At 54.1% G+C, this 56,702-nt stretch carries 58 protein-coding genes (1 of these 58 running past the window's edge); 38 read left to right on the top strand and 20 right to left on the bottom strand.

The genetic code is table 11. From position 1 onward, the window contains the following. On the bottom strand, positions 1-775 hold the 5' portion of the coding sequence (locus tag OOJ60_RS12675) for an aldo/keto reductase (RefSeq protein ID WP_205612670.1). It extends 266 nt beyond the left edge of the window; the window shows 775 of its 1,041 coding nt (coding positions 1-775); the start codon lies at positions 773-775; its stop codon lies off the left edge, out of view. An 81-nt stretch (positions 776-856) separates the two neighbouring features. Here OOJ60_RS12675 and yghX point away from each other — a divergent pair, with 81 nt between their 5' ends. Beyond that, positions 857-1,744, top strand: a complete 888-nt coding sequence (gene yghX / locus OOJ60_RS12670; protein ID WP_205612669.1) for a YghX family hydrolase — start codon at positions 857-859, stop codon at positions 1,742-1,744. Between the two features lie 79 nt (positions 1,745-1,823). Here yghX and OOJ60_RS12665 read toward each other — a convergent pair whose 3' ends face one another. Further along, positions 1,824-4,277 carry an autotransporter outer membrane beta-barrel domain-containing protein gene (locus OOJ60_RS12665; protein ID WP_233470895.1) on the bottom strand — a complete coding sequence of 818 codons (2,454 nt, stop codon included), beginning with the start codon at positions 4,275-4,277 and terminating at the stop codon, positions 1,824-1,826. 650 nt (positions 4,278-4,927) lie between these two features. On the opposite strand from OOJ60_RS12665, the gene OOJ60_RS12660 reads away from it, so the two are divergent. From OOJ60_RS12660 to hybG, 9 genes are all read left to right on the top strand, one after another. Then, complete coding sequence (locus tag OOJ60_RS12660) at positions 4,928-6,505, top strand: methyl-accepting chemotaxis protein (RefSeq protein WP_205612667.1); 1,578 nt, start codon at positions 4,928-4,930, stop codon at positions 6,503-6,505. Between the two features lie 189 nt (positions 6,506-6,694). Continuing rightward, a complete protein-coding gene (hybO, locus tag OOJ60_RS12655) occupies positions 6,695-7,813 on the top strand; it encodes a hydrogenase 2 small subunit (protein ID WP_042289187.1) in 1,119 nt (372 codons plus the stop codon). Between the two features lie 2 nt (positions 7,814-7,815). Further along, positions 7,816-8,802 (top strand): hydrogenase 2 operon protein HybA, encoded by a 987-nt coding sequence (hybA, locus tag OOJ60_RS12650; protein ID WP_042289184.1) that lies wholly within the window; start codon positions 7,816-7,818, stop codon positions 8,800-8,802. Then, entirely contained in the window at positions 8,792-9,970 is a 1,179-nt protein-coding gene (gene hybB / locus OOJ60_RS12645) for a Ni/Fe-hydrogenase cytochrome b subunit (RefSeq protein WP_042289182.1), read from the top strand. The genes hybA and hybB overlap by 11 nt, the downstream gene beginning before the upstream one ends. Then, positions 9,967-11,670 carry a hydrogenase 2 large subunit gene (gene hybC / locus OOJ60_RS12640; protein WP_205612666.1) on the top strand — a complete coding sequence of 568 codons (1,704 nt, stop codon included), beginning with the start codon at positions 9,967-9,969 and terminating at the stop codon, positions 11,668-11,670. Before hybB ends, hybC begins: the two co-directional genes overlap by 4 nt. Further along, a complete protein-coding gene (locus OOJ60_RS12635) occupies positions 11,670-12,164 on the top strand; it encodes a HyaD/HybD family hydrogenase maturation endopeptidase (protein ID WP_181822066.1) in 495 nt (164 codons plus the stop codon). Before hybC ends, OOJ60_RS12635 begins: the two co-directional genes overlap by 1 nt. Further along, entirely contained in the window at positions 12,157-12,645 is a 489-nt protein-coding gene (gene hybE / locus OOJ60_RS12630; RefSeq protein WP_205612665.1) for a hydrogenase-2 assembly chaperone, read from the top strand. Before OOJ60_RS12635 ends, hybE begins: the two co-directional genes overlap by 8 nt. Continuing rightward, positions 12,638-12,979, top strand: a complete 342-nt coding sequence (hypA, locus tag OOJ60_RS12625) for a hydrogenase maturation nickel metallochaperone HypA (RefSeq protein ID WP_042289173.1) — start codon at positions 12,638-12,640, stop codon at positions 12,977-12,979. Before hybE ends, hypA begins: the two co-directional genes overlap by 8 nt. 18 nt (positions 12,980-12,997) lie before the next feature. After that, the gene (gene hybG / locus OOJ60_RS12620; RefSeq protein ID WP_042289171.1) at positions 12,998-13,246 is read left to right on the top strand and encodes a hydrogenase maturation factor HybG; all 249 of its coding nucleotides are present in this window, start codon (positions 12,998-13,000) and stop codon (positions 13,244-13,246) included. Positions 13,247-13,314: 68 nt separating this feature from the next. On the opposite strand, the gene yghU is transcribed toward hybG, so the two are convergent. Continuing rightward, positions 13,315-14,181 (bottom strand): glutathione-dependent disulfide-bond oxidoreductase, encoded by an 867-nt coding sequence (yghU, locus tag OOJ60_RS12615; RefSeq protein ID WP_205612664.1) that lies wholly within the window; start codon positions 14,179-14,181, stop codon positions 13,315-13,317. A 195-nt stretch (positions 14,182-14,376) separates the two neighbouring features. Here yghU and gss point away from each other — a divergent pair, with 195 nt between their 5' ends. After that, on the top strand, positions 14,377-16,236 hold the full coding sequence (gene gss, locus OOJ60_RS12610; protein WP_042289165.1) for a bifunctional glutathionylspermidine amidase/synthase: 1,860 nt from the start codon (positions 14,377-14,379) through the stop codon (positions 16,234-16,236). A 435-nt stretch (positions 16,237-16,671) separates the two neighbouring features. Beyond that, positions 16,672-17,436 carry a hypothetical protein gene (locus OOJ60_RS12605; protein ID WP_205612663.1) on the top strand — a complete coding sequence of 255 codons (765 nt, stop codon included), beginning with the start codon at positions 16,672-16,674 and terminating at the stop codon, positions 17,434-17,436. 392 nt (positions 17,437-17,828) lie between these two features. Here OOJ60_RS12605 and OOJ60_RS12600 read toward each other — a convergent pair whose 3' ends face one another. Then, positions 17,829-18,047 (bottom strand): hypothetical protein, encoded by a 219-nt coding sequence (locus OOJ60_RS12600; protein WP_407057102.1) that lies wholly within the window; start codon positions 18,045-18,047, stop codon positions 17,829-17,831. A gap of 474 nt (positions 18,048-18,521) precedes the next feature. On the opposite strand from OOJ60_RS12600, the gene OOJ60_RS12595 reads away from it, so the two are divergent. Then, positions 18,522-21,110 (top strand): autotransporter outer membrane beta-barrel domain-containing protein, encoded by a 2,589-nt coding sequence (locus OOJ60_RS12595; RefSeq protein ID WP_205612662.1) that lies wholly within the window; start codon positions 18,522-18,524, stop codon positions 21,108-21,110. 272 nt (positions 21,111-21,382) lie between these two features. On the opposite strand, the gene hemP is transcribed toward OOJ60_RS12595, so the two are convergent. Both hemP and OOJ60_RS12585 read right to left on the bottom strand, forming a co-directional pair. Further along, complete coding sequence (hemP, locus tag OOJ60_RS12590; protein ID WP_072014999.1) at positions 21,383-21,451, bottom strand: hemin uptake protein HemP; 69 nt, start codon at positions 21,449-21,451, stop codon at positions 21,383-21,385. 409 nt (positions 21,452-21,860) lie between these two features. Further along, positions 21,861-22,118 (bottom strand): hypothetical protein, encoded by a 258-nt coding sequence (locus OOJ60_RS12585; protein WP_131729050.1) that lies wholly within the window; start codon positions 22,116-22,118, stop codon positions 21,861-21,863. A gap of 168 nt (positions 22,119-22,286) precedes the next feature. On the opposite strand from OOJ60_RS12585, the gene OOJ60_RS12580 reads away from it, so the two are divergent. Further along, complete coding sequence (locus OOJ60_RS12580; protein ID WP_042289159.1) at positions 22,287-23,276, top strand: lysozyme inhibitor LprI family protein; 990 nt, start codon at positions 22,287-22,289, stop codon at positions 23,274-23,276. A 100-nt stretch (positions 23,277-23,376) separates the two neighbouring features. Here the strand turns inward: OOJ60_RS12580 and OOJ60_RS12575 are convergent, their stop codons facing one another. The 7 genes from OOJ60_RS12575 to OOJ60_RS12545 are packed head-to-tail and all read right to left on the bottom strand — an operon-like array spanning position 23,377 to position 29,675. After that, complete coding sequence (locus OOJ60_RS12575; RefSeq protein ID WP_205612661.1) at positions 23,377-25,473, bottom strand: flagellar biosynthesis protein FlhA; 2,097 nt, start codon at positions 25,471-25,473, stop codon at positions 23,377-23,379. Further along, entirely contained in the window at positions 25,460-26,596 is a 1,137-nt protein-coding gene (gene flhB, locus OOJ60_RS12570; protein WP_205612660.1) for a flagellar biosynthesis protein FlhB, read from the bottom strand. Before flhB ends, OOJ60_RS12575 begins: the two co-directional genes overlap by 14 nt. Continuing rightward, positions 26,596-27,369 carry a flagellar biosynthetic protein FliR gene (gene fliR, locus OOJ60_RS12565; protein ID WP_205612659.1) on the bottom strand — a complete coding sequence of 258 codons (774 nt, stop codon included), beginning with the start codon at positions 27,367-27,369 and terminating at the stop codon, positions 26,596-26,598. The genes flhB and fliR overlap by 1 nt, the downstream gene beginning before the upstream one ends. A 6-nt stretch (positions 27,370-27,375) precedes the next feature. Next, the gene (fliQ, locus tag OOJ60_RS12560; RefSeq protein ID WP_042289150.1) at positions 27,376-27,648 is read right to left on the bottom strand and encodes a flagellar biosynthesis protein FliQ; all 273 of its coding nucleotides are present in this window, start codon (positions 27,646-27,648) and stop codon (positions 27,376-27,378) included. 2 nt (positions 27,649-27,650) lie between these two features. Beyond that, positions 27,651-28,406, bottom strand: a complete 756-nt coding sequence (gene fliP / locus OOJ60_RS12555; protein ID WP_042289147.1) for a flagellar type III secretion system pore protein FliP — start codon at positions 28,404-28,406, stop codon at positions 27,651-27,653. Next, positions 28,403-28,801, bottom strand: coding sequence for a flagellar motor switch protein FliN (gene fliN, locus OOJ60_RS12550; protein ID WP_042289145.1), 399 nt, complete (start codon positions 28,799-28,801; stop codon positions 28,403-28,405). The genes fliP and fliN overlap by 4 nt, the downstream gene beginning before the upstream one ends. After that, complete coding sequence (locus OOJ60_RS12545) at positions 28,794-29,675, bottom strand: flagellar motor switch protein FliM (RefSeq protein ID WP_042289143.1); 882 nt, start codon at positions 29,673-29,675, stop codon at positions 28,794-28,796. The genes fliN and OOJ60_RS12545 overlap by 8 nt, the downstream gene beginning before the upstream one ends. Positions 29,676-30,188: 513 nt before the next feature. Between OOJ60_RS12545 and OOJ60_RS12540 the strand changes: the two genes are divergently transcribed. The 10 genes from OOJ60_RS12540 to OOJ60_RS12495 are packed head-to-tail and all read left to right on the top strand — an operon-like array spanning position 30,189 to position 39,646. Then, a complete protein-coding gene (locus tag OOJ60_RS12540; protein WP_120714920.1) occupies positions 30,189-31,223 on the top strand; it encodes a sigma-54 interaction domain-containing protein in 1,035 nt (344 codons plus the stop codon). A gap of 19 nt (positions 31,224-31,242) precedes the next feature. Continuing rightward, positions 31,243-31,611: a flagellar hook-basal body complex protein FliE gene (gene fliE / locus OOJ60_RS12535; RefSeq protein ID WP_205612658.1), complete on the top strand. Its 369-nt coding sequence runs from the start codon at positions 31,243-31,245 to the stop codon at positions 31,609-31,611. Between the two features lie 10 nt (positions 31,612-31,621). Next, the gene (gene fliF, locus OOJ60_RS12530) at positions 31,622-33,307 is read left to right on the top strand and encodes a flagellar basal-body MS-ring/collar protein FliF (protein ID WP_205612657.1); all 1,686 of its coding nucleotides are present in this window, start codon (positions 31,622-31,624) and stop codon (positions 33,305-33,307) included. Continuing rightward, on the top strand, positions 33,279-34,316 hold the full coding sequence (locus OOJ60_RS12525; protein ID WP_042289135.1) for a flagellar motor switch protein FliG: 1,038 nt from the start codon (positions 33,279-33,281) through the stop codon (positions 34,314-34,316). The genes fliF and OOJ60_RS12525 overlap by 29 nt, the downstream gene beginning before the upstream one ends. A 3-nt stretch (positions 34,317-34,319) precedes the next feature. Next, the gene (fliH, locus tag OOJ60_RS12520; RefSeq protein WP_042289133.1) at positions 34,320-35,078 is read left to right on the top strand and encodes a flagellar assembly protein FliH; all 759 of its coding nucleotides are present in this window, start codon (positions 34,320-34,322) and stop codon (positions 35,076-35,078) included. Beyond that, complete coding sequence (gene fliI, locus OOJ60_RS12515) at positions 35,065-36,384, top strand: flagellar protein export ATPase FliI (protein WP_205612656.1); 1,320 nt, start codon at positions 35,065-35,067, stop codon at positions 36,382-36,384. Before fliH ends, fliI begins: the two co-directional genes overlap by 14 nt. A gap of 9 nt (positions 36,385-36,393) precedes the next feature. Continuing rightward, positions 36,394-36,837, top strand: a complete 444-nt coding sequence (gene fliJ, locus OOJ60_RS12510; protein ID WP_042289127.1) for a flagellar export protein FliJ — start codon at positions 36,394-36,396, stop codon at positions 36,835-36,837. Between the two features lie 5 nt (positions 36,838-36,842). Continuing rightward, complete coding sequence (locus OOJ60_RS12505) at positions 36,843-38,246, top strand: glycosyltransferase family 2 protein (protein WP_205612655.1); 1,404 nt, start codon at positions 36,843-36,845, stop codon at positions 38,244-38,246. 26 nt (positions 38,247-38,272) lie between these two features. Then, positions 38,273-39,220, top strand: a complete 948-nt coding sequence (locus OOJ60_RS12500) for a hypothetical protein (protein ID WP_205612654.1) — start codon at positions 38,273-38,275, stop codon at positions 39,218-39,220. Positions 39,221-39,223: 3 nt separating this feature from the next. Then, entirely contained in the window at positions 39,224-39,646 is a 423-nt protein-coding gene (locus OOJ60_RS12495) for an adenylyltransferase/cytidyltransferase family protein (RefSeq protein ID WP_042289123.1), read from the top strand. Between the two features lie 39 nt (positions 39,647-39,685). Here OOJ60_RS12495 and OOJ60_RS12490 read toward each other — a convergent pair whose 3' ends face one another. The 5 genes from OOJ60_RS12490 to flgA form a co-directional block, all read right to left on the bottom strand. Next, positions 39,686-40,738: a CDP-glycerol glycerophosphotransferase family protein gene (locus OOJ60_RS12490; RefSeq protein WP_233470894.1), complete on the bottom strand. Its 1,053-nt coding sequence runs from the start codon at positions 40,736-40,738 to the stop codon at positions 39,686-39,688. 43 nt (positions 40,739-40,781) lie between these two features. Beyond that, complete coding sequence (locus tag OOJ60_RS12485; RefSeq protein WP_205612653.1) at positions 40,782-41,543, bottom strand: hypothetical protein; 762 nt, start codon at positions 41,541-41,543, stop codon at positions 40,782-40,784. A gap of 33 nt (positions 41,544-41,576) precedes the next feature. Continuing rightward, positions 41,577-42,014 carry a flagella synthesis protein FlgN gene (locus OOJ60_RS12480; RefSeq protein ID WP_042289119.1) on the bottom strand — a complete coding sequence of 146 codons (438 nt, stop codon included), beginning with the start codon at positions 42,012-42,014 and terminating at the stop codon, positions 41,577-41,579. Positions 42,015-42,016: 2 nt separating this feature from the next. Then, positions 42,017-42,289: a flagellar biosynthesis anti-sigma factor FlgM gene (flgM, locus tag OOJ60_RS12475; protein ID WP_042289118.1), complete on the bottom strand. Its 273-nt coding sequence runs from the start codon at positions 42,287-42,289 to the stop codon at positions 42,017-42,019. A gap of 131 nt (positions 42,290-42,420) precedes the next feature. After that, on the bottom strand, positions 42,421-43,209 hold the full coding sequence (gene flgA, locus OOJ60_RS12470) for a flagellar basal body P-ring formation chaperone FlgA (protein WP_042289117.1): 789 nt from the start codon (positions 43,207-43,209) through the stop codon (positions 42,421-42,423). Positions 43,210-43,287: 78 nt separating this feature from the next. Here flgA and flgB point away from each other — a divergent pair, with 78 nt between their 5' ends. The 12 genes from flgB to OOJ60_RS12410 are packed head-to-tail and all read left to right on the top strand — an operon-like array spanning position 43,288 to position 53,036. Beyond that, positions 43,288-43,638 carry a flagellar basal body rod protein FlgB gene (gene flgB / locus OOJ60_RS12465; protein ID WP_205612652.1) on the top strand — a complete coding sequence of 117 codons (351 nt, stop codon included), beginning with the start codon at positions 43,288-43,290 and terminating at the stop codon, positions 43,636-43,638. A 23-nt stretch (positions 43,639-43,661) separates the two neighbouring features. Further along, the gene (gene flgC / locus OOJ60_RS12460; protein WP_042289114.1) at positions 43,662-44,087 is read left to right on the top strand and encodes a flagellar basal body rod protein FlgC; all 426 of its coding nucleotides are present in this window, start codon (positions 43,662-43,664) and stop codon (positions 44,085-44,087) included. A 2-nt stretch (positions 44,088-44,089) separates the two neighbouring features. Further along, positions 44,090-44,767 (top strand): flagellar hook assembly protein FlgD, encoded by a 678-nt coding sequence (gene flgD / locus OOJ60_RS12455; RefSeq protein WP_181822057.1) that lies wholly within the window; start codon positions 44,090-44,092, stop codon positions 44,765-44,767. A gap of 34 nt (positions 44,768-44,801) precedes the next feature. Further along, positions 44,802-45,992 (top strand): flagellar hook protein FlgE, encoded by a 1,191-nt coding sequence (gene flgE, locus OOJ60_RS12450; protein ID WP_042289111.1) that lies wholly within the window; start codon positions 44,802-44,804, stop codon positions 45,990-45,992. Continuing rightward, complete coding sequence (locus OOJ60_RS12445) at positions 45,992-46,723, top strand: flagellar basal body rod protein FlgF (RefSeq protein WP_042289109.1); 732 nt, start codon at positions 45,992-45,994, stop codon at positions 46,721-46,723. The genes flgE and OOJ60_RS12445 overlap by 1 nt, the downstream gene beginning before the upstream one ends. Before the next feature lie 20 nt (positions 46,724-46,743). Next, on the top strand, positions 46,744-47,529 hold the full coding sequence (gene flgG, locus OOJ60_RS12440) for a flagellar basal-body rod protein FlgG (RefSeq protein WP_042289108.1): 786 nt from the start codon (positions 46,744-46,746) through the stop codon (positions 47,527-47,529). 26 nt (positions 47,530-47,555) lie between these two features. Further along, a complete protein-coding gene (gene flgH, locus OOJ60_RS12435; RefSeq protein WP_042289104.1) occupies positions 47,556-48,221 on the top strand; it encodes a flagellar basal body L-ring protein FlgH in 666 nt (221 codons plus the stop codon). A gap of 11 nt (positions 48,222-48,232) precedes the next feature. Then, complete coding sequence (locus OOJ60_RS12430) at positions 48,233-49,324, top strand: flagellar basal body P-ring protein FlgI (protein ID WP_167333861.1); 1,092 nt, start codon at positions 48,233-48,235, stop codon at positions 49,322-49,324. Next, complete coding sequence (locus OOJ60_RS12425) at positions 49,324-49,713, top strand: rod-binding protein (protein ID WP_060570808.1); 390 nt, start codon at positions 49,324-49,326, stop codon at positions 49,711-49,713. The genes OOJ60_RS12430 and OOJ60_RS12425 overlap by 1 nt, the downstream gene beginning before the upstream one ends. A 3-nt stretch (positions 49,714-49,716) precedes the next feature. Then, positions 49,717-51,087, top strand: coding sequence for a flagellar hook-associated protein FlgK (gene flgK, locus OOJ60_RS12420; RefSeq protein ID WP_042289096.1), 1,371 nt, complete (start codon positions 49,717-49,719; stop codon positions 51,085-51,087). 21 nt (positions 51,088-51,108) lie between these two features. Beyond that, positions 51,109-52,023, top strand: coding sequence for a flagellar hook-associated protein FlgL (flgL, locus tag OOJ60_RS12415; RefSeq protein ID WP_042289093.1), 915 nt, complete (start codon positions 51,109-51,111; stop codon positions 52,021-52,023). Positions 52,024-52,028: 5 nt separating this feature from the next. Then, the gene (locus OOJ60_RS12410) at positions 52,029-53,036 is read left to right on the top strand and encodes a hypothetical protein (protein WP_205612651.1); all 1,008 of its coding nucleotides are present in this window, start codon (positions 52,029-52,031) and stop codon (positions 53,034-53,036) included. 52 nt (positions 53,037-53,088) lie between these two features. On the opposite strand, the gene OOJ60_RS12405 is transcribed toward OOJ60_RS12410, so the two are convergent. Together OOJ60_RS12405 and OOJ60_RS12400 are read right to left on the bottom strand one after the other, a co-directional pair. After that, the gene (locus OOJ60_RS12405; RefSeq protein WP_042289092.1) at positions 53,089-53,562 is read right to left on the bottom strand and encodes a hypothetical protein; all 474 of its coding nucleotides are present in this window, start codon (positions 53,560-53,562) and stop codon (positions 53,089-53,091) included. Continuing rightward, entirely contained in the window at positions 53,534-54,484 is a 951-nt protein-coding gene (locus OOJ60_RS12400; protein ID WP_042289089.1) for a winged helix-turn-helix domain-containing protein, read from the bottom strand. The genes OOJ60_RS12405 and OOJ60_RS12400 overlap by 29 nt, the downstream gene beginning before the upstream one ends. Positions 54,485-55,182: 698 nt before the next feature. Between OOJ60_RS12400 and OOJ60_RS12395 the strand changes: the two genes are divergently transcribed. Next, positions 55,183-56,058, top strand: coding sequence for a flagellin N-terminal helical domain-containing protein (locus OOJ60_RS12395; RefSeq protein WP_060570805.1), 876 nt, complete (start codon positions 55,183-55,185; stop codon positions 56,056-56,058). A 170-nt stretch (positions 56,059-56,228) separates the two neighbouring features. Further along, positions 56,229-56,702 (top strand): flagellin N-terminal helical domain-containing protein (locus tag OOJ60_RS12390; RefSeq protein WP_442781077.1); only part of this gene is annotated, 474 nt, incomplete at its 3' end.

Below are 56,702 nucleotides of genomic sequence, written 5' to 3'. Positions count from 1 at the left end.
GCATGTTTTCCGTCAGGCCGCGCACTTTTTTCCCTTCGCGCTGCATCCGTGAGCCTTCCGGGATACCGTTTAAATATTTACCGGTTAACAGTCCCTGCGCCAGCGGAGTAAACGCGATACAGCCAACGCCATTTTCCGCCAGCGTATCCAGCAGACCGCTTTTATCCACCCAGCGATTCAGCAGGTTATAGGAAGGCTGATGAATCAACAGCGGGATCTTCCACTCGCGAAGCAGCGTCGCCATTTTCTGCGTGCGTTCCGGTGAGTAAGAAGAGATACCCACATACAGCGCTTTACCGCTTTGTACGGCGTGGGCGAGCGCTGAGGCGGTTTCTTCCATGGGCGTGTTTTCATCCACGCGATGCGAGTAAAAGATATCAACGTAATCCAGCCCCATGCGCTTCAGGCTTTGATCGAGGCTGGCGAGCAGGTACTTACGTGAGCCGCCGGAGCCATAGGGACCAGGCCACATGTCGTAACCGGCTTTGGTGGAAATGAGCAGTTCGTCGCGAAAAGGGGCGAAATCGGTGCGCAACAGGCGACCGAAATTTTCTTCCGCACTGCCCGGCGGCGGACCATAGTTATTGGCTAAGTCGAAGTGGGTAATACCCAGATCGAAAGCTTTACGCAGCAGTGCGCGCTGAGAATCCAGCGCCTGCACGTGGCCGAAACTGTGCCACAGGCCGAGCGACAGGGCGGGCAGCCGGAGTCCGCTTTTACCACAGTAGCGGTAAAGCATAGTGTCGTAGCGGTCAGGGGAGGCGTTCCAGGACATGATGTCTCCTTTCTTGTGATGAATTTTCGAAACAGCGTTTTCATTCTATGCTTATCAAATCACAAATCCTGGAGATATGCGATGGCCCGTCTGACCGCGAAAGATTTTCCGCAAGAACTGCTCGACTACTACGACTATTACGCGCACGGGAAAATCTCAAAACGAGAGTTTCTCAACCTCGCGGCAAAATATGCCGCCGGCGGGGTGACGGCGCTGGCGCTGTTCAACATGCTCAGGCCCAATTACGCGCTGGCTGAGCAGGTGAAATTCACCGATCCCGCTATCCTGCCGGAGTACATCCACTACCCGTCGCCAAACGGGCACGGCGATGTGCGCGGCTATCTGGTAAAACCGGCAAAAATGACGGGTAAGGTTCCGGCTGTGGTGGTCGTACATGAAAACCGCGGGCTGAATCCTTATATTGAAGATGTGGCGCGGCGGGTGGCGAAAGCGGGCTATATAGCGCTGGCGCCGGATGGTTTAAGCTCGGTTGGGGGGTATCCCGGAAACGATGAAGAAGGAAAAGCCTTACAGCAAAAGGTCGATCCGACAAAGCTGATGAACGACTTTTTTGCCGCCATTGAGTTTATGCAGAAACACCCAGACGCTACGGGCAAGGTCGGGATCACCGGTTTTTGCTATGGCGGCGGGGTATCAAATGCCGCCGCTGTGGCGTATCCGGAGCTGGCGTGCGCAGTGCCGTTTTATGGTCGCCAGGTCGCAGCGGCGGACGTGCCGAAGATCAACGCGCCGATTTTGCTACATTATGCCGAGCGGGATAAAAATATTAATGAAGGCTGGCCCGCCTATGAGGCCGCACTGAAAGCGAATAATAAGGTTTATCAAGCCTGGATTTATCCCGGCGTAAATCACGGATTTCATAACGACTCAACCCCACGCTATGACGAACCCGCGGCCGAACTGGCCTGGAAGCGCACGCTGGCGTGGTTTGAGACGTATTTGCGCTAAAGCCCGGCGACGCGACGCCTGCCGGGCTTTTGGTAGGGTTAGCCGGGTAAGGCGAAGCCGCCACCCGGCAATTCAGGCATCAGAAGCTATAGCTCATCCCTGCCTGGACGCTGGCGTCGTTATCCACATCGCCGGTTCCCACATACACGCCGGTATTTAACGTGAAGTTGTGGGCGATGGTGGCGTTGATGCCTGCGCCAAAAATGCCCATCGTGTTGTTGTGGCCTGTGGTGTTGTGATAGTCCGCCGCCTTGATGTCGGTATCGTCGCTGAACTCTTTCTGGAAGCGCGCGTCAATCCACGGCATCAGCTGCACGCCTTTGTTCAGATCGCGAAGCGTGGTGGTCAGACGGACGCCAGCGCCGCCGTTCCAGGAAGATACCTGACTGTCAGAGAAGGTGATCTCCTGATCGGAGAAGCCGTCGGCTTTGGTCTGATCCCAGCCCAGAGTGGCATACGGCTGCAGCAGGATTTCGCCCGGCAGCAGGACGTTTACGCCGGTACGCGCTTGCGCCATATACAGGCTTCCGTCGGTCGAGCCGTTCAGCGCTTCTGTCATCCCGCTGGTATTGCCGGTGACGTTGTTGGCAGACAGCGAATAACGCATATCGCCATAGCTGACGCTACCGTCCGCAAACAGTCCCCAGGTATCGCCATTCAGCGCCTGCTGCCATCCGCCGTACAGGCTGTAGTAATTCCCGTACACGCTGTCCTTGAAGCTGTCGGCGCTGTCGCTGGTGTCCTGCACGCGGCTGCGGGTCCAGGCCAGGGCGATACCGCCAGTGACGCTGTCGCCGTTAGTTAAATGCGCCGTCCAGTCCACACCACCCTGCGCGCCCTGGGTAACGCTCTTGTAGTCGACATCGTTGCTGAAATTACCGTTCTGGTACAGGAAATCGCCCCATACCTGCGCTCCCTCCTGTTGTTCGCCCAACAGGCTGGCCAGATGTACCTGGTTCATGTGATTGCTGATGTCGTCAGCGACCTGATGACCCGCCTGTTCAGCCGCATCCAGACCGGCAATTAACCCCTGCACGTCGCTGGCCAGCGAACCTTGCGCGCTGTTAAACAGAATATTCCAGCTCTGGCTGTCACTGGCTTTCAGCATGGCCTGTGGCGCGCTGTCGGCGGCGACAATGTCCAGACTGTTGTCGTAGTTGTACGCGCCGCTGCGATTTTCCACTGTCTGCTGGCCGTTAGTGAACGTGGCGCCCGCATAGTCCTGCGGCGCAGCAGTGCCGGTGGTCGTAAATGTCCCAAGAAGAACGCCGGAACGATTGATCGCAGACGGCGTGATGCTGTTGACCACCACGGCGTTATTACTGCCGGTGATCGTGCCGAAGTTAACGAAACTGTCGGTGCTCATACTGACCGAAGCATTGCTCCCGGTGGTGCTGGCGATCAGGCTTGATCCGTTTTGCAGATCCCAGGTGGTTGCGTCGTTGATTTTGTCGATGCTGATGCTGTTATCGCTGGTGGTGTTTACCGTTTCGAACTGGCTAATCTGACCAGTGATCGAACTGTCCGCGTCCATGGACAGCGTATCGCTGCCGTCGCCGCCGTCCACGTTGCCGTTAACGTGAGACTGATTGGTCAGCACCAGCGTGTCGTCGCCTTTACCGGTGGTAACATCGCCGTTGACGTTGGCGTTGTTTTGCAGCGTGATGGTGGTATTGCCTTTATTGGCGCTGGTGTTGACGTCACCGTTGATGGTGCTGTTGTCCAGCAGAAGGGAATTGGTGGAATCACCGGCCAGAGTGACGTTCCCGTTAATCACGCTTTGATTGGTGAGTGAAAGGCTGGCGTACCCTTTTTCATTCACGACGCCAATATCGCCGGTCACGGTGCTGTTATTCATCGTCAGGCTGGTGTGGGTAGTGCCCAGCATGGCGATGGTAACGTCGCCAAACGCGTCAAGGTTGAGATCTTTAAAGATTGTCTGACTCAAAAATTGTGACGCTTTTTCAATATTCTGCGCCACTTCACTGTCGGTACCGTCGACGGAGGCATTGGTGAGCGAGAGTGTCGTATCCGATTTTTCGCTACCGGCATAAATACCGCCTTTATCCAATGAACTGTCGCTCATGGATATTGTCTGAACCCCATTACCGCCGCTGATAATACTGCCGTGCAGATCGCTGCCGTTAATAATATTGGCGGTATGATAGCCATTATCCTGCGGATCGAGATAGATAGACGCACCCATCATGTAGTCTTTTTTATTCGGATAAAGCACATCGTCGTTTTCGCCATTCAGGGTTGAATGATCAACGGTGACGGTAGTGTTCGTGGTCTTTTTAATATTGCCGACTTCAATCATATCCACTTTCGCGCCGTTGGTGACGGTGATATTTGCCGTCCCGCCATTGCTTCCCTGAATATAGCTGCCGGTCATATCGGTGCCGTTGACAGTTAATGATTGGGTTTCTCCGGTGTTGAAATGCCCGTTCATGAAGATCGACCCGGAGGTTGGGTCCGCCATTACGGCGTTAGCGACACCGTTATCTTGTTGGTAAACGCTAATATCTCCCATGGACTTTGCAGCCCGTAGACCGCAGGTTTGCGACGTATCGTCACCAACGCACGACGTGCTGGAGGCAGCAGAAACACAGGAACTGAAGGAAGCTAAAGCCACTAATACACATTGCGAGAGCAACGTGCGGTTCATTAATTTGCGCATTTTTTATTCCATTAATATCAAGATGAATCCGCTTTCTTTTTAATGGAAATGCGTTCATTTAAGAATCTTCTGAAAGGAGAGTGATGTAATAAAATCTTAAAATGGTCTTAAGAAAAAATAATGTTTTAATCACGGTCTGATAAATTAATCATTATGAATACATTTTTCTCGTGAATGTTTAAGCTTAAATAATAAGCTGTTTATGCCAATTTTACCCAGCGACATCGATATAGTTCAAAAGAACGCCTCAAACCCAATAATTCTTTAGGGGTATTTCGGTAATTTACTGCGCGGCTGTTTTACATTTTTACAACTATTGAAAGATAAAAACACGTTAACGCAATGTGGATTTCTCGCCCGGCGATTATCGTTTTCATTAACTTTCTTGTGGAGTAAAAATTTTTATAAAATTACGCGCGAAAAATTATACCTTCGCCGCTTCCTGCCGATAACGAGGTTAGACGCGCCTCTGGGCGACTTCTCCCTCATGGCAAGGAAAACATATGTACATGCTTCGTAATTTCACTATCCGGGTTGTCATGCTGACGATCCTCGGCATTTTCTGTTTAATGTGGGTCGGTGTGGGGCTTTACAGCACCTGGTCTCTTTCTCGCGTCGCGGAGGGCAACGAGGTGGATCGCCATCTTGTTCGCCAGATGACGGTGCTCAGCCAGGGCAACGATCAGTATTTTCGCTTCGTGACCCGTCTCAGCCGCGCCATGGACGTTAAAATCGGCGGAGGGACGCCCGATTTTACGCCCGTACAACAGGCGCTGGATAACATGAGTAAAAAGTTACAGGAGATGAAAACCCTTTCTCCAGGCCCGATGGATCCCCAGGTTGCCGCCGATGTGCTGGCTAAATGGCAGGATCTGCTCGATAAAGGCGTCACGCCGCAAATGCAACTTGCGCAGCAGGGCACGCTGACCGCGTGGAGTGCGCAGGCGAATAACGTGACGCCAGCATTGAGCCGCGCCTTCGGCGCAAGCGCAGAGCGGTTCAATACCGCCGCTGCGGCCATGCTTGATCAAACCCGGGTTATGGTCGATGGCAAAACGGCGGTGATCCGCACGCTGATCGTCAGCGCGGTAATCCTGGGAATTGCGATCCTGTTTTTTACCGACCGCTATCTTGTGGCGATGCTGGTGAAACCGTTGGGGCGGATCCGTCAGCAGTTTCGCCAGATAGCCCAGGGCGATCTCAGCCAGCCGATTGACGATATTGGGCGTAACTGTGTGGGCCAGTTGGTTCCCCTACTGCGAGCGATGCAGGACAGTTTACGCGAGGCGGTCAGCGCGATTCGCGCAGGCAGCGATAATATCTGGCGGGGAGCGACCGAAATTTCCAGCGGCAACAACGATCTCTCATCGCGTACCGAGGAGCAGGCCGCCGCGCTGGAAGAGACCGCCGCCAGTATGGAACAGCTAACCGCGACGGTAAAACTGAACGCGGATAACGCGCGTCAGGCCAGCCAGCTTGCGGACTCGGCCTCCCGTACCGCCAGCCAGGGTGGTTCGCTGGTGTCAGACGTGGTGGACACCATGAACGGCATTTCCGCCAGCTCGAAGCAGATTGCCGAAATTACCACCGTGATTAACAGCATTGCCTTTCAGACCAATATTCTCGCCCTCAATGCGGCGGTCGAAGCCGCGCGTGCCGGTGAACAGGGGCGTGGATTCGCGGTGGTTGCCGGTGAAGTGCGTAACCTGGCAAGTCGCAGCGCGAATGCCGCGAAAGAGATCGAAACGCTGATCGCCGAATCCGTTCGCCGTGTCGATCAGGGGGCGCAACTGGTGAAAGACACCGGTTCGACCATGGAGGCGATTCTGCGCGGGGTGTCAGAAGTGGAGACAATAATGAAGCAAATCGCTTCGGCTTCAGAAGAGCAGAGTAAAGGCATTTCGCAGGTTGGCGTCGCCATTACGCAGATGGATGGCGTCACGCAGCAAAATGCCGCGTTGGTGGAACAGGTTTCTGCCGCCGCCGCCGCGCTGGAGCGTCAAACCGAAGAACTTCAGCGTTCGGTACAAAAATTCCGTCTTTCGCAAAGCGATAACGCTGACTTTCGAACCGAACATTGATCCGAAAGGGGTATTGGGCCGGTTTTATTAATTACACTACCGGCTACTCCCTTCGTTTTAGTATTCCTGCGCAGTATCATAGACTACATAACCATAATAAAAATGTGGTAAATGGCGCACCGATCGCAATAACGTTTGCGCGATTGATGCAAAATAAAAGCCAGGTCTTCGCAACGGAATAACTATAAAATGACTGGAGATAATACTCTCATTAATTCTCACGGCGTTAACCGTCGTGATTTCATGAAGCTTTGTGCAGCACTCGCCGCCACCATGGGGCTCAGCAGCAAAGCCGCCGCAGAAATGGCCGAATCGGTATCCCGTCCGCAGCGCCCGCCAGTTATCTGGATTGGCGCTCAGGAGTGTACGGGGTGTACCGAATCCCTCCTTCGTGCGACCCACCCCACGGTAGAAAACCTTGTTCTGGAGACCATCTCTCTGGAGTATCACGAGGTGCTTTCCGCCGCGTTCGGCCATCAGGTTGAAGAGAATAAACACAACGCGCTTGAGAAGTATAAAGGGCAGTATGTGTTGGTCGTCGATGGTTCCATTCCCTTAAAAGATAACGGTATTTACTGCATGGTTGCCGGTGAGCCGATTGTGGACCATATCCGCAAAGCGGCGGAAGGCGCGGCGGCGATTATCGCTATCGGCTCCTGTTCCGCCTGGGGCGGCGTCGCCGCTGCGGGCGTGAACCCAACCGGCGCGGTGGGTCTGCAGGAAGTACTGCCAGGCAAAACCGTGATCAACATTCCAGGCTGTCCGCCGAACCCGCATAACTTCCTGGCGACGGTCGCGCACATCATCACTTACGGTAAGCCGCCGAAGCTGGATGCGAAAAATCGTCCCACCTTCGCCTATGGCCGCCTGATCCACGAGCACTGTGAGCGCCGTCCGCACTTCGACGCCGGTCGCTTTGCCAAAGAGTTCGGCGATGAAGGTCACCGTGAAGGATGGTGCCTCTACCATCTTGGCTGTAAAGGACCGGAAACCTGGGGCAACTGCTCCACGCTGCAGTTCTGCGACGTAGGCGGCGTGTGGCCGGTGGCGATCGGGCATCCTTGCTACGGCTGTAACGAAGAGGGCGTGGGATTCCATAAGGGCATTCACCAGCTTGCTCACGTGGAAAACCAGACACCGCGTTCTGAAAAACCTGACGTAAATATGAAAGAAGGCGGCAACGTCTCTGCCGGCGCCATTGGTTTACTCGGCGGCGTCGTCGGACTTGTGGCAGGCGTCAGCGTGATGGCGGTGCGTGAACTGGGTCGTCAGCAAAAGAAAGATAACGCTGACTCACGGGGAGAATAACCGTGAACAGACGTAACTTTATTAAAGCAGCCTCCAGCGGGGCATTGCTGTTAGGCGCCGCGCCGTCTGTCAGCCATGCGGCTGCGCAAAACCGCCCGCCGATCCCCGGTTCACTCGGTATGTTATATGACTCGACGCTGTGCGTCGGCTGTCAGGCCTGCGTGACCAAATGTCAGGACATCAACTTTCCGGCGCGCAACCCCGAAGGGGAACAGACCTGGTCAAACAACGACAAACTGTCGCCCTACACCAATAACATTATTCAGGTGTGGCGTAGCGGCGACGGCGTGAACAAAGACCAGGTCGATAACGGCTATGCGTACATCAAGAAACAGTGTATGCACTGCGTCGACCCTAACTGCGTCTCTGTCTGCCCGGTTTCCGCGCTGAAAAAAGATCCGAAAACCGGCATCGTCCATTACAACAAAGACGTCTGTACCGGTTGCCGCTATTGCATGGTCGCGTGTCCGTACAACGTGCCGAAGTACGACTACAACAACCCGTTTGGCGCGCTACACAAGTGTGAACTGTGTAACCAGAAAGGTGTTGAGCGACTCGATAAGGGCGGTCTTCCAGGCTGTGTGGAAGTGTGTCCGGCGGGCGCGGTGATCTTCGGCACTCGCGAAGAGCTGATGGCCGAGGCGAAAAAGCGTCTTTCGCTTGAACCGGGCAGTCAGTATCACTATCCGCGTCAGACCCTGAAAACGGGCGACACCTACGTGCATACCGTGCCGAAGTATTACCCGCATCTGTATGGCGAAAAAGAGGGCGGCGGTACGCAGGTGCTGGTGCTGACCGGGGTACCTTACGAAAATCTGGATCTACCGAAGCTGGATGACCTCTCTACCGGCGCGCGATCCGAACACGTTCAACACACGCTGTATAAAGGCATGATATTACCCCTGGCTGCGCTGGCGGGCTTATCCGTGCTGGTTCGTCGTAACACTAAAAACGACCATCACGACGGAGGAGACGATCATGAGTCATGATCCTAAACCGCTGGGCGGCAAAATTATCAGTAAACCGGTCATTATTTTCGGGCCGCTAATCATCCTTTGTATGCTTCTTATCGTGAAGCGTCTGGTGTTTGGGTTGGGGTCCGTCTCCGATCTGAACGGCGGCTTCCCATGGGGCGTCTGGATCGCCTTCGACCTGCTGATCGGCACTGGCTTTGCCTGTGGCGGCTGGGCGCTGGCATGGGCGGTGTATGTTTTCAACCGGGGACAATACCACCCGCTGGTGCGTCCGGCGCTGCTGGCCAGTCTGTTTGGATATTCGCTGGGCGGTCTGTCTATCACGATTGACGTGGGGCGTTACTGGAACCTGCCGTACTTCTACATTCCGGGTCACTTCAATGTGAACTCGGTGCTGTTTGAGACGGCGGTCTGTATGACCATCTATATCGGCGTGATGGCGCTGGAGTTTGCCCCGGCGGTGTTCGAACGCCTGGGCTGGAAAGTGTCGCTGAAGCGTCTGAACAAGGTGATGTTCTTTATCATCGCCCTCGGCGCGCTGCTGCCGACCATGCACCAGTCCTCAATGGGATCGCTGATGATTTCGGCCGGCTACAAGGTGCATCCGTTGTGGCAAAGCTACGAAATGCTGCCGCTGTTTTCGGTGCTAACCGCCTTTATCATGGGCTTCTCAATCGTTATCTTTGAAGGTTCGCTGGTTCAGGCGGGTCTGAAAGGCAACGGCCCGGATGAAAAAAGCTTGTTTATCAAGCTGACGAACACCATCAGCGTACTGCTGGCGATATTCGTCGTGCTGCGCTTTGGCGAGCTGATCTATCGCGACAAGTTATCGTACGCGTTCGCAGGCGACCTCTATTCCCTGATGTTCTGGATTGAAGTCGTGCTGATGGTCTTCCCGCTGGTGGTGCTGCGCGTGGCGAAACTGCGCAACGATTCGCGGATGTTGTACCTGTCTGCGCTGAGCGCGCTGCTGGGCTGCGCGACCTGGCGACTCTCCTATTCGCTGGTGGCCTTCAATCCAGGCGGCGGCTACCACTACTTCCCAACCTGGGAAGAACTGTTGATTTCTATTGGTTTTGTGGCTATTGAGATTTGCGCTTACATCGTTCTCATTCGTCTACTGCCGATACTTCCTCCTTTAAAACAAAACGATCATAATCGTCATGAGGCGAGCAAAGCATGAGCCAGAGAATTACTATTGATCCGGTAACCCGTATCGAGGGGCATTTACGCATCGATTGCGAAATCGAAAATGGCGTTGTATCGAAAGCATGGGCGTCCGGCACCATGTGGCGCGGCATGGAAGAGATCGTGAAGAACCGCGATCCGCGCGACGCGTGGATGATTGTGCAGCGCATTTGCGGCGTCTGTACGACCACGCATGCCATCTCTTCGGTGCGTGCGGCGGAAAGCGCGCTGAACATCGACGTGCCGGTGAACGCGCAGTATATCCGCAACATTATTCTGGCGGCGCATACCACGCATGACCACATCGTTCACTTTTACCAGCTGTCCGCGCTGGACTGGGTGGACATCACCTCCGCGCTGAATGCCGACCCGGCAAAAGCCGAAGCGCTGCTGAAAGGCGTTTCCAGTTGGCACCTGAACAGCGCGGAAGAGTTCACGAAAGTGCAGAACAAGATCAAAGATCTGGTTGCCAGCGGTCAGTTGGGCATTTTCGCCAACGGCTACTGGGGACATCCGGCGATGAAACTGCCGCCGGAAGTGAACCTGATCGCGGTCGCGCACTACCTGCAGGCGCTGGAATGCCAGCGTGACGCCAACCGTGTGGTGGCGCTGTTGGGCGGTAAAACGCCGCACATTCAGAACCTGGCGGTGGGCGGGGTAGCCAACCCGATCAACCTCGACGGTCTGGGCGTGCTGAACCTTGAACGCCTGATGTACATTAAGTCATTCATCGACAAGCTGAGCGACTTCGTTGAACAAGTTTATAAGGTCGATACTGCGGTGATCGCCGCGTTTTATCCGGAATGGCTGGAACGGGGTAAAGGCGCGGTGAACTACCTGAGCGCGCCGGAATTCCCGACCGACGGCAAAAACGGCAGCTTCCTGTTCCCAGGCGGCTACATTGAAAACGCCGATCTGTCGACCTACCGTCCAATCAGCTCTCACTCCGATGAATACCTGATCAAGGGTATCCAGGAGAGCGCGAAGCACGCCTGGTATAAAGACGAAGCGCCGCAGGCGCCGTGGGAAGGCACCACCATCCCGGAATACAACGGCTGGGCGGATGACGGTAAATATTCGTGGGTGAAATCGCCGACCTTCTACGGCAAAACCGTTGAAGTGGGACCGCTGGCGAATATGCTGGTTAAACTGGCGGCGGGACGCGAGTCCACGCAGGCGAAGCTGAATGAAATTGTCGCTATCTACCAGAAGCTGACCGGTAAAACGCTGGAAATGGCGCAACTGCACTCCACGCTGGGGCGCATTATTGGCCGTACCGTTCACTGCTGCGAACTGCAGGGTATTTTGCAGAACCAGTACAGCGCGCTGATCGCCAACATTGGTAAAGGCGATCACACTACGTTTGTGAAGCCGGATATTCCGTCCACTGGCGAGTTCAAAGGCGTCGGCTTCCTTGAAGCGCCGCGCGGGATGCTTTCTCACTGGATGGTGATCAAAGACGGCATTATCAGCAACTACCAGGCGGTCGTACCGTCAACGTGGAACTCAGGCCCGCGTAACTTTAACGACGATGTCGGCCCGTATGAACAGTCGCTGGTGGGTACGCCGATTGCCGATCCGGAAAAACCGCTGGAAGTGGTACGTACTATTCACTCTTTCGACCCCTGTATGGCGTGCGCGGTGCATGTTGTTGACGCTGACGGGAACGAAGTGGTCTCTGTGAAGGTTCTGTAATGCGGATTTTAGTCTTAGGGGTCGGCAATATTTTGCTGACCGATGAAGCCATCGGAGTGCGGATCGTTGAAGCGTTAGCGCAGCGATACGTACTGCCGGATTTCGTAGAGGTCCTCGATGGCGGCACGGCGGGAATGGAATTGCTGGGTGACATGGCGAACCGCGATCATCTGATCATCGCGGACGCCATTGTGTCCAGAAAAAACACGCCGGGTACGATCATGGTCCTGCGGGACGATGAAGTGCCTGCGCTGTTTACCAATAAAATTTCCCCGCACCAGCTTGGCCTGGCCGACGTTCTGTCGGCCCTGCGTTTTACCGGCGAGTTCCCGAAGAAGCTGACCCTGGTGGGCGTCATTCCTGAGTCGCTGGAGCCGCACATTGGCTTAACGCCGACGGTGGAAGCGATGATTGAACCTGCGCTTGCGCAGGTTCTTGCCGCGCTGCGCGAGTCTGGTGTGGATGCCGTCCCACGGGAGGTTGCGCATGCCTGAGGAGATTTCAGGGTTCCAGACCGCCCCGAAGGCGCAGGTTAAGGCCGCGTTTGACGCCATCGCGCAGCGTTCAATGCACGATCTCTCTTTTTTGCATCCTGATATGCCGGTGTATGTCTCTGACTTTACGCTGTATGAAGGACAGTGGACGGGATGTGTCATCACGCCGTGGATGCTGAGCGCGCTGATTTTCCCCGGGCCGGATCAACTCTGGCCGGTACGCAAGGTGAGCGAAAAACTCGGGCTGCGTCTGCCGTATGGCGATATGACGTTTACCGTTGGCGAGCTTGACGGCGTATCGCAATATCTCTCCTGCTCGTTGATGTCGCCGCTGAATCACGCGATGTCGGCGGAAGAGGGCGTCCGTCTGGCAGACGACTGCGCGCGGATGCTGCTGTCGCTGCCGGTCAGTAATCCTGATGCGCCGCAAACCAGCCGCCGTGCATTGCTGTTTGGCCGCCGGAGTAGTGAAAATGCATGAGCTGTCTCTTTGCCAGAGCGCGGTTGAGATCATTCAACAGCAGGCAGAACAGCACGGCGTTAAGCGAGTCACTGGCGTGTGGCTGGAGATTGGCGCGCTTTCCTGCGTCGAGGAGAGCGCCGTCCGTTTTAGCTTTGACATTGTCTGTCAGGGGACAGTGGCGCAGGGCTGCGTGCTGCACATCGACTACACCCCAGCGCAGGCATGGTGTTGGGATTGCAGTCAGGTGGTTGAGATCGCCCGGCACGATGCGCAATGTCCGCGCTGCCATGGCGATCGTCTGCGCGTGGACACCGGCGATTCGCTAAAAGTGAAGAGTATTGAAGTTGAATAAACCTCTGGGTGGTTAATTATGTGTATTGGCGTTCCGGGTCAGGTTCTGGCGGTGGGTGAAGATATTCATCAACTGGCGCAGGTGGAAGTGTGTGGTATCAAGCGCGATGTCAATATCGCCCTGATCTGCGAAGGCAATCCTGCGGAACTGGTTGGGCAGTGGGTGCTGGTTCACGTTGGCTTTGCGATGAGCATAATTGATGAGCATGAGGCCAACGCTACATTAGACGCGCTGCGCCGTATGGATTACGACGTGACCAGCGCGTAATACCGCTTTCATTTCGCGACCTTCCTGGCCGGATAAGACGCACTGCGCGCCGTCATCCGGCCAGGAACTTATCCCTGTCGCTTATCTTCCGTCTTGTTTTCAACGTCGCTGGCGTCGTGCCGTTCATGCAGCTGTTCGTTCAGCGGACCGTTGGTCTTGTTCACTATTCTTCCCCGTTTCACTGCCGGACGTGCGGCAATCTCTTTCGCCCAGCGCTGCACGTTCTTGTAGCTGCCTGCGTCGAGAAATTCCGCGGCGTCGTACACGTTGCCGAGCACCACATTGCCGAACCATGGCCAGATTGCCATATCGGCAATCGTATAGTCGTCGTCCGCGACATAGGGGTGATTCGCTAACTGTTTATCCAGCACGTCCAGCAGACGTTTCGCTTCCATGGTGAAACGGTTAATGGCGTATTCGATCTTCACCGGCGCATAGTGATAAAAATGGCCGAAGCCGCCGCCAAGAAACGGTGCTGCGCCCTGTAGCCAGAACAGCCAGTTCAGGGTTTCCGTGCGTTTTGCCAGATCCTGCGGCAGGAAATAGCCAAATTTTTCCGCCAGATACAGCAGGATCGATCCCGACTCAAACACGCGCACCGGCGGATTTTGCGAATGATCGCGCAGGGCCGGGATCTTCGAGTTAGGGTTGACCTCAACAAAGCCGCTGGAGAACTGATCGCCTTCGCCGATGCGGATCAACCAGGCGTCATACTCTGCACCGGTGACGCCCAGTGCGAGCAGTTCTTCCAGCATGATCGTCACTTTCTGACCGTTCGGCGTGCCCAGCGAGTAGAGCTGCAACGGGTGTTTACCGACGGGCAACGTCTTGTCATGGGTTGGGCCGGAGATCGGACGGTTGATGTTGGCGAATGCGCCGCCGCCGGATTTATCCCACGTCCAGACGTTTGCGGGCTGATAAGTGTTATCTGACATGTTGACCTGCCTTCTGATGGGTTGTGTTGAAGCAGTGTAGCAGGTCGCCATTGAGGCATTTAACAGATTGGCACATTTACGCCCTGCTATTTTTTGCCTTCGCGCGTCTGGCCGCTGCGTGGAGGTGTATGATGATGAATGTTGTTGGGCAGGCAAGCAGATGCCGCTCAGGCTGTACAGATTGAGGTAAGTTGGATGAGCACAGGAACGAGCAGTCAGGATGCCCCCTTTGGGACATTATTGGGCTATGCCCCCGGTGGTGTAGCCATCTATTCTTCAGATTACAGCTCCCTTGACCCACGGGACTATGCCGACGACGCCGCGTTTCGCAGCTACATCGACAACGAGTATATGGGGCATAAATGGCAGTGCGTAGAGTTCGCCCGCCGTTTTTTGTTTCTTAACTATGGCGTTGTGTTTACCGATGTCGGTATGGCGTGGGAGATCTTCTCACTGCGTTTCCTGCGCGAAGTGGTAAACGACAATATCCTGCCGCTGCAGGCCTTTCCTAACGGTTCGCCTCGCGCGCCGGTCGCCGGGGCGCTGTTAATCTGGCAAAAGGGCGGTGAATTTAACGAGACCGGTCATGTGGCGATTATCACCCAGTTGCTGGAGGATAAGATCCGTATCGCCGAGCAGAACGTCATCCACACGCCGCTCCCTCCCGGCCAGCAGTGGACGCGCGAGCTGGAGATGGTGGTAGAAAAGGGTCATTACACGCTGAAAGATACCTTTGACGATACCACGATTCTGGGGTGGATGATCCAGACTGACGACACGCAGCACAGCCTGCCGCAGCCGGGGAACGCCAATGACTCACTGAAGATCCGCGGCGCGCGTCTGGCGGAGAAAGGCCAGTTCGACGGCAAATGGCTGGATGAACGCGATCCGCTGCAAAAGGCGTATGTGGCCGCTAACGGGCACGTGATAAATCAGGATCCGTACCAGTATTTCACCATCACCGAGAGCGCCGAGCAGGAGCTGATTAAAGCGACCAACGAACTGCATCTGATGTATCTTCATGCCACCGACAAGGTGCTGAAAGATGACAATCTGCTGGCGCTGTTCGATATTCCCAAAATTCTCTGGCCGCGTTTACGTTTGTCCTGGCAGCGTCGCCGTCATCATATGATCACCGGTCGTATGGATTTTTGCATGGATGAACGCGGGCTGAAGGTTTACGAGTACAACGCGGATTCCGCCTCCTGCCATACCGAGGCGGGGCTGATTCTTGAACGTTGGGCTGAACAGGGCTATACGGGACAGGGCCATAACCCCGCCGAAGGGCTGATCAATGAACTGGCCGGGGCGTGGAAACACAGCCATGCGCGGCCTTTCGTGCATATCATGCAGGATAAAGACATTGAGGAAAATTACCACGCCCAGTTTATGCAGCAGGCGCTGCGCCAGGCCGGGTTTGAAAGCAAAATCCTGCGCGGGCTGGATGAGTTGCGCTGGGACGACGCGGGGCAACTGATTGACGGTGACGATCGCCTGGTGAACTGCGTCTGGAAAACATGGGCCTGGGAAACAGCGATTGAGCAGATTCGCGAAGTCAGTGAAACCGAATACGCCGCTGTGCCGATCCGCACCGGGCACACCAATCAGGACGTCCGCCTGATAGACGTCCTGCTGCGCCCGGAGGTGCTGGTGTTTGAACCACTGTGGACAGTGATCCCCGGAAACAAAGCGATCCTGCCGATTCTGTGGCAACTGTTCCCGCATCATCGTTATCTGCTGGACACCGATTTCACAGTGAACGACGAACTGGCGCAAACCGGTTATGCGGTGAAACCGATTGCCGGACGCTGCGGCAGCAATATCGATCTGGTCAGTCATCAGGAAGAACTGCTGGATAAAACCAGCGGGAAATTCGCTGAGCAGAAGAACATTTATCAGCAACTGTGGTGTCTGCCAAACGTCGCCGGGAAGTACATTCAGGTCTGCACGTTTACTGTTGGCGGCAACTACGGCGGCACCTGCCTGCGCGGCGACGAGTCGTTGGTCATTAAAAAAGAGAGCGATATTGAACCGCTGATTGTCGTGAAAGAATAGACGCTTACCTTGTAGCGCAGCGCTTACAGACCTGCGACGTGACGGCAGACCTAAATACGGTAAGCGCTACATAAACCCAAACCCGCCTTCGGGCGGGCTTTTTACATCGTGAAGCCGCCGCCGGCGCGGCGTTATTCTGCAACAACCAGGATAAAGAGGCGTTCCCCAGGGGCAGGAATATCAGAGAGAGTTAAGACTATTTTTAAAAAGAGACTTCTTCATCAAGTTTTTAAACCTATACGGGAGAAATAGTTCTTAATCGTGTCTTGCTGGTATATTCATCATCGTTTTAAATTTTGATTTATTATTTATGCAATAAATGTTTCATCTGCAGAAATAATTCTCTTTTGCCAGCTTCTTTTGTAGGTATATAATTATTGGGATTTTTCAGGGAAATAATACACGAATTCAGATCCAGATGAGGGAGCATGCACTATGAATACCCGGTCAGCAATATTTTTATGTGTGGTCGCATTCCTGCTGGCGGGTTGTGAGCCACGCTCCTCCATCGATGCGAAGAAAACGGGGCTGCGGGCGGAGAGCGGCGTCAATAAAAATGCTTCAGCACAGCTGTTGTCGGACAAGGATATTTTTGGTAACGAAACCACATTGGCGGTGTCCGAAGAGGATATCCAGGCGGCGCTGGAAGAGGATGAGTTTCGTGTACCGCTGAATTCCCCTGTTATTCTCGTACAGTCCGGTAGCCGCGCGCCGGAAACGGCGATGCAGCAAGAAATGCGGAAATATTATACTGTCGCGACCTTTTCCGGGATTCCGGACAGGCAAAAAGTGATTTCCTGCAATAAAAATGAGAACGGCGATGTGGTTGTCAGTGAGAATATGAACTGGATGCAGGCACTGCGTTACGTCGGCGCGAAGGGGCATCAGAAAGCGATCGTTGTTTATCAGGATACATTGCAGTCCGGTAAATACGATCCCACAACCAAAACGACGACGTGGTCGGACTATAAAAATGAGAAGCTGACGGATGCGGCTTCGCTGCGTTTCCTGGTGCGTTTTACGCTCGTGGATGTGGCGACAGGAGGCTGGTCCACCTGGACGCCAGTCAACTATGAAGAGGCTGTTCTTCCCTTGCTGACGAGTAAAACCGGCACAGCTACCACGGAGCAACAAATTACTCAGCTTAAACAAAAAACCTATGCAACAGCGGTTAAAGATTTGGTGAGCCGGTATCAGTAAATCAACTCTACATCAGACGTTGAGTTATGGCGACGATCAGAAACATTATCAGTAGGACGGGGTATTCTCGTACTGAATCGAATCCATAGCCACGAGGGAAAAATGTCAAATAGGTATATATTTTTAGAAACACAAGATGCAATAAGATTATTTAGTGCTTCTCGGTAAGTGATAATATTTTTATTAATATCACAGTGGTTATTGATGAGTATAATAACGAAAAAGAACCTCCACTTTTTGAAACTTCGATCACTGACAACGTTGTTGTTTTATCACTATTTAGTGATTTTAATGAACAAAGGATAATAAGAGAAAGAGTTACTTACGCATTTCATAAAAATAAAATATTCGTGGTTTTGTAGAGGAATAAATAAAAATCTCCGTTCAGTACGCTAAACTAAACATCCCGTCTTTGATCCCTTTAACTGACTGTTTAACCTGATAAAGTTCATCCTGCCATTCCTGAACCTCGTTACGTCCGCCATCAACACAATACACCCGTCCGTAATCCTCACCGTCAGTCCGCGTCTGGTCTCAGATCCCGCCTCTGCCAACCCGTCGCCCCTAAGGTGCACTCTGGGGCTGCGCGAATATCCGGTGGGGACGTTGATTTTACGGTTGGTGCGGTAAATACCGACATAACCGACTTTAAGACGGCGATACTCACCCCCGATGGGGGAGTAAATGCGCTATGAGTAACCGGTATGCAGAAACCGTTTAACCAGAGTAACGACGGCTGAAACCGGGAAGCTGGTAGCGGCAGGTCATCCGCGAGCACCTGGAATGGGACGTTCGGGGCCAGACGGTGCGGCCGTGCTCGACACCAGAGGCAGGATCGTCTACCGGGTGGGGTCAGTCCAGTGGACCCTCATGAACTTTGCAAACCTCTTTCAGAGTCCACTATAAGCACGGATTAAAAACGTAATTTCTCATAGGCACATAATTTGTCCATGTAAGATATTTCTGATATAAATAGGCGTCTTATTGTTAAGGTTATTAGTGGTAATTTTCTGAATTGCATTAATTTTATTTACCAATAAGTCAAAGGGACATTAAGGCATAAACTTAAAACGGAACAGAGCATCATGCTTAGAAAACTCTCTTTTATCGTCCTGCTATCTTCGGGGAATGCGCTCGCTGCTGAAGCTGTCTGTAGCTCCACCGACGGGAAACAACTAACCTGTAGCGGCGAGCAAGGACTTTTTACCAATATTGACAACACCCTTAACTCATATCAAAGCGTTACTATTGATACTACAACAAATGACAAAGGCTATGGATTAGACTTCCGTCAAACTGTCCATCATTTAACGCCAGATAACATAAACATTACCACTACTGGAAAATACTCTGACGGTATTATAGGGCGGATAGCCACGACGACAATTGATGGCAACCTGAATATTAAAACGTATGGTGAATATTCCTCCGGTATATTATTGCAGGAGTTTGAATACGCCAATGTAACCATCGCTGGCGACATGGACATTTATACACGCCATGGCATGGGGATCGCCGCTGAACTTACTCTGGGCAATAATAAAAACAATCTATTAACCGCCGGAGATAATATTTCCGTTGTCACAGAAGGCGCAGGAAATAACTTAAGACGGGGTGCCGGATATGGAATCTATGCCGGCTCTGCATACTATTTAAACAGTTTGGGATTTATTCCCGATCACCATACGGCCCGTATCATGCTGGGTAACAATGTATCTGTACAAACCAGCGGCGATGAAGCCCATGGGGTGTATGCAAACAAAACAGGGATGATTCAGGTTGGTGACATCTCCGTTCTTACCCGGGGTGAGCAGGCGGCGGGCCTGAAAGCGGAGGATGGCAACAAATATGCACCACCGGGACAACGTTTACTCAGAGCCCGAACTGAAAGTTATGAAGGTGGAAAAATATTCCTGACACGTAACGTTAATATCGATGTGGAAGGCGCCGGAAGTTACGCCATGCATTCGACCGGGTTTGGATCTTACATCGGTTCTTCCTGGCTTGGCGGGCAGCAGTCCAGAGGGACCTATATCGTCAATGGTAACCTGTTGGCTGAAACGTTAGGGGTGATTGATTTACGGATGACCCATGGTTCAGTATTTACCGGCACCGCCGATTCTAAACAGCTGAATACTGATAATTCCCTGAATACCGTGGATAATGGCTATATTTATCTGGATATGTCCAGAACCAGCAGTATCTGGAATATGACCGGGGACTCGGTGGTTACCCGTCTGGATTTGAATGATGCGAATTTAACCTATGCTGCCCCCACCCAGCATTCATCATTTACACCTAAATTCCTGCACGTGATCGAGGATTATTCCGGAAATAATGGCATTCTGACGCTTAATACCGTTCTTGGCGGTGATGACTCTCCGACTGATAAACTGTATGTTCATGGCGATGTAGAAGCTGGTAACACTCAGGTCAGTATAAATAATATTGGCGGCCAGGGTGACCTGACGAATCAGGGCATTGAAATAGTCAATGTGGGGGGCCAGTCCATCGGCACCTTCACAAAATATGGTCGTATCGTTGCCGGCGCTTACGATTATGATGTTGTCCGTAAAGGCGAGAACTGGTATCTGGTGAGTGGCCTGCCGGAACCAACACCTGAACCAACACCAGAGCCGACGCCGGAACCAACGCCGGAGCCAATCCCGACTCCGAAGCCAACACCGAATCCTTCCCCGATAGTTCGTCCGGAAGGAGGAGAATATGTGGCTAACATTATGGGGTCTAATACCTTATTCCTGCATAGACTGCACGATCGCGTAGGTGAGCCACATTATGTCGGATCCGTTTCAGATAACAGAGAAAAAGTTACGGGTATGTGGATACGAAACGTCGGAGGACATACTCGTTTCAAAGACAGCAGTGGGCAAATCAACACCCAGGCGAACCGTTATGTTCTCCAGTTAGGTGGGGATATTGTGCAATGGAGCAGTGACGGTAAAGACAGATATCACCTCGGTATTATGGGCGGATACGCCAACCAGAAAAGTAACTCGCATAATAAATTCAGCCATTACTACAGCGAAGGGAGTGTAAACGGCTACAGCGCAGGTATTTACGGAACATGGCTGGAAAATAACGCCGAGAAGACGGGGGGGTATGTTGATACCTGGCTTCTGTATAACTGGTTTGACAATACCGTAAGCGGCAATTCCCTGGCTTCCGAAGATTATAAATCGAAGGGCTTCACTGCATCGGTTGAGTCTGGTTACACATGGAAACTTGGCGAGAAAAATCATCGGGAAAGCTATTTTGTTCAGTCTGTTGCACAACTGACATGGATGGGCGTTAAAGCTGACTCTTTCACGGAGAAAAACGGAACGCGCGTTGAAAGTGAAGGTGATGGAAATATCCAGACCCGACTGGGGACCCGTTTGTTTATCAAAGGTCATAGTCAGCTTGATGAGGGTAAACAGCGAATTTTCGAACCGTTCATCGAAGCCAACTGGATCCACAACACACGCGATTTTGGCGTATCAATGGGTGGAGTGGATGTCAAACAGGCAGGAGCGCGTAACATTGCTGAGCTGAAAACCGGTGTAGAAAGCCAGATCAACCGCAATGTAAATCTGTGGGGGAATGTTGCACAACAGATTGGCGACAAGGGCTACAGTGATACCAGCGCCATGCTGGGACTTAAAGTCAATTTCTAAACCTACCTGAAAAACAGCGCCAGGCATATTGCCTGGCGCTGTATCTCGATGCGGTACTGTGTTGTGGAGTGGCACAGTAAATTTGGCCACCCGCTTAAAGGTGATATTCTCATCTCAACACAAAACGGGTGACTTAATGGACAAGAAAACCGGCATACCTTCACTCCGGAGTTCAGTCTGAAAGTTTGCAGGCGTAGCATAATAATTCTCCCTGAGGAAAATGAAATAGTGTTGGATGGGCGTCACCTGGGTGGCGGGCGAAGTGGGATGATTTATTTCGTCAGTATCAATTTGCCGGAATGCGTCTGGCGAAGTTGATAGTGTTCGCTATTGTACGCAATTCACACCGGGCCCTCGTCACCGGGTAACAGTTTTGCTGTTGATCAGACGTTTCCCGTGGGAAGGACGCGACGAAACGCGATGTGTTGTCAGAGCGGCTGATGTGTTGCTCAGTCCTGGTACATTTATTATGAAAATGATAATCAACTTGGTAGCGAGAAGCATTATCAAGATAAGCGAGAATGCACCAGGCGATTTTATTTAGAAAAAAGGCGGCTGGATCAATTTTTTATATTCCGTGGCGCCACGGTTTGTCCGGGAAGGGGCTGGTCAGGTAATCATTCTTCTTTACGTCCGTTTTCTTTCATGCGTATCAACACCGTGTTGTTTTAATACTGATTCATCTTATCAGAGAGATTATTGGCGGAGACGAAAACGTGTTATCTATATGTCAGATAAAAACAGAGCAATTTAAATCTCTATCTCTTTACCGAGATCGTATTCTATTAACGTCCATTTAACAGGAGAGCCCTGATAATAGGGCAGCATTTCTCCCTTTTTTAAATTTACCACGGCCGAAACGACGGTGCTGGAGAGCTGCCAGTAGCCACTTTGTGGGCTGAGCTGGCCGCTGTTGCGAATGATGCCAAGCGGCTTGCGGCGGGAATCGTCTTGTTGAAGTGAAGAAGAGAGCACCGAAAGAGTGTAATTACTGCTATCAATTTTCATAACATAACTTCCAACAAAGAATACATATGACGTATAAGCGACCGTCGGGGGCGATTGCTTAAGCTGATGGCATTATTATTTATCGCTAGAATTAACTTATGCGACTTATTGCAAATAAACGCTGTTTTCGCCAAAATGGGCGACCTTTTTGGTTAAAGAATACGCAAAATGACCTGCCGCCTGATTAATTGTTTGCTCCTGACCCTTTCGCTTTTCACCAGCAGCGCGTTTGCGGTGAACTGTTTGCGCGCCTCGACGCCGCTGGAAAACACCATTTGCGGCAACGATAATTTGCACTGGCTGGACAGCACGATGAGCGTGATTTACCGTACAATGCTGGTAAAAAGCGGTAACCATGACGTGCAGCAGCGTTACGCGGAGTGGGAGTCATCGCTGAAAAACTGCACGACGGATACCTGCATTGAACGCGCTTATTACGAAGGGATCAGCACCATTTCGGACGTAGCGCCCGATTTTGACTGGGAAGGGCGCTGGTGGAACGTCAGCGTCTCCAATATGAGCGGCGGCACCATTCAGTTTAGCCGCAGCGCGGAGTGGTCGGTCACAACGGACATTCGCGTCTGGTCAGGACGGAACAAGGATGAATTTGCGGCGGAGGCCCGCAAACTTTACGGTATGGCGCTGGTGGAGCGTATCGCGGATACCAATAACTGCCGGTTACTGTTTATTCCGCGCAAGAGCGGCGCGATTCAGGTCTTCAGCAATGCGGACTGGAGCTGTGGGCTCTCAATGCCGAGCGGTGCGTTTATTGACGGGCGCTATGAGCGTGCCGACAGCGATCCGCGGCCAAAAGCGACGCTGCTGTCGCTGGCGATTTTCTCTGATCCGAAGATGGATGAACGTTTTCGCACGCTGGTAGGAAGCGACTACCAAAAGTTTGTCGACACGGCCAATGTTTATATGTATCAGGAAGATACCGACAATATCGGCGCGACGGTGGTCTCTATGTGGGTGCGGGGCGCCGCCAATAACCAGACGGCGATCATCATGTACACGAAAAGCGACATCTGGGCGGCGAGAGTTTATCCGAATGAGAAAGGTAAGCTACAGCTGCAATATTTCAGCACGAAAGGGAACGATCCGCGCACCATGACCCGGACTATCGCCGAGTGGAAGCTGCGTTTTCTGGATAAATAAAGCCGGATAAGCGAAACGCCATCAGGCTTTATTACCTACGGATGACTCTCTCTTTAAGAGCGGGTCAGGAGGGAGGAGAAACGATACGCACAAATGCCCTTTACCCCAGCGTACCCACCACGTTCAAATCTGTGTCATCCGGCACTTCATTATAAGAAAGCACATGTAGCCCGTTGGCGAAGAGGCGTCCATAACGGGCGATCATTGGTCGCAGTTGCGGCGTCACCAGCAGCAGCGGCGGCAGACTTTTCGCTTTCATCTGCTCGTAGACCATCGGCATGGTGTTTTGTAGCTGCGTCAGAATATTCGGGTCGACCGGGAAGCTGTCCAGCGCCACTTTTCCCGCCTGCTGCGCCTGGGTGAGCGCGCCAAGCAGCATATTCTCCAGTTCATTATCGATGGTATAGGCCACCAGTTGCGGCCGGTCCGCGTTAATGCTGTGCACAATCGCGCGGCGCAGGGCAAAGCGCACGTCGGCGGTGAGCAGAACCGGATCTTTGGTCACGGCTGAACTTTCCAGCAGCGTGGAAGCGATCGTCACAATATCCTTCAGCGACACCTGCTCCAGCAGAAGTTGGCGGTAGATCCGCAGCAACTGGCTGTAGTTCAGCGCCGCGTTGAGATCTTCCGCCAGCTTAGGCGCCTGCTGGGCCAAACGGGCGTGAAGATGCGTAATATCATCATAGTTAAACAGCTCCGGCAGATGCTCGCGGGCGACCTTATTAACGTGGGTCGCCACCACGCTGGCGCAGTCCACCACCTGATAGCCCAGATTCAGCGCTTTGGATTTTTGCTCCGGGTCGATCCAGACGATCGCCATGCCGTAAGCCGGGTCGGTATCCAGCACACCGTCTATCTCGCCATACAGCTCCGCGCCGGGGATCGCCATCAGCTTATCCGCGTGGACTTCGCCCAGTGAGGTGCGGATCCCGTTGATATGAATGGCGTATTGCGCGGGCTTAAGGCGGAAGTTTTCCCGCACGCGAATTTCCGGCAGCAGCACGCCGCAGTGTTCGGAAATGACCTGCCGCACGCCGCGAATACGCTGGGTAAGCGGGCTGCCTTTAGACTCATCCACCATCATTACCAGCTTATAGCCGAGATTGAGGCCAATCGGTTCCACCAACGGAATATTCTCCCAGGTGATCGATGGCGTTTCATCCGGCGTGAGCGCCTCTGAAATGGCGTCCATATCGCTTTCTGGCTGTGCGGGCTGCACCACTTTGCTCTGTCGCCAGGCGGCGAATAACAGCAGCGCCGTGAAGCTCAGGAAGGCGATGTGGGGCATGCCCGGCACGATGGCAAGAATAAACATCACGAACGCGGCGGTGTAGAGGACTTTCGGCTTCGAGAGCAACTGGGCTTTAATCTCGTCGCTGACGTCGTTGCCTTCGCTGACGCGGGTCACGATAATCGCCGCGGCGGTTGCCAGCAGCAGCGACGGGATCTGCGCCACCAGACCGTCACCGATAGTCAGCAGAACGTACTGACGGAACGCGTGGGTGGCGTCGAGATCGTATTTAAAGATACCGATGCAGATCCCGCCGATCACGTTGATGATCAGTACCATGATCCCGGCGATGGCGTCGCCGCGTACAAACTTCGAAGCCCCGTCCATCGAGCCGTAGAAATCGGCCTCTTTCGCCACTTCCTGGCGTCGGGTGCGTGCCTGCTGCTGATTGATTAACCCGGCGTTGAGATCGGCGTCGATCGCCATTTGTTTACCCGGCAGGGCATCGAGGGTGAAGCGCGCGGAGACTTCAGAAATACGCTCCGCACCCTTAGTGACGACCACAAAGTTGATGATCATCAGGATGATAAATACCACGAAGCCGACCACGAAATCGCCGCCGATCACCACCTGGCCGAAGGCTTCAATCACCTTACCGGCCGCGCCTTCCCCTTCATGACCGTGCAGTAACACCACGCGCGTTGATGCCACGTTGAGGGTGAGGCGCATCAGGGTGGTGATAAGCAACAGAGTCGGGAAAATGGCAAAGTCCAGCGGACGCTGCATATTGACCGACACGAGCAGCACAATCACCGCCAGTACGATGTTGAAGGTGAAGAAGATATCCAGCATCAGCGGCGACAGCGGCAGAATAACCATTGCCAGCACGCAGAGAAGCAAGATAGGCACGCCAACGTGCCACTGACGGAGCACGCTGAGCGCGTTGCGCAATTTACTGTTCGCCATTGGCTTTTAAGACCTCCTGAGGAATGTTTATCTGCCTGTTCAGACGGGGTTTTTGCTCAACGTTGCCTGCGCGCCACGATTTCAGCTGCATCACATAGGTCAGAACGTGGGCGATAGCGCGGAAAAGCTGCGCCGGTATTTGCTGGTTAACGCGCGTGGTGTAGTAAACCGCGCGCGCCAGCGGAGGAAACTCCACCACTTCAATGTCGTGGCTGGCGGCGACTTCACGGATCCACAACGCCACGTCGTCGATGCCTTTGGCGACGATGTAAGGCGCTTCCGCCTTTTGCGGATCGTATTTCAGCGCCACCGCGTAGTGGGTCGGGTTGGTGATAATCACATCCGCCGTCGGGACGGTTCGGCTGATCTGCCCCATCGCCATCTGGCGCTGCAACTGGCGAATACGGCTTTTGATCTGCGGGTTACCGTCGTTGTTTTTATGCTCCTCTTTCACTTCCTGTTTGGTCATGCGCATCTTTTTGGTGAACATGAACTTACTCAGGGGAACGTCAAGCAAAGCAAAGATGACAATAACCGCGACAAAATAGCTGACAACGTGATGGAAAATATCGAAACCCTGCATGATCGCCTGGCGTAAATAAAGGCGCTGAAGATGCAGCAGCCCGTCCATGGAGTCGTGCACCATCATGTAGAGAACGCTGAGAATAATGCCGCATTTGAGCAGCATCTTGCCGACATCCAGATAGTGGCTGGCGGAAAAAAGCCGCTTTACGCCGTTGATGGGCGACAGTTTTTTGATGTCGGGTTTCAGCTTTATCGGCGTAAAAATCCAGCCGCCAGGGATCAGGCTGGCGACCATGCACGCCAGCGGAATCGGGATCAGGGTGGCGATAAAACGCAGCAGTATCCAGACGTTCAGCAGCAGAAACTGATTAAGCGCTCCCGGATCGTCGATTTTCGAACCCATCTGGCCGACGGCGATAAACGACTCCCCGACCAGCTGGCGGTAGTAGGGCAGGAACGCCGCGAGGGTGAAAAATGATGCCACCAGACCGACGGCCATCGTCAGGTCTTTCGAGCGCGGGATATCGCCCTTTTCGCGCGCTTTGCGCAGCTTCCCGAGGGTGGGTTTTTCGCTTTTATCGCCACCGGAAGAGGCCATTAGTGCACCCTTATGGCGTCGAGTTTCGCCAGAATTTCAGTGGTCAGGTTGAGATAGTGGTCAGGAATATTCGTGACCAGCATTGAAATGCAAAGCAACCCGAACAGCATGCTGATCGGGAAGCCGAGCGAAAACAGGTTCAGCGTAGGCGACACGCGGTTCAGCAGTCCAAAACCGCCCTGAACTATCAGCATCACAAAAGTGGTCGGTAGAGCGATAAGCGTGGCGGAGGCCATGATCCAGCCGAGGCCCTGGGCGATCAGGGTCAGTGTAGGGTTGTTGATAGCCTGGCCGATGGGCCAGTAGCTGAAGCCCTTATACAAAATCGTCACCATCAGCAGATGGCCATCCATAACGAAAAAAAGCAGGCCGCAGAACACGTAGATAATTTGTGAAATCACGGTGGTGGAGTTGCCGTTGATCGGGTCGTTCATCATCGCCATCCCGAGCCCAATATTCATAGACAGAATATGTCCGGCGGTTTGCAGGGCGACAAACACCAGCTGGAGGGCGCTGGCGAAAAGAATGCCCCACAATAGCTGCTCGCTAATCAGCAAAATGGTGCGTATCGACAGCAGTTCGCCCAACAGTACGTTGTTTGGCAGCATAGGGGTGATAATGACGGACAGCGCCAGCGCAGTGGCGATTTTAATCCGGCGGGAAAACGCTTTGTTATCCAGCACGGGGGCGAACTGCAGAAACGCCAGAATACGGATGAAGGGCAGCACCAGCGCCATTAATGGCGTAAGCAGCGCCTGAATATCGATTCCCATTGCGGTTTAGCCTACCAGCCCCGCCGCCTGGTGAAAGATCTGCGTGGTAAAGTCCACCAACTGCGTCAGCATCCACTTTCCGGCAAAAATCAGCACCCCCAGCGTCACCACCAGGCGCGGCAGAAAGCTCAGCGTCTGTTCGTTAATCTGCGTGGTGGCCTGAAAAATACTGACGCACAGCCCGACAATCAGGCTGGGTACAATCGCGACGGCGGAGATCAACAGCACCAGATGAATGCCGGAGGCCATGATGTCTCCGGCGGTATCCATATTCATCATCGTTATAACCCCTGCACGCTGGAGGTCAGCGTGCCGACAATCAGCGTCCAGCCGTCGCAAAGCACGAACAGCATCAGCTTAAAGGGCAGCGAAACGATCAGCGGCGACAGCATCATCATCCCCATCGCCATGAGAATACTGGCGACGATCAGGTCGATAACCAGGAAGGGGATGTAGATCATGAAACCTATCTGGAAAGCGGTTTTCAGTTCGCTCAGCAGGTACGCGGGCGTTACCACCGTTAAATCCTGTTCGCGGGCATCACCTTCGATACCCGCGATGCTCATCATCTGCGCCATCGCCTTATTGTTGGTTTGCGCCAGCATATATTTTTTCAGCGGGGCTTCCGCCTTTGCCAGCGCCTGCTTCAGCGTGATTTCATCGTTCTGGAACGGGGTGATGGCGTCCGTATAGATGGTCGTCCATACCGGGCGCATCACCAGCAGCGTCAGTGCCAGTGCGATACCGGTCAGGATTTTGTTGGGTGGGCTCTGCTGTAGCCCCAGCGCCTGGCGCAAAATCGCCAGGACGATAATAAAGCGGGTGAAACAGGTCATCATCAGCACCATGATCGGCAGCAGGCCGAGCAGGGTCATCAGGATCAGGATCTCAATTTTGACGTTGTAATCCTGGCCTGTCTGCGTCGTTGCGGTGCTAAAGAGGGTGACATCACCGTTTGCCGCCAGTACGGGCTGGGCAAACAGCAAACCCAGGAGCAGCAACAGGGCGATGCCGCTGCGGTAAAACGACTGATTCATCGCGTCAACTCACCAAGCTCTTTGGCGTTAAACTCGATAATGCGCAGCCCATATTTATCGTTCAGCACCACCACTTCAGCTTTGCCGAACAGAATGCCGTTAACCTTGATATCCAGCGGCTCGCCTGCCATTTTGTCCAGTTCGATGACGGAATCGCTGTTGACCGTCATCAGTTCTGCCAGCGAAATATCGACGGAGGCGACTTCCAGCGTCAGTGTGACCGGAATACGGCGGAACAGGGCCATTTTACGCATGTCGGTCATCGGCGCGCTGCGCGTTTCCGACTGCAAATCAAGACGGATATTGCCTTCGACGGTGGCTTCCTGCGGCATATCGCTGAGGTTCAGATCGTCAAGATCGAGAGACTGACTCAGTTCGTGTTGCAAATCACTCATAGTGTTTCTCGGTTGTTTTGTCATAGATATCGCACAGGAACAACTTGCTGCGATCTTCTGCAATTGCGGCTTCAAAAATTTGTTCTTTACCGATAAAAACCGGTAACGGTTCATTTACGGCGATAGGGATGATGTCGCCAGGTTTGATGTCGGCGATCTGCGCGACCGTCAGGTTAAGGCTGGCCAGACGGCCATTCAGCTTCAACGGCAGCGTATCGAAAAGACGCTCGATTTGTGCCGGGCTCAGCGGTGCGCTTTGCACGCTGCTCTGGCTGGCTTCGGGTGTACGCAGCGACGCCAGCATCTGATCGACATGATGATGGTCGAGGAGCACGGTAAAGCTGCCGTGGTCATATCCTTCGAGCGTAAAGGTAATACACCATGACCATTGGCTAATGACCGTGGAATAATCGATTTTAATATCGAGATTTTCCCCGAAGGTTTCTTTGCTGATAATTAATGACGTTAATTCCTGGCCCAGTTTACTTTTCAGGCGTTCTTCGGTTTTGGTCACCGGCAATGTGTCGTCGGGCGCGACATGATTACTGTCTTTGCTCAAACCATAATAATCATGAAGAATATTCAGCAGTAAAATACGGTCAATGACAAACGCAATATTACCGTAGGGTGTTGAGAATATTTGCGCGTTTTTATAGTTTTGATCTATCGCAAACGTCATGGTCTTTAACGCTGCATTGACGCGGAGCTTCTTCAGAAAATAGATGCTCAGTCTGGCGTCAAGGATGTCAAAGCAGTCATTCATCAGCTTTGGCAGTTTATGCCATGGGCGACCGAGCTTGCTGATCTCTGGTTTGATGAGATCGGGCAAATCATCGTGCTTATGGATTCTGATTCGCTGTGAGACAGGGTACATGATTATTCCGGGTTAATAGTAATGGTCAATCGAGTAATAACGCTCGTTATTAATCTGAATGGCGCTATCTACAAAAAAATCGTGGAAGCATTTGAGTTTTTACAATCTCGTGTCGCTCTACTACAACATCGGGGAAACTTCGCGAGGTGCAGACTTACACTCCATTCATCAGGAAGAGGATTAGACAATTACAGGCTTTTATTTGCAATAGGTAATGGGTTATTAATCCATTATTTATCTGCGATCATATTGATTAATAACTTTTATAACTTATTGTTTTTAAATGATTAATATTTTAATACCCATTAAAAAAAAGACAATTCTGAGTCCGTGGGTATACTGCACTCACTTTCATAAATCATGCCCTTTTATGAAAGGTTAACATCCTACTTATTTTTATTAACATTTCGTTTTTCGCCTTGTTGTGCGTGCTACGGATAATATTCTGTGGCGATGTGTTTAATAAAAGTAGAGTGGGGTATCTTTTATTTGTTCTTTCTGTTGGTACTCCTGATGAGCATTATCATTGACCGTGAAGAGCGCAATGAAAACGGCTTTATTGCTGTTTCCCCTGCCAGCGTTAACGTAATGTCGTTAGCCCGCCGTGTTGCAAACTATAATGTTTCAGTTCTCATTACTGGCGAAACGGGAACAGGTAAAGAGTGTGTTGCGAAATACATTCATGAACACGCCTGTGGCAGCGAGGCTCCTTATGTGGGGGTTAACTGTGCGGCGATTCCGGAAAGTATGCTGGAAGCCATTTTATTCGGTTATGAAAAAGGCGCATTTACCGGCGCGGTAGCCAGCGTGGCGGGTAAATTTGAACAGGCCAACGGCGGCACGCTGCTGCTGGATGAAATTGGCGACATGCCGCTGGCGCTGCAGGCGAAATTACTGCGCGTATTACAGGAGCAGGAAGTCGAACGTCTTGGCAGCCATAAACGCATTCCGCTGGATATTCGTTTAATTGCTTCCACAAATAAAGATTTGCAGCAGGAAATTGCGGAAGGCCGTTTCCGCCAGGATCTCTTTTACCGTATTTCGGTGGTGCCGATTCATATTACGCCGCTGCGTGAACGTAAGCAGGACATTCTGCCGCTGGCGCAGCGCTTTATCGCCAAATACCGCGCTTTTCACAAGGGGAGCTTACGCCTTGGCGATGATGCGCGTAAGGCGTTGCTGGGCTACGACTGGCCGGGCAATGTGCGAGAGCTGGAAAACGTGATTCAGCGCGGCATGATTTTATGCAATGGCGAAGAGGTCAGCGCCGCTGATTTCGGTCTGGTTGCGCGGGTGATGCTGCCGGAAACCCCGGCCATCGACATGATGCCCGCTTACCGCGAGCAGGAGAGTGCGGGCGCATCGGCGATCCGTGACGTCAAGCTGCATGGCCGTCTGGCGGAATACCAGTACATCATCGACTTGCTGAAGCGCCATAAAGGCAATAAATCAAAGACCGCCGAATTTTTAGGCATCACCCCCCGCGCCCTGCGTTATCGCCTCGCTTCGATGCGTGATGAAGGCATCGACCTTGAATGTGACTCCTGAGGCCAGGAAGGATTGAGTAATGGATGAAATACGAGCAACAGGCATGAACCCGGCGCAGACGGAGATACTGAGCCGGATGCAGCACACCGCCGCGCTGGCCTCTGCCAGCGGACTGGATGCGCACGCGTCGGTACAGCCCGCCAGCAGCGCGTTCGCGGCCAGCGAACCGCTTTCTTTTGGTCAGGTTCTTAATAACGCTATCGATAATGTTGATGCCATTCAGCACAGCGCGGGCGCAAAACAGAAAGCGATTGATATGGGTCAGAGCGATGATTTAGCCGGTGCAATGATCGAAAGTCAAAAGGCCAGTGTGGCTTTCTCGGCCATGATGCAGGTGCGCAATAAGCTCACCAGCGCGCTGGACGAAGTGATGAATACTCCGCTCTAAGGTTTTAATCGTGTTAAACAAGATCAAATCTCGTCTTCCCGCCGTTTCACTGCCTTCCGGCCTGAATAAAACGCAACTGCTGGCTATCGTCGGTGGCGTGGTACTGACGCTCGGCATCGTGCTTTCCCTGTGGAACCGCAATCAGGGCTATGTGGCGCTTTATGGTTCGCAAGAGCATCTCCCGGTCTCTCAGGTGGTGGAGGTGTTGGGGGCGGAAACCATTCCTTACCGTATTAACCCGGACAACGGCCAGATCCTGGTCAGCGAAAGCAAACTCTCTCAGGCGCGTATGGCATTGGCGGCGAAGGGCATCAGTGCGCTCACGCCGGAGGGCTATGAGCTGATGGACAAAGAAGAGATGCTGGGCAGCAGCCAGTTTATTCAGAACGTGCGCTACAAGCGCAGCATGGAGGGTGAGCTGGCGAAAAGCATTATGGCGCTGGAAGCGGTGGAAAATGCCCGCGTGCATCTTGGGATCAGCGAAGCGAGCTCATTCGTGCTGGCGAACAAACCGGGCAGCAGCGCCTCGGTGATGGTGCAGCTACGCTACGGCAAAAAGCTGGATGATGCGCAGGTTGCTTCTATCGTTCAACTGGTTTCCGGCAGCGTGCCCGGCATGTTGCCAACGAATGTCCGCGTGGTAGACCAGGCGGGGAATCTGCTCTCGGCCGGAATCGACGGGCCGGATGGCGCGCTGGCGGGTAAGGGGCCGGGCAGCGATGTGGTGCAGCGCATCCGCGCCGATACCAGCCAGAACATCGCCAGCCTGCTGACCTCTCTGGTCGGCGCGGGCAACTTTCGCATCAGCGTTGCGCCGGACGTCAACCTGAGCCGCGTGGAAGAGACGCAGGAGCGCCTTGGGAAAGAGCCGCTCGTCAGCGATGAGCAGGTCACACAGGAAAACACCACCAACGAAATGGCGTTCGGCATTCCGGGCTCCCTGAGCAATCGCCCGGTGAACCAGGCGCCGCAGGCTGCGGCAAATCAGGCGGCGGGCGTACAGCCTGACGCGAACGCGGCGAACGGCGACAGCGCCGACCCGCGTTCGCTCTCCAGCCGCAGCCAGCAGCAGCGTAAATACGCCTTTGACCGCGATATTCGCCATATCCGCCACCCTGGCTACAAGCTGGAAAAAATGAGCGTCGCCGTGGCGCTGAACAAGTCGGCGCCGGCGCTGGCGAAAATGACTCCGGAACAGCTGGCCTCTATGACGCGTCTGGTGGAGAGCGCCGCCGGTATCGAAAAATCGCGCGGCGATGTCCTGACGATGGACGTGCTGGCCTTTACCGCGCCGGAAGGAAATGTCATGCCGGAGCTGAAGTGGTGGCAGGACCCGTCCATGCAGTACTGGGGGCAGAATGGCGGCATTGGCCTGCTGGCGCTGTTAACCCTGCTGTTTGGCGTGCGTCCGCTGGCGCAGCGCTTTGGCCGCCGTGAACGGGTCGCCATCGAGAAAGAAGCAGAACCAGAGAACATTCTGCTGAGCCATGAGGGAGTGATGGCGGAAGACGCCCTGTCGAATGGCCTGCCGAAAGTGGGCTTCCATAATGACGATCATCTGCCGCCGCAGAGCTCCGGTCTGGAAGCGAAAGTCGAATATCTCCAGGTGCTGGCGCAGAGTGAAACCGAGCGTGTAGCGGACGTACTGAAACAATGGATCAACAGCAATGAGCGAAGCAACAGTAAACCGGAATAATCATAGCAGCGACGGGGCAGCCGGGCGCAGCCGCCTGGAGCAGGCGGCAATCCTCCTGTTGAGCGTGGGTGAAGAGGCCGCCGCTCAGGTGATGAGAAAAATGGATCGTGAAGAGGTGGTGCTGCTCAGCGAAACCATGGCGCGTTTACATGATGTAAAGGTAAACCAGGCGCGCCAGGCGATGAACAACTTCTTCTCGGATTACCGCGAGCAGAGCGGGATCAACGGTGCGTCGCGCACCTATCTGCGCAGCATTCTGGAAAAAGCGCTGGGTGGCGAAATTGCCCGCAGCGTGATTAACGGCATCTATGGCGATGAGATCCGCTACCGCATGGCGCGCCTGCAGTGGGTGGATATTCCGCAGCTGGCGGCGCTGATTGAGCAGGAGCACCTGCAGTTGCAGGCAGTTTTCCTCGCCTTCCTGCCGCCGGACATCGCTGCCAGCGTGCTGAATGTTCTGCCGCGCGAACGCCAGGATGAGATTATCTACCGCATCGCACGCCTCGATGATATTAACCGCGATGTGATCGACGAACTCGACCGCTTAATCGATCGCGGCGTGGCGGTGCTCTCTGAACATGGCTCAAAAGTGATCGGCATTAAGCACGCCGCCAACATTGTCAACCGTATTCCGAGCAACCAGCAGATCCTGTTGGATCAGCTGCGCGAGCGAGACGAGAAGGTGGTCGACGATCTGAAAGATGAGATGTATGAGTTCTATATCCTCAGTCGCCAGACGCAGGTGACCTTGCAGTATTTGCTGGATGAAATCCCGCTGGAGGACTGGGCTGTGGCGCTGAAAGGCACCGAGCCGGTTCTGCGCCAGGCGATTTTCAACGTTATGCCTAAGCGTCAGGTGACGCTGCTGCAAAATACCACTTCGCGTCTCGGGCCGGTGCCGGTCAGTCGCATTGAGCAGGTGCGCAAAGAGATCATGCAGGTGGTGCGTCAGCTCGCCGAAGAGGGCGAAATCCAGGTGCAGCTGTTTGCCGAGCAGACGGTGGAGTAAGGCATGTTTAAACGTCGCAATCTGCCGCTTGATGCCCTGACTCCTCGCCGCCAGGCGGTGGTGAAGCCGCGCCTGCACAAATTCCCTCCGCTGCGTAAACGCTGGGTGCAGAACGGTCCGCCGCGCGAAGAGGAGGGGACGCGCGCGCTCGATCCCGCAGAATACCAGCAGCAGAAAAAAGAGGGTTTTCAGGACGGCATGAACCAGGGGTTTGCCCTGGGGATGGCCGAAGGGAAAGAAGAGGGCTACCAGGAGGGAGTGCGTCTCGGATTCGACGAGGGGATGCGCAAAGGGCTGGCGGAAGGCAAACAGCAGGCGCGCCAGCAGTTTATGGAGGCCGCCGCACCGTTTGAGCGCATCGCCACGGAAGTACAGCATTATCTTGAACGTTATGAGCAGCGCCGCCGCGAAGAGCTGCTGCAACTGGTGGAAAAAGTGACCCGTCAGGTGATCCGCTGCGAACTGGCGCTGCAACCCACGCAACTGCTGGCGCTGGTGGAAGAGGCGTTAACCAGCCTGCCGCAGCCGCCGGAACAGGTACGCGTATTGCTGAATGCGCAAGAGTTTCAGCGCATCAGCGAAGCGGAGCCGGAGAAAACCCGCGAATGGGGGCTGGCAGCCGATGCCACCCTGGAGCCGGGCGAATGCCGCGTGGTGACCGACACCACTGAAATAGACGTCGGCTGTCAGCATCGTCTGGATCAGTGTGTCGATGTGCTGAAAGAAAACCTGCTGTCGGATGTGACCCATGAGCAGCCTTGATTTCGAACAGGCGCTGAAATCGATCGAACAGATAGATCTGGCGCGCGTCGCCGGGCGTCTGGTGCGCGTGAACGGCATTTTGTTGGAGTGCGTCGGCTGCCGCCTGGCCGTAGGCCAGATCTGCCGCGTGGAAAGCGTGGATGGTGAAACCCTGGATGCGCAGGTGGTTGGTTTTGACCGCGAAGTGACCTACCTGATGCCCTTCAAACAGCCGTCCGGCCTGATTGCCGGGGCGCGCGTCTTTCCGGCCGGAAAAAGCGAAGGAGCGATGATTGGCGATCAGTGGCTGGGCCGCGTGGTAAATGGCCTGGGCGAGCCGATTGATGATAAGGGCAAGCTGGGCGGCGATACGCTGCTGGCGCAGCAACTGCCGCAGATCCACCCCCTGAAACGCCAGCCGGTTGAATCGCCGCTGGACGTGGGCGTGCGCGCCATTAACGGCCTGTTGACCATCGGCAAGGGTCAGCGCGTGGGGCTGATGGCGGGCAGCGGCGTCGGCAAGAGCGTACTGCTCGGCATGATCACCCGCTATACCCAGGCGGAAGTGGTGGTGGTTGGCCTGATTGGCGAACGTGGCCGCGAGGTGAGAGAGTTTATTGAAAATTCGCTGAAGGTCGAAGGGCTGGCGAAATCGGTGATTGTCGCGGCACCGGCCGATGAGTCGCCGCTGATGCGTATGAAAGCCACCGAACTGTGCCACACCATCGCCAGCTACTATCGTGACAAAGGTAAAGATGTGCTGCTGCTGGTCGATTCTTTGACGCGCTACGCTATGGCGCAGCGTGAAATCGCTCTGTCGCTGGGTGAACCGCCTGCCACGAAAGGGTATCCGCCCTCGGCGTTCGGCATGATCCCTCGTCTGGTGGAAAGCGCCGGTAATAATGAAGGCGCGGGTTCGATGACCGCGATCTATACCGTACTGGCGGAAGGGGACGATCAGCAGGACCCGATCGTCGACTGCGCCCGTGCAGTACTCGACGGGCATATCGTTCTGTCTCGCCATCTGGCTGAAGCCGGACACTATCCGGCTATCGATATCGGCCAGTCCATCAGCCGCTGTATGAGCCAGATAACCACGCGGGAGCATCAGCTCGCCGCCCGTACCCTCAAGCAGCTTTACGCGGAATATCAAAATATTAAACCGCTGATCCCGCTGGGGGGGTATGTAGCGGGTGCCGATGCGTTGGCCGACAGATCTGTGCGCCTGTCTCCCGCCATCACCCAGTTTTTACAGCAGGAAGTGCAGGATGCCGCGCCAATCGCCGCGGTCGTCAATAATTTGTGCGCGCTGGCGCAAGCGGGATAAGGCTGAACGATGAGCAAACTGATATCAACGCTGGAACAACTCCATCTGCTGCGACATCGCGCGGTGAATGACTTAGCCGGCAAACTGGCTTCACAGAACCAGCTCTGCCAGCGCTTTGAGAAGAATATCGCCGGTCTGACCTCGCTGGCCACCGGGATGTCAGCCGCTCAGGGCGGCAACGCGGCAATGATGTTCAACCAGTCAAAATATAAGCACAACATTCAGCGGGTCATTGACTGGCAGAAACAGGAGCAGGCGCTGGCCCGCCTGGAAGCGCAGCAAATCCAGGGCAGGCTGCTGACGGCGTCGCGGCGTGAGAAGAGCCTGGAGCTGGTGCTGGATGCGAAACGCGCTGACAAGCAGGCTGAACATACGCGCCGCGAACAGAAAACCACAGACGCTATTTCCGCGCAGTGCTGGATGCGCCAGCAGATCCTCCAACGACAACGATAAGAACGATGGCAAACCTAAAAAAAACCGGGTCCGCCTCGCTGATGGACACGTTGATGAAACGTCAGAAGACGGTCTCTCCCCGGCACACGCCGTTTATCAGCGTGGTCTGCCCTACCTATAACCGTCGCGAATTTCTGCCCTATCTGCTTTATATGTGGCAGTACCAGGACTACCCGGCGGAGAAGCGTGAGCTGGTGATTCTTGATGACTCTGCGCAGAGCAATGCTGACCTCATTGCAATGATGGTCGACCCGGCGTGCCCGAACGTGCGCTATATTCACAGCGAAGAGCGACTGGTGCTTGGGCAAAAACGCAATATGCTCAACGAGCTGGCGAAAGGCGAATACATCCTCTGCTTTGATGATGATGACTACTACCCGCCGAATAAAATTTCTCATCAGGTGGCGCAAATGCAGGAGAACAACGCGCTTTTCTCCGGCACCGATCGTCTCTATATCTGGTACAGCCATCTGAATAAAATTTATCTTACCCATGCTTTTGGCCCCAGGCATGCGCTGAACGGTACTTTTGGGTTTCATCGCAACTTCCTGAAAAAGCATCGTTATGACGATACCGCGACCCGAGCCGAGGAGACATCGTTTCTGAACGGGTTTACTACGCCGGTGCTGCAGATCGACCCGAAGCAGTCCATTTTGTGCATTTCGCATAGCCACAATACCTACGACAAAGACTTTGTAATGAGCACTTCCACACCGGTGGATCTCACGATTGAGGATTTTGTCAGCGACCCGAACCTGCTGGCGCACTATCGCCGCCTGAGCCATGCCCCGGTAAATACGCAAGTGAACTGGGCGATCTTTGAAAAAATCGCGGTACTGTTTGATGGCGGCCAGGCGCCTGCGCTCCAGGCACGCTGCGAAGCGCTGATGGCGTTTGGCGTTCGCGCCAGTCAAATTTGGCCAGTGGAGAAGCAGACGCTTGAGCTCGAAACCCACTGTCAGGTACTGGAGGAGGCGCAGCAGCAGGGCTGGCGCAATGTGCTGTTGCTTGACGCCGATATTCAGTTTGTCAAAAAAGAGAACACGATCCTCTACGTCAACAAACTGCTGAACGGGCTGGAGCAGGTCGCCTGGCACGGACTGACGTTGGGGGCGCGTTATGAAAACTTCACGCCGATGCAATCGATGCCGGGCGTCGCGCGTATCTTCAACGCCGGGTGTGGCTGCGCCTACGCGATCAATGCGCCCTATTATGGCGAACTATTAAGCGCCTATCGCCAGGGGATGGCGCAGGACGTCAACCTTGACCGCTGCTGGGCCGGGGTGATGGGGCGTGGCGACGTATGGCTCGGTTTTAGTCCCGGTTTCGCCTTTTTACAACACCATCCGGACCCGAAAAGCGGTGAGGTCATCGACTGTACCCACTGGTTTTTCCGCAAACACCGCTAAACCGATTATCCCCCTGAGAGAGCACTATGGAACTGACTGAACATTACCAACCTGAATTTGTAAGACGGTTTATGGCGCGGGATAGCGTCTGTGAATGCCAGGCCTGCCGCAACGCGCCGCAGGGCTGGCCGTACATCAGTATAAAAATGAAAAACCAGCAGCGTGAAAGCCTGGATATGGCGTGTGAAACGGCAGCGCGTGAAATTGTACTCAACCCGGAAGCATTTGTGCTGCATACGTCACAGGCACCGGCACAGGGAGAAGAAGTTCTTTCTGGCTGGAGCGAAGTCCTGAATCAGCAGTGCATCAACCTGGCAATTCATCCGGCGCTGTCACATGACGAGCGTCTCTACACGATTGGCATATTGCTGAGTAAAGCGCAGCAGTACCGGGATAACGGCGAGCATGACCCGGCGTTACTGGCGTCGATGGGTGATCAGCTTGCCAGTCTGGCGGATCAGGGCATTCTCTCTCAGCAGTTTACGATGCTGCCGGAAATCCCGGAAAACCCATGCGCAGTGTTAAAAGAGATGGGAGCGATTCGCCTGACGCTGAATTTACCGATGGCGGAAAAAATGGTGATATCGCTGAAGCTGAGCGAGCTGGGGATTATGTCGCCGTCGCGACTGGCGGAGCGGCTTGACGCGCTCAAATCGCACTGGCAGACCATACCGCTGTTTAACGAACAGCCCTGGCTTCTCAATAACATTTTACTCTATGCGCTCTACAGCCGCATTTTCCCCGGTCTCCATTGTGATAACTATGGCGAAGCCTTTCTGAATCTGGCGCGGACGTTTTTCCGCTTAAAAGCGATCTGCAGCATTCGTTGCGACGAACGTCAGGAGTTGTCCCCGGAAGATGTGGCGATGCTGGCCAGCGCGCTGGAGGCGTGGCAGAGCAAAAATCCTTCCCCGTCGCCGGCGCAATATACAGCAGATTATCGGTTGCTCCATGGATTATCGCTGTTGAGATAACGTATGAATACAGATGTACGCCAGCCTGAACACAGTAAAAAAATTATTACCTTTGGGACGTTCGATGTTTTTCATGTCGGCCACCTGAATATTTTGCGCCGGGCGAAATCGCTGGGAGGACGGCTGGTGGTTGGCGTGTCATCGGATGCGCTTAATTACAGAAAAAAAGGGCGATACCCTATCTATAACGAGCAGGATCGACTTGCTATCGTGGCCGGGATAAAATATGTCGATGACGTCTTTATTGAAGACTCTCTGGAATTAAAATCCCGGTATATTCAGCAACACGCGGCGGATACGCTCGTCATGGGTAATGACTGGCAGGGAAAATTTGATGAACTCGCGTCTCTCGTTGAGGTGATCTATTTACCCCGGACGCCCGTCATTTCAACGACCTCGATCATCGATGTGATTAAAAATTTTTGAGTTTGGCCCGGCGTGCGTCGGGCCAGATTATTCTTAACACTATTCGTGTAACGCCTCAACGATCACCAGCGCTGCCCGCAGGCCAGCCATGCCATCATTAAACGCGTCACAATAATGCGTTTTAATCTGTTGCAGTGAAGTATTGAGATTCTCCCAGGGATAGTCAGCAGACAAATATCGCCTGATATCTTGCATATCTGTGGCAACGGGCATAAATTCGCGAACTTTTTGTTCCGGGCTGTCTACAGAACTATAGGATGCCTGATTGATTAACAGTTTTTCCATTCCTGGCCAGTTTAAAAGAATGACTTTTTTATCGGCATTAATCGCATCAAAAATAAAACCGCTATTATCAGTAATGACATAGTCGGCACAGTCCAGCAGGGCAAAAGTCGTGGCGCTATCGCTGACAATGTTCTTAATAAAACGGCGGACCAGTTTGAGCATGTTTCGTTCGCTCTCTTTATAAAGCGTTCGGTGATGCAGTTTAGCAATAATATTATATTCTTTGTTCATTCGACCCAGCCTTTCGGCCCAGTGAGGAATTGAACTGAGATCGCCGTAGGTTGGCGCATAAAGAAGTATGGGTTTCGCCGGATCAATCTTTATGCCATCCGGTAGCGTCCTGGACCAGGTATTATTATGCCAGTCATCAAAGCGTGGGTTGCCGACAACAATGGCTTTATCACCCACGTTCAATGATGTTTGGGTATAGTCGCTGTAACAAAGAATATAGTGGTAATCTGAGTTCCAGTGTGCATGATTCCATTGATTTTTTGCCAGACCATATAGCGCACGAATATGAATATGCGCTGAATTTTTCAGATGCCGAATGTAATAAGGTGTGATCAGACAGTGATATTTTTTCTCTGTCTGTAAAATACATGAGAGAGTGGTGCAGGTGAGTCCCGGCATTTTGATATTATTCAAACCGGAAATCATCTCAGCGACGAAGTTTTTTTCGATTAAGTCATTTATGAGCAACTCGCACTTGACATTTTTGCTCAGCAATACAGATATGATATTGCGATAAACTTCATAATGAAAAGAAGTCTCCATGTAAAAAGCTACGCAGCCAGATTGCTGTTGCATCTTTTTTCCTTTTTATATAAACAGGATTGTCGGGTAATATTGATTAGGCGTGATGGCCGTTATAGATATGCCCCCACTGAGGGAAAATACCCGATTCAAATTGATAAATTAATGACAGAATGAGCGGCAGGTTATAGGGAGTGACTTCTGTATGTTTTGTCACCTGCGGTGAACAGGTTTCGATGAGACTGAATAAAGGGTATTTATCAAATAGAGAAAGGTTGGGTTCTATCTCGGTAACATACTGTACGTCTTGTTTTGACGTGAAAAGGTAGATGTTTCGCTGAGTCTCATTATCATGCCTGATGATGCCTGGAATATAACGGTCAAGAGCAAATACTTTTTGAGGGCTTATTTCACCCATCATGGCGGCGCCAACGGCTTCCCAGTGGCCTTCAGCAACATAACGACCAATGCTAAATTGAGGTACGCAGGTGATAATATTTTTAATTTTATGTTTTATACCATAATACAGGGCCGCACTGCCCCCTTTAGAGGCCCCCAGTATAGAAACATTAACCGGTTTCACATTGTTAATGACCGCGTCAATAAGCAGACTGACACCGTTTTCTATATCAAATTTCATGTCGTTGCACAGGTAATAAGCGGGCAACCCTTTGAAATCATCTTTGATCCATAATACAGTCGAGCGGCAGTGTGACAGAATATCAAAATCGTAGATGGTTGGGTCCGGTAAGTTAAACCCTGACATCACGATTAATAAATGCTGACAATCATACTTGGATTTTTTTATTCGATAATGAATATTAATATCGGGGCGGAATTTAAACGTTTTCTCATCCACTGTTGTTTAGCCTTTAAGAAAAATAGGGAAGCGTTACCCCTGCTGATATAACCAGTTCTCCGGCTCATTCACGTTTAAGACGTTCAACAGGATCTCCTGCTGCATACTCATCAGTGAGCCATTGTATTCATTGGCTGAAAAACAGCGAGTGGCCTGCTGCTGCAGGTCCTGCCAGAGTGCGGCGACGGGCGTGCGGTTGGCGGGCGGAAGGCGGGCGATCAATGACTGCATTCCCTCGGCGCTGGCAGGGATGCCCAGTGACTTCAGCAAGCGGTAGCGCTGCTGGCTGTTGATGGACAGATGTTGATACTGTTCCATTACCTGCGCGTTGAGCGCGTCAAGCTCAGCGGCACGGCGGGCGACAATGTGCTCGCGCTGCGTTTCAAGCAGGCGCAGCAGGGCATGGTAGTGCTGGCGATCGGCGGCCATGCCCTGAATCAGGGTCTTAACGCTCTGGACAGCGTTAGTCATAATTACCTCTGGAAATATTTTTGCATCGATTCGGTCAGGGAATCGAGATTAATGGCGATTTTGCCGCTGCTAATGGCTTCTTTCATCTCGGCGACGCGCGCCATATCCACTTCCGGCAGCGTGGCCAGTTGAGATTGTGCATCGCCCAGCATTGGGTCAACGGCGGCGCTACGCTCAATTTTGTTGCCTTTCTGCGCGACGGTCTGGGTCTGCCCGGCTGTGCTGGCATTATTGATGGCGCCTGCCAGGTTGTACTGAGTTGCTGCTACTTTCATCGCTACGCTCTCTTTTTCGAATTTTGTTTGGGTTGCTGACGAATCCTGCCTGGCGGAAGAGGGGCTTCCGATGCCCTCACTGTGTAAGAGCGGCCAGTCGTCGGGCAAACTTAAACCGATTTCGCACTTTTTTAGCGTCCGCCCGCGTAGACCATTTTCACCACCCCGCTGTCGGCGACGATGGCGCTCACCACGCGTTCGCTGCTCTCATTTTTCACCTTGATAATTTCGCCTTTACGTCCCTTTTTCATCGCCTCGCCCACGGTGCGGGCTTCCACACCGCCCTGTTCGGCGATCATCACCACGCGCTGGCCGCGTTCAACCAGCACCGGCGCTTCCAACTGCGTCAGGGCAATCGCCTGACGATCGCGGATGCGGCGCTTCACCGTCAGCCCCATCACCTCGTCCGGGTTGGTCAGGTAGTTGCCGCGCAGGCCGCTGATATTGAGCTTCTTAATGGTGATGTCGTCCGGGGAGAGCAGATGGCCGCGATCCAACGTGTTTTGCGCGACCACCACCGGAAGATAGATATCCGGTTTTACCGTTACCGCCACGTCCCAGCGCTGCGGCGCGTCGCAGCGTACATCCACACGCAGGCGGTTGAGATCGATACGTTCACCCTCCGGCAGGGTGACGGTCGGTTCCTGTGCGCAGACTACCAGGTGCGATGCCTCGGAGGGGATAAACAAATTCATCTCCGCCTGGTAGTCCGGCCACTGTCGGCGTTTGGCTTCATGATAAATCATTTTGGCTGCGTGGAGCTGCGTCGCGACGTAGATCTGCTTACGCGCGTTGGTTTTTTTTTCGGGCGTTGCCGCGCTGGCGGTGACGGCGAAAGCCAGGAGGAAAGAGAAGACGCCATAGCGGAAGCAACGCTTCACCTCTGGCGACTGGAAATGACTAAAACGATTATAAATCATGATATTAAAACCTTGGCACGAATTTTGCTAATAGGGTAAGCAAATCATCGCAGGTTTAGCATCACGAGGGTGTGAATTGTGAGTATTACTTTTGACAAAGCATTGGGCGTTCATCCACAGGCTGTAGCACTTCGACTTTCCCGAGCAGAGTTGCTTTCAGCCAATCTGGCCAATGTCGATACCCCCAACTTTCAGGCTAAAGATATTGATTTTGCCGCAGAGATGCAACGTTCATCGCGGAGTTTTTCGCAGACCGCACTGCCGCAGGAGATGTATCGCATTCCTTATCAGCCCTCTTCGGACGGCAACACCGTATCGTTGAACGTGGAGCAGGCTGAGTTTGCCAAAAACGCGCAGGATTACCAGATGAGCCTGGCGTTTTTAAACATGAAATTTACGGGCCTGAAGCAGGCCATTGAAGGTAAGTAATCCTACGCAGGTAATCACGGAATATGGCTTTTACCGATATTTATCGCGTTTCGGGGTCGGCGATGACGGCGCAAACCGTTCGTCTGAATACCATCGCCAGTAACCTCGCCAACGCAGAAACAGCGGCAACCAGCGAAGAGGGGGTTTATAAAGCCCGCCGTCCGGTGTTTGCCGCGATTTACAAAAACGACGAACTGATGCACAGCCGGGCGCTGACCGGCGCGCGGGTTCAGGTGATGGACGTTGTGGAGAGCGGCGAAGCCGTTGAACGCTACGAGCCTCATAACCCGCTGGCGAACGGCGACGGCTACGTCTATTACCCGGGCGTCAACGTGGTGGAAGAAATGGCGGACATGATGTCGGCCTCCCGAAGCTTCGAAACCAACGTTGAAGTACTTAACAGTGTGAAAAGTATGCAGCAAAGCCTGCTGCGACTTGGAGAAGCCTAAGCATGAACGTAAATAACGCATCCCGCAACGCCCAGGCGACTTCCCTCGACGGCAGCGTCTCCGGCAACGGCAACACCGCGGCTGGCATGAACACGCTGTTTATGCAACTGCTGGTGGCACAGATCCAGAACCAGGACCCGCTAAACCCGACGGATGGCACCGAGTACGTCAGCCAGCTGGCACAGCTTACTCAGGTGCAGTCGATGGAAACCATGTCCCAACTGATGGCGAACAGTTCCGTGTTGATGGACAACCTGCAAACCCTCACCACCGGCAATCTGGTCGGCCAGCACGTGATGGTGCAGAGCGACAGCATCAACAGCGACGGCGAAACGGTTGTGGACGGGCGTCTGACGCTGCAGCACGCCGCGGGCGTAGTGACGGTGATCGTCAAAGATTCCGCGGGCGTCGAGCACAAAATCGAACTGGGCAAACAGGACGCGGGTCAGGTGGATTTCAGTATCGACCCGGCGGAGATGGGGCTCAGTGAAGGGAAATACACTCTGAGCGTGGTCACGGATACCGGCGAAGAGACGGTGCCGATTGAAGTGGGCGGAACGGTCACCAACGTGCGCATTCCGCTCGACGGAAGCGCCACCGTCCTGAATATCAACGGTATTGGCGACATCGCTTACAACAACATTACGCAATTTGGAACAACCTCGAAAAACGCCGTCTGAGGCGATTTCACGAGATGATGAAACAGGAACTTTTATGAGCTTTAACATTGCCACCACCGGCCTGAACGCGGTCACCGAACAGCTGAACGCGATCTCTAACAATATCGCCAACTCCGGCACCGTAGGCTTTAAATCGGGCCGCGCCGAGTTTTCCGCGCTTTACGCTGAAAGCCAGCCACTGGGCGTCGGCGTTTCCGGTGTCACTCAAAGCATCACCAAAGGCGGAAGCATCTCTTCCACCGGCAACGCCCTCGATCTGGCGATCAACGGCAACGGTTTCTTTGTCGTGCGCGACAGCGCGGGCACCACGGCATACAGTCGCGCGGGCTACTTCGGCACCGACAGCAGCGGTAACCTGATCAATAACCTGGGCATGTACCTGCAGGGTTACCCGGTGGATGCGAACGGCCAGCTTCAGGTCGGCACCGTCGGCAATCTGACCATCAGCAGCGGCTCGATTCCGGCGAAGGCCACCGACAGCCTCGACTTCACCGCCAACCTCGACGCCAACGCAGATGTGCCGACAAACGGCAACTTCGACCCGAAGGACAATACCTCGTACAACAATACCTATACTACGCAGGTCTACGATTCTCTGGGTCGTGAGCACACCCTGAACCAGTATTTCGTGAAGAAAGACGATAACACCTGGGAAGTCCACTACTACATGGACGACACCGAGATCCCAAACAGTGCCCAGGAAATGACGTTCTCCGACCAGGGCATACTGACCACACCGACCGACCTGACCAGCCTGAATGTTGATATTCCGGGCGCGGCCGGGCTCTCCATCGACCTGAGCTACAACGGCACTACGCAGTACGGTTCTGATTTCTCGGTGAGCAAAAACCAGGGTAGCGGCTATGCCTCCGGCGAGCGTACCGGCCAGGCGATTGATGCCGATGGCAGCGTTTACGCCACCTTCTCCAATGGTGAACGTATGCTGCAAGGGCAACTGGTGCTGGCTAACTTTGCCAACGCCAACGGCCTTCAGTCGCAGGACGGCACCACCTGGACGCAAACCGCCAGCTCGGGCGCACCGCTGACAGGCGCGCCAGGTACAGGCCTGCTGGGCTCGATTACCGCCGGGGCGCTGGAGCAGTCCAACGTCGACCTGACCTCTGAGCTGGTCGGGCTGATGACCGCGCAGCGTAACTACCAGGCCAACACCAAGGTGATCAGCACTAACGACAACATGATGAATGCGCTCTTCCAGGCGGTGTAATGGATCGATTGATTTTTACCGCCGTAAGCGGCGCATCACGCACACTGTCGCAGCAGGAGATCCACGCGAATAACCTGGCGAACGTCAACACCCAGGGCTTTCGCGGCGATCTCGATCGCGCGATCACGCAGCAGGTGAGCGGCGAGGGTTACGCCTCCCGCTATATGACCCTGCCCACTCAGGGTGGCGTGGACATGACCCCCGGCGCGGTCCGTGAAACCGGGCGCAGCCTGGATCTGGCGATTAAGGGCGAGGGGCTGATCGCCCTGAGCAGCGGCAATCGTGAGGTCTACACCCGCAACGGTCAGATTGACGTCAACGCCGATGGCGAGCTGTCTATCAACGGGCTGCCGGTGGAAGGTGACAACGGCCCCATTGTTCTGCCGCCGTTCTCCTCCGTCAGCATCGGCGAGGACGGGGTGATAACCATCGTGCCCGACGACGGTGACATCGCCGCGCCGGTGGATATCGATCGCGTCAAGCTGGTTAACGTGCCGGCCAGTGAGCTGAGCAAAAATGCTGATGGCTTTCTGGTGAGCAATGCGGCGGTTAACCCGCGCGATGAAGAGGTGATGGTGGCTTCCGGGCATCTGGAGAGCGCCAACGTGTCGGCGATCGACGAGATGGTCTCCAGCATTGCGCTAAACCGCCAGTTTGAAGCGCAGATCAAAATGATGAAAGCCGCAGAAGATCTCGCGACGGCGGGCAACCGCCTGATTCGCGGCTCCTGATATTAAAAGAAGGATGAGAGATGAATCCCGCATTGTGGATTAGTAAAACCGGTCTGGCGGCGCAGGACGCCAAAATGACTGCCATTTCTAACAACCTGGCGAACGTCAACACCACCGGGTTTAAGCGCGATCGCGCCATGTTCGCCGATCTGTTCTATCAGAATCAGCGTACGCCGGGGGGCCAACTGGATCAAAACAACGTCGCGCCGACCGGTATCCAGTACGGCACCGGCGTGAAAATTGTTGGTACGCAGAAAGAGTTCACCGTTGGCAGCATTCAGAACACCGAGCAGGCGTTGGATGTGGCGATCACCGGGCAGGGTTTTTTCCAGGTGGAAATGCCCAACGGCGATATCGGTTATACCCGCGCCGGTAACTTTCAGAAAACGCCGGACGGCCTGTTGACCAACGCTCAGGGCTTACCGCTGGTGCCGCAAATTGAACTGCCGGAAAACGTGAAGGACCTGCAGATCGGTAAAGACGGTACCATCACCGCGACCGTCGCAGGCGAAACGGATCCGGTTGAGCTCGGCCAGCTAACGCTGGTGAACTTCGTCAATCCGGCCGGGCTGGAAGCGGTGGGCGGTAACCTTTATCGCGAAACTGCCGCCAGCGGCGAAGCGGTAGAAGGCGTGCCGGGCGAAGAGGCGTTTGGCCAACTGGAGCAGGGGTCGCTGGAAGGCTCTAACGTGCAGGTCGTCGAGGAGATGGTCGATATGATCACCGTGCAGCGGGCATATGAAATGAACGCCAAAATGGTCTCCGCCGCCGACGACATGCTGAAGTTTGTCACCCAGTCGATGTAATGACCGGGCAGTAAAGTGAAAGTGTAATGAAAAAGCAGGTAGTAATGGTTTTGCTGGCACTGTTTTTGTCGGGCTGTGAAAGCCCGGCGTTGCTGGTGCAAAAAGATGATGCGGCCTTCGCGCCGCCGGAAGATATCGTGATGCCGGATACGCAGGTGCGCGGTGGCGGGTTGTACAACAGCGGCTATAACTGGTCGCTGATACAGGACCGCCGCGCTTATCGCGTGGGCGATATCCTGACCGTCAAACTGGATGAGTCCACCCAAGCCAGCAAGCAGGCGCGCACCAATTTCGGCAAAAAGAACGATGTTTCCCTGGGGATCCCGGACGCGTTCGGCCACTCGGTGGATAATCTCTCCGCCTCCATAGACGGCAACCGTAACTTTAACGGCAACGCCGCCTCGCAGCAGCAAAACAGCCTGCGCGGGGCGATCACCGTGGCCGTCTACAAAGTGCTGCCGAACGGTGTGCTGGCGATCCGCGGCGAGAAGTGGCTGACACTCAATCAGGGTGATGAATACATGCGCGTGACCGGGCTGGTGCGGGCGGATGACGTCGAGCGTGACAACTCCGTTTCCTCACAGCGCATCGCCAATGCCCGCATCTCCTATTCCGGACGCGGCGCGCTGAGCGACGCCAATTCCGCTGGTTGGCTGACGCGCGTCTTCAACCACCCGCTGTTTCCGATCTAATGGAGTCCGTAATGCGTAAAGTGGCACTTTTTTGCCTGCTCATCTGGAGCATGGGGGCGATGGCCCAGCGCCTGGGCGACGTGGTTGATATTCAGGGCGTGCGCGGCAATCAGCTGGTGGGCTACAGCCTGGTGGTGGGGCTCGACGGCACCGGGGATAAAAACCAGGTCAAATTCACCAGCCAGTCGGTGACCAACATGCTGCGACAGTTTGGCGTTCAGCTACCGGCGAAAATCGACCCGAAAGTGAAAAACGTCGCGGCCGTCGCCATCAGCGCGACGCTGCCGCCGGGCTATGCGCGTGGGCAGAGCATTGACGTCACCGTCTCCTCGATTGGCGATGCGAAAAGCCTGCGCGGCGGTACGCTGCTGCTGACCCAACTGCGCGGCGCGGACGGTGAAGTCTATGCGCTGGCGCAGGGCAATGTGGTGGTCGGCGGGGTGAAAGCCGAAGGCAATAGCGGCTCCAGTGTGACCATCAATACACCGACCGTGGGACGCGTGCCGAATGGCGGCTCCGTCGAGCGTGAAGTGATGACCGATTTCCAGCAGGAGCCGGTGGTGATGCTGAACCTCAAGCGCCCGAGCTTTAAAACGGCCAACAGCGTTGCCGTCGCGCTGAACAGCGCTTTTGGCTCCGGCACCGCGACCGCCCAGAGCGCCACCAACGTCGCCGTTCGCGCGCCGCTGGGCGCAGGCGATCGCGTGGCGTTTATGTCGACGCTGGAAGATGTGCAGATCAACGCCGGGAAGCAGCCGCCGCGCGTGGTGTTTAACGCCCGTACCGGCACGGTGGTGATCGGCGATGGCGTAGTGGTGCGTGCCGCCGCCGTCTCCCACGGCAACCTGACGGTTACCATTCGTGAGTCGTCGAACGTGAGTCAGCCGGGCGCGTTCAGCCAGGGGCAAACGGCGGTGACGCCGCAGAGCGATGTGAACGTCAACCGCGGTAGCGGCCAGATGGTGATGATCCCTGCGGGCACTAGCCTGCGCAGTATTGTCAACACCATCAATAGCCTCGGCGCCGCGCCGGATGACACGATGGCGATTTTGCAGGCGCTGCACGAAGCAGGCGCGCTGGACGCTGAACTGGTGGTCATCTGATGCTGAATGCTATTACCCGTCAAAGTGCCATTCTGCCCGGCGACATCACCGGGCAGGTGAAACCGCAAAACCTGGAGCAGGCGGCGGAGCAGTTCGAAGCGCTGATGCTGCGCTCTATGCTGTCACAGATGCGTAAAGCCGCCGATGTGCTGGGGGAAGATAATCCATTCAACAGCAAACAGCAGCGCATGATGCGTGATTTTTATGACGATAAGCTCGCCTCTGAGCTCGCGTCGCAGCGCAGCACCGGCATCGCGCAGATGATTATCAGCCAGCTTTCACCGCAAACGACAGCGCCGCTTAAGGATGCGGGAAGTCTGGTCGCTTTAAAAGAACAGCCAAAAGAACTCAGCACGCCCGTTGTCCCGGTCATGCGTGAACAGGAGTAACCCATGAGTATGATTAATATTGCCTTCAGCGGCATTCAGGCCGCGCAGATCGGCATGAACGTAACCTCGATGAACGTTGCCAACTGGATGGTGAGCGGTTACAGCCGCCAGGGAGCGGTGCAAAGCGCTATCGGACCGATGGGTGAGGCGGGAATGAGTGCGGGGAACGGCGTCCAGGTGGACAGCATTCGGCGTATCTCCAGCCAGTATCTGGTGAATCAGGTGTGGCAGACCGGTAACAAGGCCAGCTATTACGAGACGGGAAATCAGTACATCACGTCGCTGGAAAAAGTGGTGGGTTCCGACACCACCAGCCTCGGTAACGGGCTCGATGAGTTTATCAATGCCCTGAGCGAACTGACCCAGACGCCGGAATCTCCGGCACTGCGCCAGCAACTGCTCAATCAGGCGGGGGCCCTCGCCACACGCTTTAACAGCGTGAATAACTTTATCACCAGCCAGAAAGAGTCGATTACCACCCAGCGCGGCGCGATGGTCGATCAGATCAACACCATCAGCGGCAGCATCGCCGACTACAACAAAAAGATCGCCGATATGGATTCGACCGGCGGTAACAGCAGCGTGCTGCGCGATCAGCGCGATGAGCTGGTGAAAACCCTCAGTACGCTGGCGGACGTGAAGGTGACGGAGGATAAATCCGGCAGCTATACCGTTTCGCTCGCCAGCGGCCAGCCGCTGGTTAGCGGCAAAACTGCCGGCCAACTGCGCGTCGGTCAGGATGCGAACGGTAATTCGACGCTGGCGCTGAAGTTCTCCACCAGCGAATTTTCGCTCGACCCTGCCGTTGGCGGCCAGCTCGGCGCGCTGCACGACTATGAAACTGGCACGCTGCAGCAGATGAAAGACTCGGTGCAGGGCATGGCGGAAACGGTGGCGGACCTGTTTAACGATCAACTGCAAAAGGGGTTTGATCTGAACGGCAATCCAGGGAAAGCGCTCTTCACTTTTGACCCGTCTAACCCGGCGGGAATGTTGCAGGTCAATGACTTAAACCCGGAAGAGCTGGCGCTCTCCGGCGCGAAAGATGAGCCCGGCAACAGCGACAATCTGGCCGAGCTGATTGAGCTGAAAAACAAAAAAACCACTATTCCGGGTATGGGCAACATGAGCCTGAGCGAAGGAGCCGCGGCGATTATCTCCACCATCGGTATCGCCAGCCGCCAGAGCACCACCGAGATGGATGCCGCCGCCGCCGTGCGCGAGCAGGCGCAGAATCAGCGCGATAACCTCAGCGCGGTAAACCAGGATGAAGAAGCGATTAATCTTCAGATCTACATGCAGGCTTACCAGGCGAATATGAAGGTTATCTCTACCGGTAATCAGATCTTTTCCGATCTGATGAGCATGTTTTAAGCGCGACAGGAATGATTAACAATGCGTATTAGCAGTCTCTATAACTCCAACGCCATGCTGACACAGATGGGCACTAACGGCACGCGCCTGAGCAAACTTCTGGAGCAGGTCTCCACGCTGAAGCGCATTAACGTGCCTTCCGACGACCCGGTGGCCGCCAGCCGTCTGGTGCAGCTCAACCGCGAAGAATCAGCGATCACCCAGTACCAGAGCAATATCAAACGCCTGAGCGGCGCGCTGGCGATTCAGGAGTCGAACGTCAACGCGCTCAATAATCAGCTTCTGTCGCTTAACGATAAGCTGTTGTCGGCCAACAACAGCACCCACAGCCAGAAAGATATGGCGGGCTACGGCGCGGAAATCGACTCGATGATCGACTCGCTGGTGGCATCAATGAATGCCAAAAATGAAAATGGCAGCTATCTCTTTTCCGGCACCAAAACCGACAGCAAAACCGTCACTCTGGACGAGAATGGACAATACGTTTACGGCGGCAACGACGGCACGCGTGAAACGCAGGTCGCCAACGGCGTGAGCATCACCGAAAATACCAACGTCGCGCAGGCGTTTTCCGGCTCAGGTAACGATCTGAAGGTGCTGAACGATCTGAAAGCTCTCAGCGCAAAAATGCAGGACCCGGACGCCAGCTACGCGGACTATAAAGATGAGATAGACGCCATGCTCGGCTCAGTGCAGGGCGCGCGCGATCGCGTCTCCAGTATTTTCACCGACCTCGGCGGACGCCAGAACCGTCTGACGCTGCTCGGCGACGCGCATACGGACGTCAGTGTGGCGAACCGCCAGTTGGCCAGTGAATTAGGCGATACGGATGAAGTGACGGCGACGACCAATCTTCAGCTCTACGCGCAATCGATGCAGATAAGCTACAAGACGTACAGCATGGTCAGTCAGCTTAATCTGTTCAGTATGATGTAATCACGATGCAGGTTGGTTTAAAAACTTCGTCGCTGACGACCCCCGCGTCCACCACTGCCGGACGCGGCACTATTGATGCCCCACAGACCGTTACCCGTGTTCGCATGCCGGAAGCGGTCTCTTCGCGCAGCGCGTTCCCGGAGTCGGCGCTGCTTTCCCGTCGCCCGATGCGCTATAACGTGCAGCTTAACCAGCAACTGACGGCGGTACAGCAGGCGGACAGTTATCTGGCGCAAACGGAAACACAACTGCTTCAGCTGCGCCAATCCTCCCTGCGCGGCGATGCTTCCGCCCAGGCGGCGGCGCTGCAAAAGCACTTAACCCGCCGTACGCAGCTTTCCGGGGGGACGGTCGATCGCCATCTCATGCCTTCGCTGGAACATAAAAGCAGCGTGAATTTTACGCTGCCAGGCAGTGAGAAACTCCTCAGTAACCCCGAAGGTGAGACGCTGGTGTTCTGTCTTGGCGGCCGCCAGCGTGAAATGAGCGCCGTGTCGCTGCCCGCAGAAGCATCGCCGCGCCAGATCCTGACGAAGCTGAATATTGGCCTGGGACGGCTGGGTATTCACGCCCGGCAGAGCGGGGGCGGGCAATTGCTGTTTAGCGTGGATGAAAGCCGCTGGGCGCGCGTCAGCCAGCAGCTTACAGTACGCGGTGAAGGGGGGCGCTATCCGGCCGATGCTTTTACCTTGCTGTCGCCGCAGGCGGAAGCCGCCAGCAGCGATGAGGTGCTGGCGTTGACCGCAGGCCGCGAGCGGGAAGGGCCGGCAAAGCTGCAAAATACTCTGGAGCACATCACCAGCCAGCGCAGCCGACTGCGCCAGCAGCAGGATCGTGTGGCGTCGCGTATCAACGATATGGCGGCGGTTTTCACGCCGCAGCAGGCGCTGGAGACGGCGCGTGGGCTGGGGGATGCGCTGGCCGGCGGTACGAAAAACTTTAGCGTGCTTTCACAGGCACTGGGCGCGCAGGCGAATGTGCGTCTGGCGACGGTGAAGAATTTGCTGGGCTAAAACTCGCCTCTCCGGGCCGGGGGAGGCGTCGTTCAGGGGAAAAAACCTTTCTTTATGAGCGTCTCAGTGGATAAAGAAAGATTGACCCGCTTTCCCCGACCACCAGCGGCTGATCGCCCAGCGAAAGCGGCTCCATCCAGAAGATGGTGTGCATCAGTTGATCCACCAGGTTGTCGACCATCAGCAGGTTCTGCGCCTTGCTGTAGTAAATCGGCGTCAGATAAAAATAGAGCCTGTTGTTTCGCCTTTGCGTCGGGGTAAAGGTGCCTTTCAGCACAAACTGGTTATCGTTCGGGCTGATGAGCGTGATCAGAATCGTGCCCCGCGTTGTTTTCAGGTGCGCGTCGTAAGTCTCTTTACTCTGCGATTTCAGATCGTAAAACCCCATCTGAAACGTGCCTTCAACGTTGGCGCCGCGCATCATTCTTGGTGATGTTAGCGCGTTCCAGACAAAAGGCGAGACCGCCACGATGAGAATGGCGATGCTCAGCAGCAGATTAATTCTCTGTACAAATAGCCATTTCATTCAGCTTTCTCCGGGTTTCGCGCAGGATCAGATTGTTGAGTTGGTTTGCATCGAGCCGCCATTGATAAACCGCCATCACCAACTGCTGCTTATCGCAGGGGCTGCTCAGCGCAAATGTATAATTCAGCATGAAATTTCGGGTGCTGAAATAGACGGTCATCGTCACAGACTGCGTTTTAATCTGCTGGTTCAGGGTATAGAGCGAGGCTTTCAGTTTGCTGTACAGGTTCTCCGCGCCGTAGGAGAGATCGCCGGACGGTTCAATCGCGTAAATATGAATATTGCTGTAAACGTTAGGCTGTACCTCTTTCGCCGTCAGGTTTCCGCTCTCCTGACGCTTCACCACCCACCATGTCAGCAACGTGGTACAGACGATGACCAGCACCACGAACAGTACAAAGGTTGTCCGGTTTGCGCGCGGCAGCGCCGCCGCAGCGACAGGAACGGTGGCTTCCTGAGCCGGTGTTTCTGGCGCTGGCGGCATAGCGGCGGATTCATTCACCCTGTCTTCAGGTACCGCCGGTTTGTTTTCCTCTTCCGTCTCTCGCTCAGCTGGATCTTGCGTAGATTCATTAACTTCACTCTCTTCCTTCTCGATTACGCGGCAATATTCCGGCTCCAGCAAATACCCTTTTTTGGGTATCGTTTTGATAATTTTTTGCTGTTTGCCGTCATCCTCCAGCGCGGTACGTAATGCATGGATAGCATTGGGAAGACTGTTATTACCGATAACACGTCGTTCCCAAACCAGGTTAGTCAATTCTTCACGTGTGAAGATTTTCCCTGCATCCTGCATCAGAATATCCAGCAGCTTGAGCTGATATTCACCAAGGCGCTTCTTTTCTCCGGTTGTTAAATGGAGGATCGATCCTGAAGGAATATCAATCAGCCAGTTATTTACAGAGCAGTAGCGTTTATTCATCGATTAGTTGATGGTAGTGACCATTCCCGTTCAGTCAGTTTGTATTGTCATAATTTAAGTTCAATGCTGTGTTATTTAATTGTTATGGCAAGCCGGGGGTTATAATGAATTGCCGCTTATGCAAAAAAGCAAGAAAGGAATAAGTTATTCTTTGCGAAAAGTTACGCATAAACTTTGAACAAAAGCGGAAGATTACCCCTTTCCCCGTGTCGTCAGCTCTAGGAATAATCTTTTCCATGGCCTCTTTTTACGCGATAAAAGTGTGATGCGCAACACCTCTGGTAGTAAAAAATCTTGCCGCTGATTAAGAAAATTAGACAAAAGTTAACTCCAATAGTTAAAAGATCTTGATGTTAAAAAAGGTCGTGTTTATGTGAATCCTATGTTCATGGAATAAATCTATACCTTACGGAATAAAAGGGTTTTATAGGGGTGGTAACGGTTATCGAAAATAGTGGTTAAGTTTGCTGTTTTTTGTGTCGCCTTATATTTTGATTCTGCGCTTTTTAGTCGTCTTAGAAAAATGATGAAGAACTCCCTTACTATTATTAGCGAGGCTTATCAGATAGACGAAATATTTTTCTTGCAGAATGTAAGGGTGGGTTAAAAATAAAATTTAATTTTTCCGTCAAAAGGCCGTTTTACTCTTCCAGTAACAATGAAAGTGCCTGACGGACAGGTCACCCAAGGAGAAAACAATGTCCCTTTCTATTTTCACCAGTGCTTCATCTATGGCGTCTACCAACGCGTTAAATAAATCCAACAGCATGCTGTCCACCGCGATGGAGCGCCTGGGCACCGGCAAACGTATTAACTCAGCGGCGGATGACGCGGCAGGTCTGCAGATCGCCAGCCGTCTTCAGGGTCAGACCAACGGTATGGCGGTTGCGCAGCGTAATATCTCCGATGCGACTGCGCTGATGCAGACGGCGGAAGGCGCGTTTGATGAAGTCAGCAATATCATGTACCGCATGAAAGACCTCGCAACCCAGGCGGCGAACGACACCAACACAGAAAAAGATCGCAATGCGATCAATGCGGAACTGAACGATCTGAACGCCGAGCTGAAGAACATCATGGACAATACCTCTTATGCGGGTGAGAAGCTGTTCGGTGACAGCGGCAAATTCGCGAAAGCGCTGAACTTCCAGATTGGTTCCTCTTCCGGTGAAACGATGGTAGTTGATCTCTCTGGCGAGCTGAACGGGACAGGCAGTGGCGCGCTGTTTACCTCTTCCGGCTTCGGCTTTGGGGACTGGGAACAGGCCGATGGCATCAACATCAGCGATGCAGATACGGCAAAAGCGATGATGGATAAACTGGAAACCGCGTTGAATGATGTTGGTTCCGTACGTTCCAAAATGGGCGCCAGCATCAACCGTCTGGGCCACACCGCCTCTAACCTGGCGAACATGAAAGACAACACCGAACTGGCGCTGAGCAATATTCAGGACGCTGACTTCGCCAGCGAGGCCTCCTCCATGACGCGTAACCAGATGCTGGCGCAGACCAGCATGTCCATGCTGAAGCAGTCCAACAGTATGTCCAGCATGGTGATGTCCCTGCTGGGCTAATCGCTCGCAGATGCCTCACAGGCCGCTCCATAGGGGCGGCTTTTTTATGGGGGAATGCCTGTCAGGATAAAAAATCGCCATTCAGCACACCGGCGATTTAATTTTCTAAACCGGCGTGCCGTTCTTATTTACCAGAGCCACTGAAAACCGATTTTAAAAAGGAATACACAATGTCACTGTCAATTTTCACCAGCGCATCTTCCATGGCATCCACCAACGCGTTAAATAAATCCAACAGCATGCTGTCCACCGCGATGGAGCGCCTGGGCACCGGCAAACGTATTAACTCAGCGGCGGATGACGCGGCAGGTCTGCAGATCGCCAGCCGTCTTCAGGGCCAGACCAACGGTATGGCGGTTGCCCAGCGTAATATCTCCGATGCGACTGCGCTGATGCAGACGGCGGAAGGCGCGTTTGATGAAGTCAGCAATATCATGTACCGCATGAAAGACCTCGCAACCCAGGCGGCGAACGACACCAACACAGAAAAAGATCGCAATGCGATCAATGCGGAACTGAACGATCTGAACGCCGAGCTGAAGAACATCATGGACAATACCTCTTATGCGGGTGAGAAGCTGTTCGGTGACAGCGGCAAATTCGCGAAAGCGCTGAACTTCCAGATTGGTTCCTCTTCCGGTGAA

It is taken from the genome of Citrobacter sp. R4, from assembly GCF_026719175.1.
Lineage (GTDB): Bacteria > Pseudomonadota > Gammaproteobacteria > Enterobacterales > Enterobacteriaceae > Citrobacter_A > Citrobacter_A sedlakii.
The sequence above is the reverse complement of the archived record's forward strand: the minus strand, read 5'-3'. Positions and strand labels throughout refer to the sequence as shown.

Excerpts from the sequence above, each read along its gene's own strand:
- yghX (WP_205612669.1), top strand. The coding sequence starts at position 857 with ATGGCCCGTCTGACCGCGAAAGATTTTCCGCAAGAACTGCTCGACTAC.
- OOJ60_RS12665 (WP_233470895.1), bottom strand. The coding sequence starts at position 4,277 with ATGGGAGATATTAGCGTTTACCAACAAGATAACGGTGTCGCTAACGCC.
- OOJ60_RS12660 (WP_205612667.1), top strand. The coding sequence starts at position 4,928 with ATGTACATGCTTCGTAATTTCACTATCCGGGTTGTCATGCTGACGATC.
- hybO (WP_042289187.1), top strand. The coding sequence starts at position 6,695 with ATGACTGGAGATAATACTCTCATTAATTCTCACGGCGTTAACCGTCGT.
- hybB (WP_042289182.1), top strand. The coding sequence starts at position 8,792 with ATGAGTCATGATCCTAAACCGCTGGGCGGCAAAATTATCAGTAAACCG.
- hybC (WP_205612666.1), top strand. The coding sequence starts at position 9,967 with ATGAGCCAGAGAATTACTATTGATCCGGTAACCCGTATCGAGGGGCAT.
- OOJ60_RS12635 (WP_181822066.1), top strand. The coding sequence starts at position 11,670 with ATGCGGATTTTAGTCTTAGGGGTCGGCAATATTTTGCTGACCGATGAA.
- hybE (WP_205612665.1), top strand. The coding sequence starts at position 12,157 with ATGCCTGAGGAGATTTCAGGGTTCCAGACCGCCCCGAAGGCGCAGGTT.
- hypA (WP_042289173.1), top strand. The coding sequence starts at position 12,638 with ATGCATGAGCTGTCTCTTTGCCAGAGCGCGGTTGAGATCATTCAACAG.
- hybG (WP_042289171.1), top strand. The coding sequence starts at position 12,998 with ATGTGTATTGGCGTTCCGGGTCAGGTTCTGGCGGTGGGTGAAGATATT.
- yghU (WP_205612664.1), bottom strand. The coding sequence starts at position 14,181 with ATGTCAGATAACACTTATCAGCCCGCAAACGTCTGGACGTGGGATAAA.
- gss (WP_042289165.1), top strand. The coding sequence starts at position 14,377 with ATGAGCACAGGAACGAGCAGTCAGGATGCCCCCTTTGGGACATTATTG.
- OOJ60_RS12605 (WP_205612663.1), top strand. The coding sequence starts at position 16,672 with ATGAATACCCGGTCAGCAATATTTTTATGTGTGGTCGCATTCCTGCTG.
- OOJ60_RS12595 (WP_205612662.1), top strand. The coding sequence starts at position 18,522 with ATGCTTAGAAAACTCTCTTTTATCGTCCTGCTATCTTCGGGGAATGCG.
- OOJ60_RS12585 (WP_131729050.1), bottom strand. The coding sequence starts at position 22,118 with ATGAAAATTGATAGCAGTAATTACACTCTTTCGGTGCTCTCTTCTTCA.
- OOJ60_RS12580 (WP_042289159.1), top strand. The coding sequence starts at position 22,287 with ATGACCTGCCGCCTGATTAATTGTTTGCTCCTGACCCTTTCGCTTTTC.
- OOJ60_RS12575 (WP_205612661.1), bottom strand. The coding sequence starts at position 25,473 with ATGGCGAACAGTAAATTGCGCAACGCGCTCAGCGTGCTCCGTCAGTGG.
- flhB (WP_205612660.1), bottom strand. The coding sequence starts at position 26,596 with ATGGCCTCTTCCGGTGGCGATAAAAGCGAAAAACCCACCCTCGGGAAG.
- fliR (WP_205612659.1), bottom strand. The coding sequence starts at position 27,369 with ATGGGAATCGATATTCAGGCGCTGCTTACGCCATTAATGGCGCTGGTG.
- fliQ (WP_042289150.1), bottom strand. The coding sequence starts at position 27,648 with ATGATGAATATGGATACCGCCGGAGACATCATGGCCTCCGGCATTCAT.
- fliP (WP_042289147.1), bottom strand. The coding sequence starts at position 28,406 with ATGAATCAGTCGTTTTACCGCAGCGGCATCGCCCTGTTGCTGCTCCTG.
- fliN (WP_042289145.1), bottom strand. The coding sequence starts at position 28,801 with ATGAGTGATTTGCAACACGAACTGAGTCAGTCTCTCGATCTTGACGAT.
- OOJ60_RS12545 (WP_042289143.1), bottom strand. The coding sequence starts at position 29,675 with ATGTACCCTGTCTCACAGCGAATCAGAATCCATAAGCACGATGATTTG.
- OOJ60_RS12540 (WP_120714920.1), top strand. The coding sequence starts at position 30,189 with ATGAGCATTATCATTGACCGTGAAGAGCGCAATGAAAACGGCTTTATT.
- fliE (WP_205612658.1), top strand. The coding sequence starts at position 31,243 with ATGGATGAAATACGAGCAACAGGCATGAACCCGGCGCAGACGGAGATA.
- OOJ60_RS12525 (WP_042289135.1), top strand. The coding sequence starts at position 33,279 with ATGAGCGAAGCAACAGTAAACCGGAATAATCATAGCAGCGACGGGGCA.
- fliH (WP_042289133.1), top strand. The coding sequence starts at position 34,320 with ATGTTTAAACGTCGCAATCTGCCGCTTGATGCCCTGACTCCTCGCCGC.
- fliI (WP_205612656.1), top strand. The coding sequence starts at position 35,065 with ATGAGCAGCCTTGATTTCGAACAGGCGCTGAAATCGATCGAACAGATA.
- fliJ (WP_042289127.1), top strand. The coding sequence starts at position 36,394 with ATGAGCAAACTGATATCAACGCTGGAACAACTCCATCTGCTGCGACAT.
- OOJ60_RS12505 (WP_205612655.1), top strand. The coding sequence starts at position 36,843 with ATGGCAAACCTAAAAAAAACCGGGTCCGCCTCGCTGATGGACACGTTG.
- OOJ60_RS12500 (WP_205612654.1), top strand. The coding sequence starts at position 38,273 with ATGGAACTGACTGAACATTACCAACCTGAATTTGTAAGACGGTTTATG.
- OOJ60_RS12495 (WP_042289123.1), top strand. The coding sequence starts at position 39,224 with ATGAATACAGATGTACGCCAGCCTGAACACAGTAAAAAAATTATTACC.
- OOJ60_RS12490 (WP_233470894.1), bottom strand. The coding sequence starts at position 40,738 with ATGCAACAGCAATCTGGCTGCGTAGCTTTTTACATGGAGACTTCTTTT.
- OOJ60_RS12480 (WP_042289119.1), bottom strand. The coding sequence starts at position 42,014 with ATGACTAACGCTGTCCAGAGCGTTAAGACCCTGATTCAGGGCATGGCC.
- flgM (WP_042289118.1), bottom strand. The coding sequence starts at position 42,289 with ATGAAAGTAGCAGCAACTCAGTACAACCTGGCAGGCGCCATCAATAAT.
- flgA (WP_042289117.1), bottom strand. The coding sequence starts at position 43,209 with ATGATTTATAATCGTTTTAGTCATTTCCAGTCGCCAGAGGTGAAGCGT.
- flgC (WP_042289114.1), top strand. The coding sequence starts at position 43,662 with ATGGCTTTTACCGATATTTATCGCGTTTCGGGGTCGGCGATGACGGCG.
- flgD (WP_181822057.1), top strand. The coding sequence starts at position 44,090 with ATGAACGTAAATAACGCATCCCGCAACGCCCAGGCGACTTCCCTCGAC.
- flgE (WP_042289111.1), top strand. The coding sequence starts at position 44,802 with ATGAGCTTTAACATTGCCACCACCGGCCTGAACGCGGTCACCGAACAG.
- OOJ60_RS12445 (WP_042289109.1), top strand. The coding sequence starts at position 45,992 with ATGGATCGATTGATTTTTACCGCCGTAAGCGGCGCATCACGCACACTG.
- flgG (WP_042289108.1), top strand. The coding sequence starts at position 46,744 with ATGAATCCCGCATTGTGGATTAGTAAAACCGGTCTGGCGGCGCAGGAC.
- flgH (WP_042289104.1), top strand. The coding sequence starts at position 47,556 with ATGAAAAAGCAGGTAGTAATGGTTTTGCTGGCACTGTTTTTGTCGGGC.
- OOJ60_RS12430 (WP_167333861.1), top strand. The coding sequence starts at position 48,233 with ATGCGTAAAGTGGCACTTTTTTGCCTGCTCATCTGGAGCATGGGGGCG.
- OOJ60_RS12425 (WP_060570808.1), top strand. The coding sequence starts at position 49,324 with ATGCTGAATGCTATTACCCGTCAAAGTGCCATTCTGCCCGGCGACATC.
- flgK (WP_042289096.1), top strand. The coding sequence starts at position 49,717 with ATGAGTATGATTAATATTGCCTTCAGCGGCATTCAGGCCGCGCAGATC.
- flgL (WP_042289093.1), top strand. The coding sequence starts at position 51,109 with ATGCGTATTAGCAGTCTCTATAACTCCAACGCCATGCTGACACAGATG.
- OOJ60_RS12410 (WP_205612651.1), top strand. The coding sequence starts at position 52,029 with ATGCAGGTTGGTTTAAAAACTTCGTCGCTGACGACCCCCGCGTCCACC.
- OOJ60_RS12405 (WP_042289092.1), bottom strand. The coding sequence starts at position 53,562 with ATGAAATGGCTATTTGTACAGAGAATTAATCTGCTGCTGAGCATCGCC.
- OOJ60_RS12400 (WP_042289089.1), bottom strand. The coding sequence starts at position 54,484 with ATGAATAAACGCTACTGCTCTGTAAATAACTGGCTGATTGATATTCCT.
- OOJ60_RS12395 (WP_060570805.1), top strand. The coding sequence starts at position 55,183 with ATGTCCCTTTCTATTTTCACCAGTGCTTCATCTATGGCGTCTACCAAC.